Origin of the sequence: Pseudonocardia sp. (assembly GCF_050250275.1) — a bacterium.
Taxonomy (GTDB): Bacteria; Actinomycetota; Actinomycetes; order Mycobacteriales; family Pseudonocardiaceae; genus Pseudonocardia.
Genome location: NZ_JBFWOY010000029.1, coordinates 1 through 56,935, shown reverse-complemented (window position 1 = coordinate 56,935; position 56,935 = coordinate 1). Strand labels below are relative to the sequence as shown.

Genomic DNA, 56,935 nt, shown 5'->3' with positions numbered 1-56,935 from the left:
CATGGGCGCGGCGTCGGCGCGACGGTGCCGGGGGTGCGGCACCGGTGCGGGCCGCCGGTGCGCGCCGGTGGGCGTGGGTCGACGCGGGTCCGGGAGGGACGGAATCGCCGCGGGCCGCACCGGAGCCACGACGTTGGAGACGGCGCCGTCGCGGTTCTGCGTCGGCACGTTCTCGAAGCGTCCGATGCGGCGCAGCTTCTGCCAGCCCAGCCGGATACCCGTGAGCGCCGCCGACACCGACTGGATCAGCACCGCGTACATGAGTTGGCGGTACACGAACTGTTGCAGCGGGAGCAGCCACAGGATGCGCATCTTCTCGCGCTCCAGCCGGAACGCGACGATGCCCGCCACCGTCTGGATGGCCAGGACCGAGCCCCACAGCACGAGCGTGCGGACGGTGTCGTCGAAGATCAGGCCGTAGACGAGCAGGATGTCGATCAGCGGCGCGATCAGCGGCAGTGCCACCTGGAACACGCCGAGGTTGAGCAGTCCCCGCCGGGCGTACCGGCCGGCCGCGCCGCGGTTGCGCAGCGCGCCGCGGTGCTTCCACAGCGACTGGATCGTGCCGTAGCTCCAGCGGTAGCGCTGCCGCCACAGCTGCCCGAACGTCGACGGTGCCTCGGTCCAGGCCCGGGCCCGCTCCTCGTAGACGACGCGCCACCCGGCGATCCCGAGGGCCATGGTCAGGTCGGTGTCCTCGGCGAGCGTGTCGTCACTGACGCTGCCGACAGCGAGCAGGGCCGTCCGGCGGAACGCCCCGACCGCGCCGGGGACCGTCGTGATGCAGCCGAAGACGTCCTGCATGCGGCGGTCGAGGTTGAAGCCGATCACGTACTCGATGTGCTGCCAGCGCGTCACCAGGCTCGTGCGGTTCGCAACCTTCGCGTTGCCCGCCACCGCGCCCACCTTCGGGTCGGCGAACGGCTGGGCGAGCAGCCGCGCGGTGTCCGGCTCGAAGATCGTGTCACCGTCGAGCATGATCACGATGTCATACGAGGCCGCGCGGACCCCGTTGTTCAGCGCGGCGGGCTTGCCGGCGTTGGCCTGCCGGATCAGCCGCACGCCGGGGATGGCCAGGGCCTCGACGATGTCGGCGGTGCCGTCGGTGGAGCCGTCGTCGACGACGATGATCTCGACGGGATGGTCGCTCGCCGCGACGGAGCGCAGGGTCGCGGCGATGCACTCCTTCTCGTTGTAGGCAGGGATGATCACCGACACGGGATCGGTGACGGGCGGCAGCGTCGGGGTCGTGACGGCGCGGCGGGCGCGTCGCGTGTGGACGATCGCGACGGCCAGGATCAACACGAGCCGTGCGATCACGAGGAGCCCCAGCACCAGCAGCGCGATCTCGAACATGCGCACGAACCAGGTCGCGACGCTGACGCTCGTGACCAGGCCCCAGCCGAGGTTGCGGTCGCTCGTCGACGCCGCCTGGTCGGCGGGTGGGAGCCCGACGCCCTTGCTGACGGTCGTGAACGTGTAGCCCTGCGCCTTCAGTTCGGGGATCAGCCGCTCCAGCGCGGCGACGGTCTCCGAGCGGTCGCCGCCGGCGTCGTGCATCAGGATCGCGCCGCCCGCGCCGTTCTTCGGCGTGCCCGCGGCCACGATCGAGTCGACGCCCTTGCGCTCCCAGTCGAACGTGTCGATGTCGGTGAACGCGGCGACGAGACCGCGGTCGCCGAGCTGGCGCACGACCTCGAACTGGTTGTTGTCCAGGGCCAGCGTCTCCGACGAGTACGGCGGCCGGATGAGATAGCTGACCTGCCCGGTCGCGCCCGCGATGACGAGCTGGGTCTGGTCGATCTCGCGTGTGAGCCGGTCCTGCGACACCGTCGTCAGGTCGGGGTGGGTGAACGTGTGGATGCCGATCTCGGAACCCTGGTCGACCATGTCGCGCAACAGGTCCGGGTGCTGGGCGCCCAGCGATCCGAGTACGAAGAACGTCCCCGGGACGTTGTTGCGCTCCAGCACGTCGAGGATCTGCGGCGTCCACGTCGGGTCGGGGCCGTCGTCGAACGTGAGCGCCACCGTCTTCGACGGGTAGCCGATGCCGTGGATCTGGCCGTTCGTCGCGTCCACGACCGAGCCGCCGTCGAGGACGGACGCGGGCACCTTGTCGACGGCGGCGCGCGGCGCCTGCCGGTCGGCGTCCGCCCCGACCTTCGGGTTGACCCAGCCGTTGAGGGCGAGGACGGACGCGATCATCGCGACCGCGATCGCCAGCAGGAACCATTTGGGCTTGGGGATGCGCCCGCGGCGGGATGCGCGTTCGGGGCTGCTCACGACGCCGCCGTGGGGCCGGTGCCCGTTCCTGTTCCGGTGCCGCCTCCGGTGCCGCCGCCCCCGGTGCCGCCCCCGGTCGTGCCGCCTCCGGTGCTGCCGCCTCCCGTGGTGCCGCCCCCGGTCGTGCCGCCCTCGGTGCCACCGGCACCGCGGCCGCGACGGGTGGTCGTCGGTGCGCTCGAGGTCGTCGGCGGTGCCGAGGCCGAGGGCGCGGTCGAGGCCGTCGGTGCCACAGCCCGCTGCACACCCTCGCCCAGCGGGGCGACGGGCTTCGCCGGCGCCCGGGTGGGCTGTGCCTCGCCGTCGTGCGCCTCCAGGATCCCGGCGGTCCCGGGGTCGCCGCCGGCGACGGTGCCCAGCCCGGGCAGCGGCAACAGCGGTGTCTCCTGGTGCGCGGCGAGGCTCACGCCGACGACGCCCATGTAGAGGGCGCACACCGTGCCGCCGACATAGGCGGCGACCTTGATGCGCCGGCGGCGCCTGCCGGTCCCGTCGACGAACACGGGGCCGCCCGGCCGGATGACAGTGGTCGCCTCCACGGCGGACCCGTCGGCGGCGCCACCGACCGTCGGGAGGACAACGGTCGACTCCACGTCGTTCATGACCCGTTCCGTCCGTTCATGGCCGTGGGAGCACTCGCGGCGTCCCGGAAGAGCTTGGTGAAGGCGAAGTCCGGCTGCTCGACCCCGCTGCAGTCGTAGCGGGCTCCGGTCGCGCCGGGGCAGCCGCCGTTGTCGCGGGTGAGCGACCACAGCCGCACGTCGTGGACCCCGAGGCCGGGCAGCGTCGAGGCGAGGGTGCGGGCGTCGTCGAGCGTGGTGACGGGGCCGGTGTCGTTGCGGCCGATCATCACGGTGACCGCGAGACCCTCGGGCCTCGGCGTGATCGCGTCGACCTGGGCGCGGACGGCGCCGGTGGCGTCGGTCATGGCCTGCAGCCACGAGCCGTCGTAGCGGAAGTTCATGACCATCGCGTTGACCTCGAACCGCACCCCGGCGGCGGCGACGGCGCGAGCGACAGTGAGCGCCCGGGAGTCGAGCCCGCGGGTGGCGTCCGAGACCTGCAGGGTGAGGCTCACGTCGACGTCGCGGCCGGCCTGCAGGGTGTGCAGCGCGTCGGCGACCCGGTCGACGTCCACGTCGGCCTCGATGTCGACGTCGAGACGGGTGGAACGCACCGCGTCGAGGAGTGTCCCGTAGGCGTCGGCGAGGTCGGTCGACGTCGTGCACGCGTTCTCGAGGTACTCGCCGGTCGCCCCGCCGGTCGCCGCGGTCACCCTGCCGCCGCGGTCGCGCAGCCGGTCGAGCTGGGCGAGGAGGGCAGGGTCGTCGACGGCGACGAGGCCGCCCCAGGAGGGTGCGCAGTCGCCGTCGGTCGCGAGCCCGAAGGCCAGCGCGACGTCGTTTCCCGCTCCCGCGTCGGACATGGCGGTGATCGGGGGCGTCGAGGCCGAGACGTCGACGTAGGGGGTCACGGCGGCGCCGGCGGGCAGCGGTGACGACGTGCCGGCGGTGACGGTGGGCGGCGGCGATCCGGAGGAGCATCCGGTCAGGGCGCCGACGAGCAGCGCCATACCGACAAGACCCGCAGTGACCACGCTCCGTGGCACTGATTGCCTCCGGTCAGGGTATTGACGCCCGTTTTCGGGCGATTTCGGCTGATATAGGGTGATCTCCCGAGCACCGTGGAACGTCGGTCCTCGCGTGATCGTGGAGCCCGCCTGGCTGTCGGGTCCGTGGAGATGTCGCGTCCTCACCATTCGACGTTACGGCAGGTAGAGACCGCCTCTGCGGGCGGCTGTCCTTCCAGGGCGAACGGTCGGACCGCTCCCGCGTGGGACGTTCGGGAGCCCTGGAGGTTGCCTGGGAAGGCATGTGAGGCTCGCGCCGGAGGGTGACCGATCAATGATGGTTACGCCGGACGGGGTAAAGAGTGTGCATCGGCCGTGGCGGGGCTATGCGGGCCGCCCGGTGGGCTGCTCCACGGGACCCGCGGCCAGCGCGCGTTCCCGGTCCTCGGTCGGGACGGTCTCGAACTGGCCGAGCCTGCGCAGCTTCTGCCAGCCCAGCCGGATGCCGGTGACGGCCGTCGAGACCGACTGGATGAGCACGGCGTACATCAGCTGCCGGTAGGCGAACTGCTGCAGGGGCAGCAGCCACAGGATGGCCGCCTTCTCGCGCTCGAGCCGGAACGCGACGACGGCGGCGAGCGTCTGCGCAGCCAGCACCGCGACCCAGACGGTGAGGGTGCGCACGACGTCGTCGAAGATCAGGCCGTAGACGAGCAGGATGTCGATCAGCGGCGCGATCAGCGGCAGCGCCACCTGGAAGATGCCGACGTTGAGCAGCCCACGGCGGGCGTAGCGACCCGACGCACCGGTCCCGCCGACGGCGCGGCGGTGCTTCCACAGGGACTGGATCGTGCCGTAGCTCCAGCGGTAGCGCTGCCGCCACAGCTGCCCGAACGTCGAGGGCGCCTCGGTCCAGGCCCGGGCCCGCTCCTCGTAGACGACGCGCCACCCGGCGATCCCGAGGGCCATGGTCAGATCGGTGTCCTCGGCGAGCGTGTCGTCGGAGACCCCGCCGACGTCGAGCAGGGCGGTCCGGCGGAACGCCCCGACCGCGCCGGGGACCGTGGTGATGCAGCCGAAGACGTCCTGCATGCGGCGGTCGAGGTTGAAGCCGATCACGTACTCGATGTGCTGCCAGCGCGTGACGAGGCTCGTGCGGTTCGCGACCTTGGCGTTGCCGGCGACGGCCCCGACCTGCGGGTCGATGAACGGCTGGGCCAGGAGACGGACGGTGTCGCGCTCGAAGATCGTGTCGCCGTCGAGCATCACGACGATGTCGTGCATCGCCGCCCGGACCCCGGTGTTCAGCGCGGCGGGCTTGCCGGCGTTGGCCTGCCGGATCAGCCGCACGCCGGGGATGGCCAGGGCCTCGACGATGTCGGCGGTGCCGTCGGTGGAGCCGTCGTCGACGACGATGATCTCGACGGGATGGTCGCTCGCCGCGACGGAGCGCAGGGTCGCGGCGATGCACTCCTTCTCGTTGTAGGCGGGCACGACGACCGAGACCGGTGTGGTCACCGGCGTCACCGAGGGGGTCCGCGCCGCGCGCCGGGACCGTCGCGCGTGCACCACGGCGACACCCAGGACCAGCACGAGCCGGGCGATGACGAGCAGGCCCAGCACGAGCAGGGCCAGCTCCATCAGCCGGACGATCCACGTGGCCACCCCGACGCCCGTCACCAGACCGAGGCCGAGGTTGTGGTCGCTCGCCGATGCGGGCTGGTCGGCCGGTGGGAGCCCGACGCCCTTGCTGACGGTCGTGAACGTGTAGCCCTGCGCCTTGAGCTCGGGGATGAGGACGTCGAGCGCGGCGACGGTCTCCGAGCGGTCGCCACCGGCGTCGTGCATGAGGACGGCGCCGCCGGCCCCGTTGGCGGGCGTCGAGGCCGCGACGATCGCGTCGACGCCCTTGCGCTCCCAGTCGCGGCTGTCGACGTCGGTGAAGGCCGTGACGAAGCCCTGGTCGCCGAGCTCGCGGACGATGTCGAACTGGCTGTTGTCCAGCGCGGTGACCTCGGAGGAGTACGGCGGTCGGACGAGGTAGCTGACCTGCCCGGTGGCTCCGGCGATCGCGAGCTGGGTCTGGCTCAGCTCACGGGCCATCCGGGCCGGTGAGACCGTCGTCAGGTCGGGGTGGGTGAAGGTGTGCAGGCCGATCTCCGAGCCGGACGCGACGATGTCGCGCAGCAGCTCGGGGTGCTGGGCACCGAGCGACCCGAGGACGAAGAACGTGCCGGGGACGTTGTTGCGCTCCAGGACGTCGAGGATCTGCGGCGTCCACTCGGGATCGGGGCCGTCGTCGAAGGTCAGCGCGAGTGTCTTCGACGGGTAGCCGAGACTGCGGAGCCTGCCGCCGGTGGTGTCGACGACCGAGCCGCCCTGCACCACCGACAGCGGCACCCGGTCCTCAGCGCCGTGCGGGGCCTGCCGCTCGGCGTCGGTACCGACCTTCGGGTTGACCAGCCCGTTCAGGGCGAGGACCGATGCGACCATCGCCATCGCGACGAGGAGGAACACCCATTTCGGGCGCGGCACGCGCCTGCGCCCGAGGAGCCGGCCGGGGGCGCTCACGCCGGGCTGCCCTCGGCGACGGTCGACGTGGGGACGGGCTCGGTGGTCGGCGGATCGGTGACCGGGGGAGGCGGCGGCGGGTCGCTCGTCACGGGAGGCGGAGGTTCGTGGGTGACCGGCGGCGGTGGGTCGACCGGGTCGGGGGGCGGTGGATCGGTCTGCCCGGACCCGGTCGGCGGATCGGTCGGGTCGGGGGCGCCCTCGCCGGCGGCCGGCGGTGCAGGGTCGGCCGGGACCGTGGGCGGTGGCGCGGGCGGCGTGGTTCCCGGCGCGACGACCGGCGGGACCGCGGGAGGTACGACGGGGGCGGCGGGCGGTGGGGCGACGAGCGCGGGGACGAGCGCGGGGACGACTGCGGGGGCGGGGGCCAGCGCGCCCGCCGACGCGACCGGCGCGATCGCCCGCGCCAGCACCGTGCCCAGCGGCACCAGCGGCGGGGTCGCGGCGTGCGGCACATCGGGGTCGGCAATCCGCTGTGCGTCGAGGATCCCGGCCGATCGGGGATCTCCCGCAGCGATCGGGCCGGACCCGGGCAGTGCGAACAGGGTCGTCTCCTGGTGTGCGGCGAGGCTGGCGCCGACGACCGCCATGTAGGCCGCGCACGCCGATGCCGCGACGTAGGCGACGCGCTTGACACGCTTGCGGCGCCTGCCGGTGCCGTCGACGAAGACCGGACCGCTGCCGTGCCCGGCAGTCGTGGGTTCCGTGTCGCCGTTCATGTCACTTTCCGTTCCGTTCGTGGCCCTGGGGAGCGCCGACGGCGTCTCCACGTGTCTGGGCGCGCTCGCTCGGAGGGCGACGCGCAGTAGCGTCCACTTGCCTCCGAACAGAGTAATGGTCATTCATCTGGGCGAAATGTGTACTTGTGCCCGATGGCCCGCGTCGTCGGTCTCGATCCCCGCCTGGGCCGCCCCCGAGTCCGCCCCTCCAGCGCACTCGACGACGATTTCGGCGCCGGACCCCTCGGCGTTACAGCAGCTAGATGCGATCTTGTGCGCCGTGCCGTCCGGAGCGGTGTCCTGGAGCGGACATGCCGGACCGGTGCGCCGAACGGTCGAGGGAGTTGTGGCGCGGTGTCGGACGCCCATGACGGAAAGTGATGGTTTCTCGTAAGGTGCGCCGAACGGAGCAATGAGGGCACTTCGGCTCTCGTCGACCGGCGGTGACCCTGGGTGCAGCGACCCGCGGCAGCGTCCGGCCGTGCACGGCACCTGTGTGTTCGGATGGCATCCTGCCCGGTGTGAACTGTCGGCCCGGCCCGTCCGTGATCGTGGTGTGGGCGACCGCGGTGCGGGGAAGCGACCGTGGGGGGTGTGACCGTGGTGGCGGGGAGGCAGCGGTGAGAGGGGGACGGCGGTGGCGAGGAAGACGGTCGTGGACGACCCCGGCGAACGGTGCATGACGCAATGAGCTCGACCCGGAACCAGCGGCCGGCCCGTGCCCGGCTCCGGGCCGGTAGCGGCTTGGTCGCGGCGCTGGTCGTCGGCCTGGTCGTCGCGGGCTGCTCGGCAGGAGGTGACCAGCCCGCCACGCCGGGCGGCCCGGCCACGTCGGCCGCCCCGCCGGCCCCGACCCGGACCTATGCCGCCGCGCAGGTGCAGGCGCTCGTCACGTTCTACGCGGCCGTCGACAACGATCCGCCCGGCAGCACCGACATCGCGTACCCGTCCGACCGGCACCGCACCGCGGGTGGCAGCGGCACGTTCGACGACCCCGTCACGATGGCCACGGACGTCCGTGAGATCCCCGTGGGCGGCATCGTCTACTCGCCGAAGCTGCAGCGCTACTTCGTCATGGAGGACGACTGCGCGCCCTGCATCGAGGAGTGGGGTGCGACGAAGAGGGCCCACGTCGCCTTCTGGATCGGCGGCGGGACCGATGCGCGGGTGACCGCGTGCGAGGACTCGCTGACCTCCGGGCGGCCGGTGATGCTCCAGTACGACCCGCCGCCGGGCCTGCCCGTCGACACCCGGCCGCTGTATGCCAACGGGAAGTGCTGGCCCGCGACCTGAGCCGGACAGCGGTCAGCGGGCGAACCAGCCGGGCGAGTCGAGGCCGGAACCGACGTCGGGGGCCAGGGCGCGGAGGGCCGTCTCGAAGGCGGGCATGTCGTCGCCGATGCCGGCGGCCCGGGCGTCGCGGAGGCGCTCGAAGATCTCCGCGGACAGGGCGAGCATCTCGTGGCCGCGCGGGGTGATCGTCACGATCTTGCGACGGGCGTCGCCCGGGTCGCCGTCGCGGCGGGCGTAGCCGCGGTCGACGAGGGCGTCGATCGTCTTGCCCGCCGCCTGCTTGCTGACGCCGAGCCTGTCGCCGAGCTCGACCGCCGTGACGCCGTCGGGGCCGATGGCCTGCAGTGCGAAACCGTGCAGGGGGCGGGCGTCGTGGTGTCCGCGGTCGGCGAGCTCGGTGTGCAGGTCGTCGACGAGGTCGCGGAAGGCGGCGAGCAGCCGCAGGGCGAGCTCGGCGCCGCTCATCGGCACGTGCGCCGCGGGCCTGGACGACATCGACAACCTCATTTACTGTATTCGACAACGTTGTTGTCCATCATAGGAGGTTCCGATGCAGGTCGTACGCAGCGGAGAGGTCCGCCGCACCGAGACACCCAACGCCGTCATGACGACGTTCGCCTCACCCAGCCTCGGCGGCGCGGGTCACGCCCTCTGGCAGGTCGAGATGAGGCCCGGGGCGAGCGGGCCCGACCACGCCATGGACGTCGAACAGATCTGGCGGGCCGTCGCGGGCGGCGCGACCGTCCACCTCGACGGCGCCGACGACGTGCCACTCGCGCCCGGCGACACCGTCGTGCTGCCCGCCGGGGTCGTGCGCCGCATCGTCGCCGACGCCGACGCCGGCTTCACCGCCGTCGTCACCGGAGCCGGCGGGGCCCACGCCCTCGTCGCCGGGGCGGAGCCCGTCGTTCCCGCCTGGATCGCATGATCCGTTCCGGGGCCACGTGACATGCTGTGACGATGTCCGCTGTCGCCGACGAGGGGACCCGCCGCGCGGGTCGCCGGCCGGTCACGTCGCGCTTCGAGATCGAGCACATCGCGCTCGACCTCTTCGCGGAGCGTGGCTTCGACGCCACGACCGTCGAGGACATCGCCCAGGCCGCCGGAATCGGCCGGCGCACCTTCTTCCGCTACTACGCCTCGAAGAACGACGTGCCGTGGGGCGCCTTCGACGAGCAGCTCACCCGGATGCGGGCCACCTTCGCCGCGCTCGCGCCCGACGTTCCGGTCATGACGGGAATCCGCGAGGTCGTACTCGACTTCAACGACGTCGCGCCGGAGGAGCAGCCATGGCACCGCCAGCGGCTGCGGCTGATCCTCGGCACGCCGACCTTGCAGGCCTACTCGACGCTGCGGTACGCCGCGTGGCGCCAGGTCGTCGCCGACTACGTCGCCGCTCGGCTCGGCACCTCACCCGAGGAGCTCGTCCCGCTGACGGTGGGGCACGCGAGCCTCGGGGTCGCCCTCGCCGCCTACGAGACGTGGCTGACCGGCGACGACGATCTGCGTGACCTGCTCGACAAGGCCTTCCGGGCCCTGGAGTCGGGCCTCGTCCCGGGGACGTTCGACTGAGGCCCGACGCTCACAGGGCGTCACCGGTGCCACCGCATCGTCGACACGACATGACGATGCGGGGTGCGCGCTCACGCGTCGCACCCCGCACCGGTTCTCCGGGACCCGGACGGAATTCAGGGCCGTTTGTCGGCCGGAATCGGGGGGCGTGGGAATCACGGCCGATCTGTCCGGCCCTGCTGTTCGGTCCTTTCCGCCGGGTCCCGGACGAATTCGGGACCCGAATTCGGGAAACGTCAGCTCGCAGTGCCGGCGTCGGCGGGCAGAGCGGGCGTGTCGGCCGGAAGGGCAGGGGTGTCGGCCGGGGCGGCCGGCACCGCGGGAACGTCGGTCGGCACCGCGGGAACGTCGGTCGGCACCGCGGGAACGTCGGTCGGCACCGCGGGAACCGCCGGCACGGCCGGCGCCGCGGGGACGTCGGCGGGCACACAGGGCACCGCGGGGACGTCGGTGGGGACGGCCGCGGGAAGGGCGGGGACAGCGGCCGGAACGGCCGGGACCGCGGGGACGGCCGGGACGTCGGCGGGGACGCAGGGGACGTCGGTCGGGACGGCCGGGACCGCCGGGAGATCGGTCGGAGCAGCGGGAACGGCCGGGAGCTCGGGGGCCGACGGCACGGGTGGCAGCGGCGGCAGCTGGTCGGCGGCCTGCGGGACGACGTCCGGGGTGTCGACGGGCAGCGGCACGGCAGGAACGGCAGGAACGGCCGGCAGCGGGACGATGCCGCCCACGAGGCCCGGCACGAGGCCCTGAACCGTCACGAGGACGCCGTTGAGGAGCGAGCCGAGCGGGGTGACGGGAACGGCGGGGACGACCGGCACGGCCGGCACGGCCGGGATCTGTTCGGTCGCGGCCGAGGCGACTCCCGAGCCGAGCACGAGTGCGGTGCAGCCCGTCGCAACGGCGACGATCGAGGCGGCCAATCTACGCGAGCGCACTGTTCCTCCAGTGAAGTGCGGGGGACGAGTTCGCCGAAATGATGCGTCGCAGTGCTGTCCGCGGACAGGGGTGCTCGTGGGTGCCGCCGCGAATTCACACAGAACATGCTCACTGAACGCAACGACATGGAATCTGAACCCCTGGACGGCGGTCCCCCGAAAGGAGGGTGGGGGCCGTTAAGGGATGGGCACGCCGCGCGACCCGCCGGTCGTCGCCGTCCGGATCGGGTAGTGATCACCCGTCGGCGTACGAGTTGGGCGAGATCGCCACGATGGGATGACGATGTGACCTACGGTCACCGGCGTGACGGCAGTGACCACCATCGGTGACCAGGCCACTCCGTCACACGCCGACCGATCTCCCGTCGTCCGGTGCCGGCGTTCGAGCCCGGCTCGACGCAGCAGGTGACCACCGGCGGGCCGGTGCCGCGCAAGGTCGGCCGGGGCGCCGGGGCCCCGACCACTCCCGCGTCCCGGGCCGTCAGGGGAGACGGGCTACGCCGAGACCGCCCGGTCGGCGGCGATACCGGTGGCACCGCGGTCTCTCCGCGATCCGGCGCCTCACGCCCGGCCGCAAAGCAGGTGGCTCGGACAGGACTCGGCCTGCTCCATGGCGAAGTGCTCGACGTACGCCGGGTCCCCGCCCGCGAACGGGGTGCACGCCCGCCCCGTCCGGCGTACCAGGGCACGGCGACCTACGACGCCCGCCGCCCTCGACGCGCCGGGCCCCGGCTCGACACTCACGCCGAAGCCGCTGGTCGACAACCAGAAGATCCCGTTCCTCGGCCTCCGGGGTGACCCCGAACCCGGCGTCGCCGGTCCGGTCCGGAGCCGGCGCGCGGTCGGCCGGTGGGGGTCGACCGACGACCTGCGGCGTGTCGACGACCGCGTCCGTCGTCGCAGATCACACCCTTGCGTGATAGGTTCCCGCGCGGTTGCAGTCGTGTTTTCCTCGATCGTTGTGAAGCGTGCGTGGAGAGTGACGGTGAGCTTCGCCGACGTCGAGGAGCAAACCTCCCATGTCGGTGTCGCGCAGCCTCCGGTCGGCACGGTGTCGTCCGGATTCGCTTCACGTGTGGGAGAAACGCATGCCGCAGGGCACCGTCAAGTGGTTCAACGCCGAAAAGGGTTTCGGCTTCATCGCCACCGACGACAACGGACCGGACGTCTTCGTCCACTACTCCGCCATCCAGTCGGACGGCTTCCGGACCCTCGAGGAGAACCAGCGGGTCGACTTCGAGGCCAGCCAGGGCGCCAAGGGCCCGCAGGCCGACTCGGTCCGCCCCATCTGACCGTCCAGCTCCACCCGGCCCCCTGAGGGCCGCACCACGATGCCGGTGTCCCCGACGGGACGCCGGCATCGTCCGTTCCCGGGCTGTCCGCCCGCCGCCCGACGGCTGTCGGGCCGCGAGGTTGCGTCGCCACCACGACAGTGTCGGGTGGAACCGGCGAGCGGAACGACGACCGGTCGGGCCTCGAACGGAGTAGCCGCCGACCCGCCCGCCCGGACCGGTGGCCCGTCGACGATCGGTCGCCGCGAACCGTTCGCGGACACGATGATCCGCTCGTCTCGGGAGTGGGCTCGGTCACCGCCGGCGGGGTTTCCTCGCGTTCCCGATGACGCATCCTTGCGTTGCACCACATGTCAGACGGCGCCGCGCAGGCGCCACATCGAGGATCGGCAGGAGGACGGACGATGTCGCGGTGGGACAGCTACCGGGCCGTGTACGGCGCGGAGCTGAGGGCAGCCGCCCGCGAGTACGCGGACCACGGATGGCCGTTGATTCCCGGGACGGGCACGGACGTACTGCTGGCCACCGGTGAGGCGCTCGACGTCGTGGAGGTGCCGGCCGAGCTCGGCCGCCGCGTCTGCGCGACGCTGCGCGACCGCGGGCTCGTCGTCCCCGTGGCGGCCACCACGAACGACACGTGGTGGTTCCCCATGACGGCAGGCTTCGGGTTGCCGCCGGAGGTGAGCCTGCACGCCGACGTCGTGCTGCACACCGACGGCATCGGCGTCGTCGCGCCGCCGAGCGAGCGGCCCGACGGGTGGGTGCACTGGCGCGTCGCCCCGGGTCTCACCGGCTACGCCGTGCCGGACGCCGCATTTGTGATCGACGCCGTCACCGCCGCGGTGCGGTGGCGTGCAGCAGGAGGCGACGAGCAGCCGGGTGCCCAGCGGCCCGCAGCAGCCGTCGCCAGAGGAGCGCGGTACCGGTCCTGACCGGAACCCGCGAGCCGCGCCCGGCTCGCGTCCCGATGCAGCGGATGTCGCTCCGCGCCGGGACGTCCGGGTGCACAGGGTGTGCGGCGCCCGGGGAAGCACTTCTTCCCCGGCGCGCTGCCCCCAACCCCCACAGCGTGACCGGGGCCGGCGGAACACCGGCGGCCCCGGTCAGAGCCAGGGTGATCCCCGGCAGCCGCGACACCCGCCGCGCGGGCACTATGTAGACGTGACGACCGAGCAGGAGCAGCGTGCGCTGCCCGCCCCCACACCCCGCGCCACCGACGCGCGCGTGCCGCTGGCGGCGTTCGGGCCCATCGACGACGACATCAAGCGCCGCGACCTGCGCCGGATGAAGCTTGTCGCCACCGGGTTCCTCGTCGGCGCCACGATCATCTTCCTCGTGGGCCGATACCTGGAACTCCACGTCGGCACCGGCTGGGGCTACATGCGCTCGGCAGGCGAGGCCGGCATGGTCGGCGCGCTCGCCGACTGGTTCGCCGTCACCGCGCTGTTCCGCCGGCCGCTGTCGCTGCCGATCCCGCACACCGCGATCATCCCCACGAAGAAGGACCAGATCGGCGGGAGCCTCGGCGACTTCGTCGGCGAGAACTTCCTCTCCGAGGCCGTGGTGCGGGACAAGCTCGAACGCGTCGGCATCTCCTCGCGGGTCGCGTCCTGGGTCTCCCAGCCCGCCAACGCCGACCGCATCACGGCCGAACTGTCGACGGCGGCGCGCGGCATCGTCACCGTCCTGCGCGACGAGGACGTCCAGGACGTCATCGAGCAGGTCCTCGTCCGCAAGCTGCTGGAGAAGCCCATCGGGCCGCCGCTCGGCAAGATCCTCGAGGGGATCCTCTCCGACGGCTCGCACCGCCGCCTCGTCGACCTGGTCTGCGACCGCGCCTACGACTGGGTCACGGCGAACCAGTCGACGGTGCTGCGCGTCGTCCACGAGCGCGCCCCCGGCTGGACGCCGCGGTTCGTCGACGAGATGTTGGCGGACAAGGTTTTCTCCGAGGTGCAGAACTTCGCATGGGCGGTCAAGACCGACCCCGAGCACCCCATGCGCAAGGCCGTCGACACGTTCCTCGTCGAGTTCGCGGGTGACCTGCAGAACGACGAGGCCACCATCGCGCGGGCCGAGCAGATCAAGCAGCAGGTCGTGGACCACCCCGACGTGCAGGCCTTCATCGGGCAGGCGTGGAGCACCGTGAAGCGGATGATCCTCGACGCCGCCGACGACCCCTCCAGCGCCCTGCGTACCCGGGTGCGTGACGGCATCCTGTCGTTCGGGCACCGGCTGGAGAACGACCCGGAGCTGCGCGGCAAGATCGACGGCTGGGTCGCCGACGCCGCCGGCTACGTCGTGCGGCACTACCGCGGCGAGATCACCACGCTGATCACCGACACCGTGGCCCGCTGGGACGCGGAGGAGACCTCCCGCAAGATCGAGCTGCAGGTGGGGCGCGACCTGCAGTTCATCCGGATCAACGGCACCGTCGTGGGTGCGTTGGCGGGGCTGGTCATCTACGCGGTCTCGCAGCTGATCTTCATCTGACGGCGGCCGCGCAGGATCGCCGGGCCCGGTCCGGCGCGCGGGGGTGCGGTGGGCTGGCTTCGCCACCGGGCGCAACCGCACTGCGCTCCGCAGGCCGGATCGCAGCGGTGAGGTTGCGCGTCGCGGGTCGGGTGCAACCTCACGGTCGTCGTGGCGCCGAGCGGGAAGCAGGGAGGTTGCGGGCGGTCGGCTGTCGGCACGCTTCCGCCCGGACAAATCGGGCGACTTCTGTCGGTGGGTGCCCCTAGTCTGCGCGGCATGGAGAGCACCGCCGTCCGCGTCGAGGGCCTGACCAAGTCGTTCGGGGCGACGCGCGCGCTCGACGGCGTCGATCTGGAGATCCCGTCGGGCACGATCCTCGGCCTGCTGGGCCCCAACGGCGCGGGGAAGACCACCACGGTCCGGATCCTCACGACGTTGCTGCGGCCCGACGCCGGGCGCGCCGTCGTCGCCGGGTACGACGTGGTGGAGCAACCCCAGCAGGTCCGGAAGGCGATCGGGCTGTCGGGGCAGTACGCGGCGGTCGACGAGAACCTCACCGGTTCGGAGAACCTCTACCTGGTGGGCCGGTTGTACGGGTTGTCGCGGAAGGCGGCGCGGGCCCGGGCGGCAGAGCTGCTCGCGCGGTTCAAGCTCACCGAGGCCGCGGAGCGCCCGTCCAAGACCTACTCCGGTGGCATGCGCCGCCGGCTCGACCTGGCGGGCGCGCTGGTGAGCTCGCCGCAGGTCGTGGTGCTCGACGAGCCGACCACGGGGCTCGACCCGCGCGGCCGGCTCGACACGTGGTCGATGATCTCGGAGCTGGTGGCCGACGGCGCGACCGTCCTGCTCACCACGCAGTACCTGGAGGAGGCCGACCAGCTGGCCGACCGGATCGTGGTGATCGACCGGGGGCGGGCGATCGCCGCGGGCACGGCCGACGAGCTGAAGTCGCAGGTCGGGGGGGAGCGGCTGCAGGTCGTCGTGGCCCGCCCGGAGCAGGTGGCGTTCGCGCAGCAGGTGCTGGCCGACGTCGGGATCTCCGAGCCGCAGGTCGAGGAGCACGTCCGCCGGGTGGCGGTGCCGGTCACGGGCGGGACGAAGGCGCTGGTCGAGGCGGTGCGCCGGTTCGACGGCGAGGGCGTCGAGCTGCTCGACGTCGCGCTGCAGCGGCCCACGCTCGACGACGTGTTCCTCCAGCTCACCGGCCACCTCGCCGAGGAGGAGCCGGTCGAGGAGCCGAAGAAGGGGCGCAGAGCCCGACGCAGGAACACGAAGGACGAGGGGGCGGGCGCGTGAGCGCGCTGACTCAGGCGCTGCGCGACAGCAGCGTCATCACCTGGCGCAACTGGGTGGGCATGAAGCGCGTGCCCGACGCGTTGATCGGCCTCACGGTGCAGCCGATCATGTTCGTGGTGCTGTTCGCGCTGGTGTTCGCCGGCAGCCTCGGCGGGGAGCCGTACCGGGAGTTCCTGGTGGCCGGCATCTTCGCGCAGACCGTGGCGTTCAACGTCTTCTTCACGACGATCGGCATGGCCAACGACCTGGGCAAGGGCATCATCGACCGGTTCCGGTCGCTGCCCATGTCGCGGGTCGCGGTGGTCCTCGGGCGCGCGGTGTCCGACCTGGGCGTAGCCGTGATCACGCTGGTCGTGATGTCGTTGACGGGCCTGATCGTGGGGTGGCGGATCCGGGGCAGTTTCCTCGACGCGCTCGCCGGCTACGGGGTGCTGCTGCTGTTCTCGTTCGCGATGGCGTGGATCGGCGTGCTCGTGGGGCTGGTGGCGCGCAACGTCGAGGTGGCGCAGAGCGCGGGCCTGATCTGGCTGTTCCCGTTGACGTTCGTGTCGAGCGCGTTCGTGTCGGTGCAGGGTTTCCCGGGCTGGCTGCAGCCGTTCGGGGAGTGGAACCCGGTGAGCGCGGTGGCTCGGGCCAGCAGGGAGCTGTTCGGCAACCCGACGCAGCTACCGGGTTTCGCGGAGTCGACGGCGTGGCCCGCACAGAACGCGGTGCTCTACGCGGTGCTGTCGTCGCTGGTGATCGTGGCGATCTTCCTGCCGTTGGCCGCGGCGCGGTACCGGCGGGTCGCGAGCCGCTAGGGCGGTCCGGCGCCGGGAGCGCGGCGGGTGATCGAGGACCCCCTGGGCAGCGGCTCAGATCAGGGAGCCGAGCGCGAGTCCCAGCCCGGCCGCGCCCAGCCCCGCGAGGACCGACCCGACGGCGTTGAACACCGCGAACAGCCGGTTGCCGCCCGCGGCGAGCCGGACGGTCTCGTACGCGAACGTCGAGTAGGTGGTGAGCGACCCGCAGAAGCCCGTCCCGACGAGTGCGATCACCTCGGGGCTCGCCGCCGAGCCCAGCGTCAGTCCGAGGATGAAGGAGCCGGTGGCGTTGACGGTGAAGGTTCCCCAGGGGAAGCCGGTGTCGTGGCGGGACTGGACGAGCCGGTCGGTGAGGTAGCGCAGCGGCGCCCCCACGACCGCGCCGGCGACGACGAGCAGGGCGCTGATGCCTGCGCTCATCCGGTACCGCCCGGTGTCGACGGGCGCATGCGGCGGCCGAGGAACCGGGCTGCGGCGAGCCCCAGCCAGGCGGCGACGACGGCGGCGGCGAGTGTGGCGCCGAGGTAGGTGAAGGCGGTGCCGATGCGGCCCGCGGCAACGAGGTGCTGGGCGTCGACGGAGTAGGTCGAGAAGGTCGTGAAGCCGCCGAGGATGCCGGTGGCGAGGAACGGCCGGACGAGCGGGTGCGCCGTCGTGAGCTCGGTGACCGCGACGACGACGACGCCGATCAGGAAGCAGCCGAGCACGTTGACGAGGAACGTCGCCAGCGGGAAGGTGCCTGCCGGGGTCGGCAGGGCGAGGCCGACGGCCCAGCGGGCGATCGCGCCGACCGCGCCGCCGAGGGCGACCGCGACGACGGCCGGGCCCTGACCGCGCAGGGGGGCGAGGGCGTCGACGGGCGGCGCGGAGCCCTGGTCCTGTCCGCTCGGCGAGGACGGTCTGCCCACGGTTCCTCCCTCTCGCACCGGTCCTGCGGGCACGCCCGGGCGAACCCTAACCGGCGTCCCGCTGACGTGACAGAGCGCACGCCACCTGCGCAAGCAGTGTGCTTGCTAGAGCTAGCACACCCGCGTACGGTCGAACACGTGAGCGGAGGTGAGACACCGATGACGAAGACCGACAAGGGCGACAAGCCCGCCGAGAAGGTCGAGAAGGCCGTCGAGCACGTCGGACAGGCCATGGGGCAGGCCGTCGACGACATCGGGTCCTACATCCGTGCGCAGCGCGAGTCGGCGCAGGTGTCCTTGCGCCAGCTCGCCAGGGTCACCGGCGTCAGCAACCCGTACCTCAGCCAGGTCGAGCGCGGGCTGCGCAAGCCGTCGGCCGAGATTCTGCAGCAGATCGCCAAGGGCCTGCGGATCTCCGCCGAGGCGCTGTACGTCAAGGCCGGGATCCTCGACGACCGTCCCGCGAGCGCCGTCATCGACGCCGTGCTCGCCGACCCGCTGCTCACCGGGCGCCAGAAGCAGGTGCTCCTCGACATCTACGAGTCCTTCCGGCGGGAGGCCGACGGCGCCGAGAGCGTCGCCGCCCCCGCGATGGACACCACGACGACCGAAGAACAGGGGAAGTGATCATCATGGCCGTTACGCTGCCGACCGCTGCGGACGTCCGAAAGGTTCGCGAGCAGGCCGCCAAGAACGCCGCCGAGCGGGCCGAGTTCGCCACCAAGCCGCTGCTCGCCGTGCTGGGTGCGGGTGACCGTGCCGTGGCCGGCGTCGCGAAGTTCGCCACCGCGGCGCGCACCCGCGCCGAGAAGCAGGCCGACGTCGTCCAGCAGCGCGTGCTCGACCTCCCGGCCGAGTTCGACGGGCTCCGCGCCAAGCTCAACGCCGACGAGGTGCGCAAGGTCGTCGAGGCCGTGCGCGAGCAGGCGACCGCCTACTACGCCGACCTCGCCGGCCGCGGCGAGGTCACCTGGGGCCGCATCCGCAAGCAGCCGCAGGTCGAGCAGGCCCTCACCGTCATCGGTGAGTACGGCGAGAAGCTCGACTCTCGCGTCGACGACCTCGTCGACGACGCCCACGACGCCGCCGAGAAGGCGCTGTCCACGGTGACCCGCCAGACCCGGTCCGTCGGCGAGAAGGTCGCCCGCACCACCGACGACGTCGCCGAGACCGCCGCGGAGACCGTCGCCGAGGTCACCGCCGAGGCGGGCAAGGCCGTCGCCGACGCCGGCGAGGACCTCGCCGAGACCGTCGCGGAGGTCGGTGGCGAGACCGCCGCCACCACCCGCAGCGCCGCCCGCCGCTCGGCCGAGAAGACCGCGCCGAAGGCCCCGCGGGCGACGACTCCCCGGGGGACGACCAAGGCGGTCGCGAAGACCGAGCCGAAGACCGTCGCCACGACGGTCGAGCCGCAGACGGCCGCCCGCAAGCCGGCGACCCGCCGCGGCCCGTCCGCCTGATCATGACGCACGACGACCGGTGCCCCCGGCGGCCTCGCCGCCGGGGGCACCGGTGTGTCGCGCCACGGCGGGGCCGGGAGTGTCACGATTCGCCCGGCGCACGTAGTCTGGCGCCGTGAGCGTCCTCCGACCCGACTATGTGGTGCTGTGCCTGATCGGCATCGTCGTCGCCGTGGTCTCCCTGTACGCCCTGGTCCACGCCGCACGGCAGCGCAAGGACGCCTTCGAACTGGCCGACAAGCTCTCCAAGAACGCCTGGCTCGGCATCGTGGGCGCGTCGGCGCTGTTCCTGCTGCTGATCCCGATCATCCAGGTCATCCGCTACCCGTCGTTGCCCGGCGTGATCGTGGCCTTCCAGGGCCTCTACAACCAGTTCACGATCTTCTGGCTCGCCGGCACGGTCGCGACGCTGGTGTACCTGGTCGACGTCAAGCCCGCCGTCGCAGGCATCGGTCGGGGTGAGCGGTGAGCTGGTCCGTTCTGGGCTCGCTCTCCGCCGTACCCGCGCTCGACCGGCCCGACCTGCTGGCCGACCCCGTCGCGCACGCCCTCGAGGCGCTCGACCCGGCGGACGCCGCGCGCGTCGGCGTCGCCGAGATCGACCCCGAGCTGGCCGACACCGCCGCCTTCTGCGAGGCCTACGGTTCACCGCTCGACGCGTCGGCCAACTGCGTCGTCGTCGCCGGCAGGCGCGGCGGTGACACCCGCTACGCCGCGTGCCTCGTCCTCGCGAGCACCCGCGCCGATGTCAACGGGGTCGTGCGTCGCCGGATCGACGCCCGCAGGGCCTCCTTCGCACCGATGGACGACGCCGTCGCGCTGACCGGCATGGAGTACGGCGGCATCACCCCCGTCGGGCTGCCCGAGGACTGGCCGGTGCTGGTGGCGCCCGAGGTCGCCGCGGCGGACGCCGTCGTCGTCGGCAGCGGGATCCGCGGCAGCAAGCTCGCGATCCCCGGTGCGCTGGTGGCGTCGCTGCCCGGCGCGGAGATCCTCGCCGACATGGCCAGGTCCACAAGCTGAGCCGACCCGGCTCAAGGTTCCCGCGTTCGCTCTCAGCAGACTTGCTTGAGCGCTGGAATGAGTTCAACGGTGTAAGCGTTGGTCGGGACATGACACAGACGCTGAAGCTGCCGGTGCTTCCGCTGACCGACTCGGTGGTGCTGCCCGGCATGGTGGTTCCCATTCGACTCGACGCGCCGGAGGTTCAGGCTGCGGTGGACGCCGCCGAGGGCGAGAAGCTCCTCGTCGTCCCCCGCCTCGATGGCAAGTACGCCGCGATCGGCGTGGTCGCGGTCCTCGAACAGGTCGGCAGGCTCCCCAGTGGCGAGCGTGCCGCCGTGGTCCGCGGTGAGTCGCGGGCCCGCATCGGATCCGGGGTGACCGGCCCGGGCTCGGCCCTGTGGGTCGAGGCCTCCCTGGTCGACCCGTCGGAGAGCCCGGTGACCGGCCGCACCCACGAGCTGGCCAAGGAGTACAAGGCGCTCGTCGTCTCGATGCTCCAGAAGCGCGGGGCCTGGCAGATCATCGACGGCGTCCAGCAGATCAGCGACCCGTCCGAGCTCGCCGACACCGCCGGTTGGAACCAGTGGCTCGACGTCGAGCGCAAGTCGCAGCTGCTCGCCGAGGTCGACGTGACCCGTCGGCTCGAGCAGCTCCTCGAGTGGACCAAGGAGCACCTGGCCGAGCAGGAGGTCACCGAGAAGATCGCCGGTGACGTCCGCGAGGGCATGGAGAAGCAGCAGCGGGAGTTCCTGCTGCGCCAGCAGCTCGCCGCCATCCGCAAGGAGCTCGGCGACGACGACCCCGAGGGCGAGGACGACTACCGCGCCCGCGTCGAGGCCGCCGACCTGCCCGACCACGTCCGCAAGGCCGCGCTGACCGAGGTCGGCAAGCTGGAGCGGGCATCCGACCAGAGCCCCGAGTCCGGCTGGATCCGCACCTGGCTCGACACCGTCCTCGACATCCCGTGGACGACCCTGACCACCGACTCCGACGACCTCGTCGCCGCGCGGGCGGTCCTCGACTCCGACCACGCAGGCCTCGACGACGTCAAGGAGCGGCTGATCGAGTTCCTGGCAGTCCGCTCCCGGCGTGACCGCAAGGGCATGGAGAAGGTCGGCGGCCGTGGCTCCGGCGCGGTGCTCGCCCTCGTCGGACCTCCCGGCGTCGGCAAGACCTCGCTCGGTGAGTCCGTCGCGCACGCGCTCGGCCGCAAGTTCGTCCGCGTCGCCCTCGGCGGCGTCCGCGACGAGGCCGAGATCCGTGGGCACCGGCGCACCTACGTCGGCGCGCTCCCCGGGCGGATCGTCCGCGCCATCCGCGAGGCGGGCGCGATGAACCCCGTCGTGCTGCTCGACGAGATCGACAAGGTCGGCAGCGACTTCCGTGGCGACCCCACGGCCGCGCTGCTCGAGGTGCTCGACCCGGCGCAGAACCACACGTTCCGCGACCACTACCTCGAGGTCGACCTCGACCTGTCCGACGTCCTGTTCCTCGCCACCGCCAACGCCTACGACACCATCCCCGGCCCGCTCCTGGACCGCATGGAGGTCGTGACGCTCGACGGCTACACCGAGGCCGAGAAGATCGCGATCGCCCGCGACCACCTGCTCCCGCGCCAGATCGAGAAGGCCGGGCTGGAGTCGACGGACGTCGAGTTCTCCGAGGTCGCGCTCGGCATGATCGCCGCCGAGTACACCCGGGAGGCCGGTGTGCGGCAGCTGGAGCGGGGCCTGGCGAAGGTTCTGCGCAAGGTCGCCGTCGGGTTGGACTCCGGTGAGGAGACCCCGATCCACGTCGACGCGGAGACCCTGGTCAAGTACCTGGGCCGGCCCAAGTTCACCCCGGAGTCGGCGGAGCGCACCTCCGTCCCGGGCGTGGCGACGGGCCTCGCCGTCACCGGCGCCGGTGGCGACGTGCTGTTCATCGAGGCCACCTCGATGGACGGCGAGTCCGGGCTGATCCTCACCGGTCAGCTGGGCGACGTCATGAAGGAGTCCGTCTCGATCGCGCTGAGCTACCTGCGGTCGCGTGGGCTGGCAGGCGACCTGGCCTCGAAGAAGCTGCACGTCCACGTGCCGGCCGGTGCGGTCCCGAAGGACGGGCCGAGCGCGGGCGTCACGATGACGACGGCGCTGGCCTCGCTCGCCTCCGGGTGTCCGGTCAAGTCCAGCGTGGGCATGACCGGTGAGGTCACGCTGCAGGGCAAGGTCCTGCCGATCGGTGGGGTCAAGCAGAAGCTGCTGGCCGCCCACCGCGCCGGTCTGACCGACGTGATCATCCCGAAGCGCAACGAGCCCGACCTCGACGACCTGCCGGAGTCGGTGCGCGGAGAGCTGCGGATCCACCCGGTGGCCGACGTCGCCGAGGTGCTGGAGCTGGCCCTGGAGCCCGCCCAGGAGCACGCCGCAGCGGCCTGACCCTCGGGCGCTCCACGAACGTCAGGAACGGCACTTTCCCGCAACCCGGTTGCGGGAAAGTGCCGTTCCTGCATGTCGGGGGCGCAGGGCCCGGGTCCGCGGACCCCTCACTCACGGGTCAGCGCAGGACGACGGTCTTGTTGCCGTGCACCAGGACGCGGTCCTCCAGGTGCCAGCGCAGACCCCGGGAGAGGACGAGGCGCTCGATGTCGCGGCCACGGCGCACCATGTCGGAGGTCGTGTCGGAGTGGTCGACCCGGATGACGTCCTGCTCGATGATCGGGCCGGCGTCGAGGTCGGCCGTGACGTAGTGGCAGGTGGCGCCGATCAGCTTCACGCCGCGGGTGTGGGCCTGGTGGTAAGGCCGCGCCCCGGCGAACGAGGGCAGGAAGCTGTGGTGGATGTTGATCGCCCGGCCGCTCCACTGCTCGCACAGATGGGCGGGCAGGACCTGCATGAACCGGGCGAGGACGATGGCGTCGGGCTCCTGCTCGTCGACGAGCTTGCGCACCTCCTCGAACGCGTCGAGCTTGAGGCTCTCCCGACGTTCGTCGCGCGGGCCGGGGAACGGGACGTGATGGAACGGCACCCCGTGGGCGGCGACGACGCCGCGCAGCGCGTCGTGGTTGCCGATCACCGAGGTGATCTCGACGGGCAGCTCGCCGGCGGAGACGCGGCCGAGCAGGTCGTGCAGGCAGTGCTGCTCGCGGGTGACGAGCAGGACGGCGCGCTTCTTCGCAGCCGTATCGGTGACGCGCCAGGTGGCCTCGGGGCCGAACTCGGCGGCGACCTCGGCGAACCGGCTGCGCAGCTCCTCGGCGTCGAAGGGTACGGAGTCGGCGCGCACGACCTGGCGGGTGAAGAACCAGTTCTGGTCGGCGTCGGCGTGGTAGGCGGCCTCGACGATCCAGGCTCCGGCATCGGCGAGGAACCCGGCGATGCGGGCGACGATGCCCGTGCGGTCGGGGCAGCTGAATGTGATGACGTAACGGTGCGATGTTGCGGGCTCCACGGCGTTGATCGTGCCACGCGCCGCATCTCACACCCGGGTGTCCCTGCGCCCGGCGGGATCGGGGAGCACAGTCGACGGGGTGAGCTCAGCGGAGGCACCACCCGATCTGGACGACCGCCGTCGCGCGGTCGCGGTTGCAGCGATGACGTTCGCGACGGGCGCGATCGTCGCGAACCTCTACTACGCCCAGCCGTTGGAGGCGACGCTCGCCGAGCACTTCGGGGCGTCGACGGGCGCGGTCGGCGCGGCGTTGACGATCATCCAGGTCGCGTACGCGGTGGGGCTGGCGACGGTCGTTCCGCTGGGCGACCTGTTGCAGCGCAGGCGACTCGTCGTCGGGGTGCTGGTGCTGACGGTGGCCGGGCTGGTGGCGGCGGCGACCGCGCCGTCGCTGGCGGTGCTGGGGTCGGCCTTCGCGGTGGTCGGGGTGACGGCCGTGGCGGCGCAGGTGCTGGTGCCGTTCGCGGCGCAGCTGGCGCGGCCGGGGGAGCAGGGCCGGACCGTCGGCACGGTGATGAGCGGGCTGCTGATCGGGGTGCTGGTCGCCCGCGTCGTGTCGGGGCTCGTGGCCGACTGGCTGGGCTGGCGGGCGGTGTTCGTCCTCGCCGCGGTCCTGACGGCGTCGTGCGCGGTGGCGTTGTGGCGGGCGCTGCCGGTCGTGGAGCCGTCGGTGCGGACCAGCTACCCGCGGCTGCTCGGCTCGGTGCTGGGGCTGATCCGCGACCAGCCGGTGCTGCGGCTTCGGATGATCTACGGCGCGACGAGCTACGCGTCGTTCGGGGCGTTGTGGACGAGCATCGGGTTCCTGCTGGCGAGCCCACCGTTCGACCTGTCGGACGCCCAGATCGGGCTGTTCGCGCTGTTCGGGGTGGCGGGTGCGCTGATGGCCCGGTTCGCGGGCCGGCTGGCCGACCGCGGCCTCACCCATCCGATGACGGGTGCGGCGCTGGCGTTGACGGCGGCGTCGTTCGTGCTCGTCTGGTTCGGCGGGCACTCGCTGGTGGCGCTGGCCGTCGGCATCGTCGTGTTCGACATGGCGTTGCAGGGCTGCCACATCACGAACCAGAGCGTGGTGTTCGCGCTCGCGCCGCAGGCCCGCAGCCGGCTGAACACGGCCTACATGACCAGCTACTTCGTCGGTGGCGCGACCGGGTCGGGGCTGTCGGCGGCGATGTACGCCGCGCACGGCTGGCCGGGCGTCGTCGTGGTGGGGGCGGCGTTCCCGACGCTCGGGTTCCTGGTGTGGCTGGGCGAGGCGCTCGCCCGTGCGCGCACGGGGCCCCGGCTCAGCTCCGCTGCCGCAGCCACTCGAGCGTGAACGCGGTCTCCTGCGCGAGGAGGCCCCCGATCTGCTCGGCGACCATGCTCTCGATCCGGCCGCCGATGAGCGGCACCCGGACCGTCACGGATGCGTCGACGACGAACTCGCTGCCGCCGGTGGCGTCGGCGAGCCGCAGGGCGCCGTCGGCGGACGCGGGCGTGCCGGGGATGCGCACGGCGACGGTGCCGTCGTAGCGGCCGGGCCCGGCCGGTGCCAGCGTCTCGACGCGCTCGATCACGAGGTCGCCGCTGACCAGGCCGCGGACCATCGGCGGAACGACGTCGGCGTCGACGCCGTGGCGCAGCTCGTAGCGGGCACCGTTCCCGTCGAGGTGGTGCGAGAGCAGTGCCGCCCCCGGGCCCCCGAGCTGCTCGAGCCGCGCCTTGAGATAGTCCGGGTCGACCATGACGGCGTAGACCTGTTCGGCGGGGAACTCCGCGACGGTGCGGTGGGACAGCTGGTGCGCCATGCGCGGAGGCTACCCTCGGCGCCCGTGCCGGTTCCCCATGTGGCCGCCTCTGCCCACCCGTGCGCGGCGACGACCCATCCGCCGCTCGCGGCCTCCGCCGACCCGCCGCTCGCGGCGATGACGACGCTGCGCCTCGGTGGCCCCGCGGACCGGGTCGTCGCGGCCGCGACCGCCGAGGACGTCGTCGAGGCGGTGCGCGCGGCCGACGACGCCGGCGAGGCCGTCCTGGTGCTGGGCGGCGGCTCGAACGTCGTCGTCGCCGACGAGGGCTTCCGCGGGACGGTGGTGCGGGTCGGGAGCACGGGTGTCGACGTCTCGGCGCGCCCCGACGGCTCGGTGCTGCTCACCGTCGAGGCGGGCGAGGACTGGGACGACGTGGTCGCGACGACCGTCGACCGCGGCCTGGGCGGGCTGGAGTGCCTGTCGGGTATCCCCGGCCGGACCGGTGCGACGCCGGTGCAGAACGTCGGCGCCTACGGGGTGGAGGTCGCGGACCTGCTCGTCGACGTCGACCTCTACGACCGCCGGACCCGCTCGGTGCGGGCGCACGTCCCGGCAGCCGAGCTGGGGCTGGGCTACCGCACGAGCGTGCTCAAGAACCGTGACGACGCCGTCGTGCTGCGGGTGCGGTTCGCGCTGCCCGGCGGCGCCGACAGCGCCCCGCTGCGTTACCCGGAGCTCGCCCGCGCCCTCGGCGCCGAGCCGGGCGGCCGGGTGCCCGCGGCAGCCGCCCGGGAGGCGGTGCTGGGCCTGCGGCGGTCGAAGGGCATGGTCCTCGACCCGGCCGATCACGACACCTGGAGTGCGGGCTCGTTCTTCACCAACCCCGTCGTCGACGCGGCCGAGGTCCCCGACGGCCCGGGCACCGAGGGGATGCCGCGCTGGCCCGCGCCCGTCGATCGGGTGAAGCTGTCGGCCGCCTGGCTCATCCAGAACGCCGGTTTCGGCCGTGGCCACGCCGGTCCGGGCGGGCGGGTCGCCCTCTCGGGGCGCCACGTCCTGGCGCTGACCAACCGTGGTTCCGGCACCACCGCGGACCTCCTGTCGCTGGCAGCGCAGGTGCGCGACGGCGTCGTCGAACGGTTCGGGATCGCCCTGCACCCCGAGCCGGTGCTCGTCGGCTGCCGGCTGCCGTGAACTCCTGCGCGGGCCCCGCCGCTGTCGGTGCCGCCGCGTAGCCTCGTGCACCGGGCCGGGTGAGTTCTCCGGCCGTTCCCCGACGCAACCGCCCACGGCGGTCGTACGTCTTTCAGGACGGGGAGGAAGGTCGCAATGGGGGAGCGAATGCGCAGAGTCCTGCTCGTCCTGGCCATCGTGGTGGTCGGGACCGCAGGGGCCGTCACGGCGGCCACGGCAGCCGGCCGCGGACCGGGGGACAGCGGCGGGGGGCCGCTCGCGATCCTCGGGCCGAAAGCCGCCGTCAGCTACACACCGGCCGCCGACGCGACGGGGGCCAACCCGGCCACGGCTGCGTCGGCACAGGTCGACGAGGGCACGTTCGACCAGGTCGGACTCGTCGACGCCGCGGGGAAGGCCGTGAAGGGCCGGCTCGCGGCGGACCGGAAGTCGTGGACGACGACGGCGCCGCTCGACTACGCCACCAGCTACACCTGGAAGGGCAGCGCGACCGGCACCGACGGCAAGCAGGTCCCGCTCGGGGGCGGGTTCGCGACGTTGAAGCCGGCGAAGGAGGTCCGCGGCACCCTCAACATCGGGGACGGCCGCACCGTCGGCATCGCCGCGCCGATCCAGGTCCAGTTCAACAGCCACGTCACCGACCGGGCCGCCGCCGAGAAGGCGCTGTCGGTGACGACGTCGACGCCCACCGAGGGCGCCTGGGGCTGGTTGCCCGACGAGAACGGCGGCTCCCGCGTGCACTGGCGGCCCAAGGAGTACTGGAAGTCCGGCACCGAGGTCACCGTCAAGGCGAACCTGTTCGGCGTCGACTACGGCGGCGGCGCCTACGGGACGAGCAACGTCAGCTCGACGTTCACCATCGGCCGGGCGCAGATCGTCAAGGCCGACGTGAACTCGTTCCAGATGGTCGTCATGCGCGACGGCACGCAGGTCGCCAGCTATCCGGCGTCCTACGGCCTGGGGTCCGACCCGAACCGCAACACCCGCTCGGGTGTCCACGTCGTCAGCGAGAAGTTCACCGACAAGCGGATGGTCAGCGAGCAGTACGGCTACGACGTCGTCGAGAAGTGGGCCGTGCGGATCAGCAACAACGGCGAGTTCATCCACGCCAACCCGGCGTCCTCGGGGGCGCAGGGCTCGTCGAACGTCACCCACGGCTGCGTGAACCTGTCGATCGACAACGCCAAGGCCTACTACGACACCGCCATCTACGGCGACCCGGTCGAGGTCACGGGGACCCCGGTGCAGCTGTCGGCCAAGGACGGCGACATCTGGGACTGGACGCTGAGCTGGAACCAGTGGAAGGCGCTGTCGGCGCTCTGACGACCACGCGGGGACCGGGCGCCGGCGCCGTCAGCAGTCGATCAGGACCTTGCCGACGGTGCCGGCCTCCACCGCGTCGTGCGCGGCGCCCGTCCCGTCCAGCGGGAACCGGGTGATCGGCAGCCCGTGCTCCTCACCGACCCGCAACGCGCCGTCGGCCAGCGCCGCCGACACCGCGGCGACGGCGTCGGCCTTCTGCCGGTCGGTGACCGTGTAGGTCATGACGAACTGCAGCCGCGCGTTGGGGACCATCGCGAGGCGCACCGGCATCGTCAACGGCTGGTCCGTGTCGACGGCGTAGATCGCGATCGTGCCACCGGGCGCGATCACGTCGAGGTCGGTGGCGATGTTCGCGACGACCGCCACGTCGACGATCACGTCGGCGCCGCGCGGGCTGACCTCCCGGACGCGGGCGGGAACGTCCTCGTCGCGGTAGTTGACGACGTGCTGGGCGCCGGCGGCGCGGGCCAGCTCCGCCTTGGCGTCGCCCGACACCGTGGTCAGGACGGTGGCGCCCGCCCAGCGGGCCAGCTGGATCGCCGCGTGCGACACCGCGCCCGCACCACCCGTGACGAGCACGACCCTCCCGTCCAGGGCGCCCGGGGCGAGACGTGAGAGGCCGTCCTCGTGCGCGGTCAGGGCCCGGTGCGCGGTCAGCGCCGGGATGCCCAGCGAGGCACCGGTGTCGAACGACTCGCCGTCGGGCAGGGCCACCACCCGGCCCTGCGGCACGACGACGTACTCCTGCGCGGTGCCCTCGTCGGTCTGCCACGCGACGTCCCACAGCCACACCCGGTCGCCCGCCGCGAACGCCGTGACACCGTCGCCGACGGCGTCGACGGTCCCGGCGCCGTCCTGGTTGGGGACCTTCGGGGCGGCGAGGGGGGCGGCGGTCGCGCCGCTGCGGGACTTCCAGTCGGTCGGGTTCACCCCGGACACGGCCACACGCACCCGCACCTCGCCGGGGCCGGGCTCGGGCAGCGGCCGCTCCCGCACCTCGATCACCGACGACGGTCCGGTCCTCTCGTAGACGGCAGCGCGCATCTCAGGCCTCCCGGTGGGCGCGCATCGCCGACGCCTGGGCGCGCGGCTTGAGCACGATCTGGTCGATGTTGACGTGCGACGGTCGGGTCGCGGCGAAGACGATCGTCTCGGCGACGTCGTCGGCGGTCAGCGGCGTGATCCCCTGGTAGACCTTGTCTGCCTTCGCCGCGTCGCCGCCGAACCGGACCAGCGAGAACTCCGTCTCCACCATGCCGGGCGCGATCTCGGTGAGCCGCACCGGCTGCCCGAGCAGCTCCCCGCGCAGCGTGCGGTGCACCATCGCCTGCGCGTGCTTGGCGCCGGTGTAGCCGGCGCCGTTGTCGTAGGGCTCCAGCGCGGCGATCGAGGTGACCGTGACGATGTGCCCGTCGCCCGACGCCACCAACGCCGGCAGCAGGCCCTTGACCATTCGCAACGTGCCGAGGACGTTGGCCTCCCACATCCAGCGCCAGGCGTCCTCGTCGGCGTCGGCGACGGGCTCCAGGCCCTTCGCGCCGCCCGCGTTGTTGACCAGCAGCCGGCACTGCGGGACCGCGGCCACGAACGCGGACACCGACTCCGGGTCGGTGACGTCGAGACGCACTGCGGTGCCGTCGATCTCCCGGGCGATCTCGGCGCAGCGGTCGACCCGCCGCGCCCCGAGGACGACGTGGAAGCCCGCGGCGGCGAGGCCGCGGGCGGTGGCGGCTCCGATGCCGCTGCTCGCTCCGGTGACGACAGCGGTCGGGCGCTCGCTGGGCAGGCTCATGGCCGCCACCTTAGGAGCTGATCAGTGCAGGCCCTGCTGCGCGGTGCGTGAGCCTCGTCGCGCCGCCGCACGCTGCCACCGGAAGACGCCGTAGCCCATCGCGCCGAGCGCCGCGCCGGCCACGCACGTCGTGAACCAGATGTCGAGCGGGCGGGCGGCCGTGACGTGCGCGATGTAGAGGAGGACCGCGCCGACCAGCCACAGAACCGTGCCGATCGGGGCGATGACGGACACATCGGACAGGCGCCTCGGCAGCGCCGGCGGGTTGCGCATGACAGCAGTATCACGGATGGGAACGAGCAGGTCACGGATCGGGCGGGACGCCCGGCTCGGACCTACCGTGTCCGCGTGCAGCGTCCGACGCCGGATGACGAGCCGGCCATCAGTGCCCCGGAGGCGGCGACCGCCGACGCTCCCGACCCCGTGACCTCCGCCGAGCCGAGGTCGGGGTTCGACCGATACTTCAAGCTGACCGAACGCGGGTCCACGGTCGGCCGCGAGGTGCGCGGCGGCGTGGTCACCTTCGTGACGATGTCCTACATCGTCGTGCTCAACCCGTTGATCATCGGCAGTTTCAGCCCGACCGGGCCCGGCGCGAAGGTCGACGTCCTCGGCAACGTGCTGTCGGTGCCGCAGGTCGCGGCCGCCACGGCGCTCGTCGCCGGCGTGCTGACGCTGCTGATGGGTCTCGTCGCGAACATGCCGTTCGCGCTGGCCACCGGCCTGGGCATCAACGCCCTCGTCGCGTTCACGATCGCGCCGCAGGTCAGCTGGCCCGAGGCGATGGGCCTCGTCGTCGTCGACGGCATCGTCATCGTCATCCTGGTGCTCACCGGGTTCCGGACGGCCGTGTTCAACGCCGTGCCGCCCTCCCTCAAGGCCGCGATCGGCGTCGGCATCGGGCTGTTCATCGCGTTCATCGGGCTGGTCGACGCGGGTTTCGTCCGCCGCCTGCCCGACGCCGCCAACACGACCGTTCCGGTCGGCCTCGGCATCGGCGGTTCGATCGCGTCCTGGCCGACGTTCGTCTTCGTGCTGGGTCTGCTGATCACCGGCGCCCTCGTCGCGCTGCGGGTGCGCGCCGGGATCCTGCTCGGCATCGTGGCGACGACCGTCGTCGCGATCGTCGTCGAGGCCATCGCGAAGGTGGGGCCCTCCGAGGGGACGAACCCGAAGGGCTGGAACCTCGGCTACCCCGGCCTGCCGGAGGCGGTCTTCGGGCTGCCCGACCTCTCGCTCGTCGGCGACGTCTCCTTCGGCGCCTGGACGCGGCTGCCCGCGATCACCGCGACCCTGCTCGTCTTCACCCTGGTGCTGGCCAACTTCTTCGATGCGATGGGCACCATGACCGGCCTCGGAAAGCAGGCGGGGCTCGTCGACAAGGACGGCAAGCTGCCCAACGTCGGGCGCGCGCTGTTCGTCGAGGGCACGGGTGCGGTGGCCGGGGGTGCGGCGTCGGTGTCGTCGAACACGGTGTTCATCGAGTCGGCGTCGGGCATCGCGGAGGGCGCGCGGACCGGCCTGGCCAACGTCGTCACCGGCATCTTGTTCCTGGCCGCGATGTTCCTGACCCCGCTGTACTCGATCGTGCCGATCGAGGCGGCGGCGCCCGCGCTGGTGATCGTCGGCGCGCTGATGATGCGGCAGATCGTCGACATCGACTTCATGGACTTCCGGATCGCGCTCCCGGCCTTCCTGACGATCATCGTCATGCCGTTCACGTACTCGATCGCCAACGGCATCGGCGCGGGCTTCATCTCGTACGTGTTCCTCGCGGCCGTGTCGGGCCGGGCGAAGACGGTGCACCCGTTGATGTGGGTGGTCGCGGTCGCGTTCGTCGGGTACTTCGCGGTGGGGCCGATCGAGGCGCTGTTCCGCTAGCGACTCCGGGCCGGTGCGGGTCGGAGTGCGAGGCGGGCCAGATTTAGTTGCTGTACGATAAGCAATAGTGAGTGCAGTCGTCGACACCCCCGGCCCCACCCCGCCGCCCGCCCCCGTGCGCGGCGGCACCTTCGCATCCCTGCGCATCCCGAACTACCGCCTCTTCGCGGGCGGGCAGGTCGTCTCGCTGGTCGGCACATGGATGCAGCGCATCGCGCAGGACTGGCTGGTCCTCGACCTCTCCGGCGGCAGCCCCGCGGCCCTCGGGATCGCCCTGGCACTCCAGTTCGCCCCGACGTTGCTGCTGTCGCTGTGGGGTGGCGTGCTCGCCGACCGCGTCGACAAGCGACGCGTGCTCATCCTGCTGCAGACCGGCATGGGCCTGTGCGCGCTGGCGCTCGGCCTCGCCGTCGTCACCGGGTTCGCGGCGCTGCTGCAGGTCTATGTCTTCTGCGCCGTGCTCGGCTGCTTCTCCGCCCTCGACGTGCCGATGCGCCAGTCCTTCGTCTCCGAGCTCGTCGGGCCCGGTCAGGTCCCCAACGCCGTCGCCCTCAACTCGATGACGTTCAACCTCGCGAGGATCGTCGGCCCCGCCGTCGCGGGCGTGCTGATCGCCGCCGTCGGCAGCGGCTGGGTGTTCCTGATCAACGCCGCCAGCTTCGCCGGCGTCGTCACCGCACTCGCGCTCATGCGGCCCGACCGGCTCTTCCGCGCCGAACGCGTCCCTCGCGCACCCGGCCAGCTCCGCGAGGGCCTGCGCTACGTTCGCGCCCGGCCCGACCTCGTCGGCGTCCTCACCATCGTCTTCCTCGTCTCCGCATTCGCGATCAACTTTCCCGTCACGATCCCGGTCCTGGCCCGCAACGTCTTCGGCGGGACCGCCGAGTCCTACGGCCTGCTGACGACGCTCATCGCGGTCGGTTCGGTCGTCGGCGCCACGATCGCCGCGCGCCGGACCTCCGCGCCGCCCATCCGGTTCGTCGTCCTCACCGGCGTCGCGTTCGGAGTGCTGCTCACGGTCACCGGCTTCATGCCGACGTTCGCGTCCGCCGGTGCCGTCCTCGTCGTCGTCGGGCTCTCGGCGCTGCTGTTCACGACGGCCGCCAACGCCTTCGTCCAGCTCTCCGTCGCTCCCGGGGTGCGCGGCCGGGTCATGGGCCTCTACATGCTGCTGTTCCTCGGCTCCACGCCGCTCGGCGCGCCGCTGCTGGGGATGGTCGCCGAGCACTGGGGTGGACGGGCTCCGCTCCTGCTCGGCGGGGCGCTCACCGTGGTGTCGGTGCTGATCGTCGCTGCCGTCCTGGCGGTGCGGGCGCGGGTCCGCGTCTCGAGGGCGCGGGCAGAGGCTTGCGTCTGAGGCAAGGCTAGGCTAACTTCAGACGCGTCGCTTCGTGGTGGGAGCGGCGCGTCAGTTCGGGACAGCGTGAGCCCCGGCCCCTGCGGGCCGGGGCTCACGCGTTTCACGAGTCGCCGCAGGCCGCCGAGGGAAAGGGCTTGCGTGACAACGTAGGTGAGGCTAGCCTAAACAAGCCGCTTCGTGGTGGGAGTGGCGCGTCAGTTCGGGACACGTGGGCCCCGGCCAGCAGGCCGGGGCCCACGCCGCTGTCGGGCGCCCCGGGTCACCTGTCCGGCGTCCGCTGCCCCCGGCCGGGCACGAACTCGCGGACGTGGTCGACCTCCACCGTCCCCGCGGCCCCCGCCTGCAGACACAGGAACAGCGGGCCCCGCGGCAACACCGCCGGGGAGTGGGTGCGGAACCACGCCCGCCCGTCGACGAGTCCCACCACCGCGTCCGGCGTCCACTCGACCGTCCAGACGTGCCATCGCGTCGCGTCCACCGGCGCCGACCCGCGCGTGACGCCGTCCGTGCCGCGGACGGTGTACGTGGCCCGGGCCCCGTCGAGGTCGGCGAACCGGATCTCGCCGCTGCGGGGGTCGGCACCCGCGAGCAGCACGGCACCCGCCGCGGCCGGGACGCGCATGCGTACCTCCCAGCGTCCGTGCGTCCGGGCGCCCGTCCAGCACAGCGCACCGGCGCCGGCGAGCGTCAGGACACCGTCGTGCACCGAGGCCCGCCCCGCGGAGCGCACGTCGCGGGCCGGCGGCGCGGTGTCGAACTCCTCGGAGCGGTCCGGGGTGGCCCGGCCCGCCGTGGTGCCGTCGCGGGTCGTGGTCGTCGCTGCTCCCACCGGCTCCCCGCGGGAGGACGTGTCCGCGGGCGGGGGAGTGCGCGGCGTCCGCGGTGGGGCCGTCCCCGGAACCGGGTCCGGCGCACGCTGCGGGTCCACCGCGCGCTCCGGGTCCGGGGCGCGCCGCGGCGGGGCCGTGTGAGCAGGAGGTGGGGCACCCGGTGTGCGGACGACGTCCGGTGTGCGGACGACGGCCGGCGGCGGGGGATCGGCCGGCGGCAGCGCCGTCGACGGTGACTCGACCGACGATGGCTCGGCGGGTGGGGGCTCGGCCGGTGGGGGCTCGGCCGGCAGCGGATCACCGGGTGGGGGGTCGGTCGGCAGCGGATCACCGGGTGGCGGGTCGGCGGACGGGGCGTCCCACGGCGACCCGTCCCACGGAACCGGGTCGGTCTGCGATGCGTCGCCGGGGCGTCCCTCCGGCGCCGTGTCCCGAGGTGACGCACCCCCGGGTCCCGCGTCCCCGGGCAGACCGTCCCCGGGCAGACCGTCCCCGGGCAGACCGTCCCAGGGCGCCCCGTCCCACGGGCTCGCCTCCCACGGCAGCGCCGAGCGGGACTCCTCGGCGCGCGGAGGTGCGCCGACGGGCGCGGGCGACAGGTGCCCGACCGACAGCAACACGCCGGCCACCCCCGCCGACACCGCGCGCTGGACCAGGTCGACGAGGTCGATCGTGCTCACGACGCACCGCCTTCGGCCCGGGGCGCGTCCCCGGCAGGGGCGAGCACCTCCTCGTCCGGTTCGACGACGGGCCTGCCCTCGTCGTACGTCACCGGGACGCTGACCCGCACCCACGACGCCGGGCGCCCCGTCCACCCCGCCCCGTCCGGCGGCGGCGCCGACGACGGCCGGCCCAGCACCGGGTCGAGCCGGGCGACGCCGACGAGCGGGGCGCCCGCGGCGGACCGGCCGGCGCGGACGTACGACGTCACCCGCACCCGGACGTCGACCAGCAGGCGCCCGCCCTCGTCGGCGCCGACCGCGCCCGCCAGGCTGATCTCGGCGCGCTGCCTGCCCTCGCCAGCCCAGCCGGGACCGGGGGTGCCTCGCGTCAGGTCGCGCAGGCGCGCGGGCAGGTGCTCGGCGAGCACGTCGCCGCGCCGGGTGCGGTCGTCCTCGTCCCAGGAGAGGTAGTCGGCGGCGAACGCCGCGGCGAGTGCACGGACCTCCGCGAGGTCGACCTCGGGGGCCGGGCGGGTGCCGGAGCCGTGGCCCTGCACCGGGAGGACCGGTGGTGCGGCGCGACCCGGTCGAGGAGCCGCCGCGACCGGCGCCTGCGGGTGCGGGGCCGGGGGCGGGGAGATCCGGTCGACCGCGGGGAAGCCGATCGGGTCGGTGGCGGGCTCGGGCCCTGCGGCGCGGCGCGCGAGGTGCGGGGGACGGCCCGGAGCAGGACCCGTACGGGGTGTGCCGGGCCGGCCGGGGTTCCACCGCGGCTGGTCGGCGGGACGGGCGAAGAGCCGGAACCTGCCCACGTCAGGCCCCGCGCGCAGGGCCGGGCAGCATCGTGCGACACATGGCGCGCGACGCTACGGAGCCCGAACCCTCACCGGGGCCGGATCGGCGGAACCGTTCACGCCTGCCAACCCGGGCCCGTCGCCGACCTCAGGACGGCAGCGCCCAGGAGTGCACGGGCTCGTTGGCGTTGGACTGCTCCAGATAGCGCGTCAGCATGCCGTGCAGGGCCGTCTCCCGGTCGGCGCCCCTCGCCTCCAGCGCGGCGACGGCGTCGAGCTGCCACACGGCCCCCGTGCGTCGGGTGATGCAACGCCGCTCGATGACCGACAGGTACCGGTCGACCACCTCACCGCTCACCCCCCACCGGGCGAGACCCTCCTGTGCCTGCGGCAGCAGCTTGCGCAACACCAGCTCGTCGGGCCGGATCCAGCCCGAGCCCGGCCAGTAGAGGGGACCGTCGAGACCGTGGCGCGCGGCCGTCGTGAAGTTCTCCTCCGCGGCCTCGAACGACATCGAGCTCCACAGCGGCCGGTCCGCCTCCACCAGCACCCGCAGCAACCCGTAGAAGAACAGTGCGTTGGCCACCATGTCGACGGCCGTCGGTCCCGCGGGGAGCACCCGGTTCTCGACGCGCACGTGCGGCGTGCCGCCGGTGATGTCGTAGACAGGGCGGTTCCAGCGCCAGATCGTGCCGTTGTGCAGGCGCAGCTCGTCGAGCCCCGGGGCGCGGCCCGCCTCCAGGTCGGCCAGCGGGTCGCTGTCGTGCGTCAACGGCATCAGGCCGGGGAAGTAGCGGGCGTTCTCGGAGAACAGGTCGAGGAACGACGTGATCCACCGTTCCCCGAACCACACCCGCGGCCGGACGCCCTGGTTGCGCAGCTCCGGGCTGCGGACGTCGCACGACTGCTCGAACAGCGGAATCCGGGTCTCCGCCCACAACCGGGAGCCCAGCAGGAACGGCGAGTTGGCGCCGACCGCCAGCTGCACCCCCGTCAGGCACTGCGCCGCGTTCCAGTACGACGCGAAGTCGTCCGGCGCCACCTGCAGGTGCAGCTGCATCGACGTGCACGCCGCCTCGGGGATGATCGTGTCGAAGTCGGCGACGAGCCGGTCGGGGGCGACGTCGTGGCGGCCGGAGGCGTCGTCACCGGTGATGTCGACGCGGATCGGCTCGCCCCGGGCGGTCAGCATCTGCTCGTTCAGGACGGTGTAGCGCTCGTCGCGGGAGATCGCGTCGCTGACCAGGTCCTCGCGCCGCAGCGTCGGCAGGATGCCGATCATCACGACCTGCGACGCGCAGTCACGGGCCTTGGCGCGGGCCACGGCGAGCTCGTCGAGAAGATGATGCTCGAGGTGGCGCCACTCGTCGCCGGGCAGCGGCCGCGGCGGAAGGTTGAGCTCCAGGTTCCAGCGGCCCAGCTCCGTCTGGAACTCCGCCGAGCCGATGGCCTCGAGGACGTCGACGCCGGTCAGCGCGGGCCGCAGGTCGGCGTCGACCAGGTTGAGTTCGACCTCGATGCCGGTCATCGGCTCGTCGTGTGCGAACGGGTGTTCGCGCAGCATCGTCGCGAGCGCGTCGAGACAGCGATGGACCTTGATCCGGTACCGCTGCCGGTCCCGTCGACTGAACGTAGTCCGGTCGACGCCCTGGCCCATGCGTTCACTGCCTCCGATCCTCGGACCCGAACAGTGCCCCACCAGCACTGATCGTCGTCACGAGCGGTCATTCACCGTGTCACACGGTCGTGGAGTGCGGTACCGGCTGACCGGATGACGGATCGCGAGCGTTCGATGGCGACCTGCGACGATGGCGTCCCGTGGCCACCATCACGAGTGTCGACGATCCCACCGATCCGCGTATCGACGACTATCGCGACCTCACGCATTCCGACCGCCGACCCGACCGGCCCGGCGGGCGCGGTCTCGTCATCGCCGAGGGCGTCGTCGTGGTGCGGCGACTGCTCGACTCGCCCTACCCGCTCCGGTCGGTGCTCGGCGTCCCGCGGCGCATCGCCGAGCTCGCCGACGACCTCGCCGACCTCGACGTCCCCGCCTACGAAACCGACGCCGACACCATGGCCACCGCCGTCGGCTTCCACCTCAACCGCGGGGTGCTCGCCGTCGCCGACAGGGCCCCCGAGCCCGACCCGGCCGACCTGCTGCGCGACGCACGGGTCGTCGCCGTCGTGGAGGGGGTCAACGACCACGAGAACCTCGGCTCGCTGTTCCGCAACGCCGCGGCCCTCGGCGTCGACGCCGTGCTCCTCGGCCCGCGGTGCTCGGACCCGCTGTACCGGCGCAGCGTCCGGGTCTCGATGGGACACGTACTGCGGGTGCCGTTCGGGCCGCTCGGCGGCGAATGGCCGGGGTCGCTGAAAATATTGCGTGACAACGGGTTCCAGGTCGCAGCCCTGACGCCCGCGGCCGATGCGACGCCGATCGGCGCGGCCGGGCTCGCGGGGCTCCGGGTCGCGCTGCTCCTCGGTGCCGAGGGGCCGGGACTGACCGACGAGGCGCTCGCCGCCGCCGACGTCCGCGTCCGCATCCCGATGGCGTCCGGTGTGGACTCGCTCAACGTCGCCACCGCCGCGGCGGTCGCCTTCCACGCCGTCGCGGCACCCTGACGGATCCCGGTGCACACGCCGCCGACCGGTTGACGCTCCGACACGCCGCGGGCGTTGCCGCATAGGCTGATCACGTGCGGCTGGCCGAGGGGGGAGAGGTCGAGATCGGCGGGCGGCGCCCGGACGATCCGGAGCTCCCGCCCGACCTCGTCGTCGCCCTGCGGGAGTGGGGCGAGGTCGCGTCCCGGCCCGACATCGCGCGCGGCCCCGACGAGCAGGAGCTCGTCCGCAGGAGAGGTCGCCAGCTCGCCGGCCGGTGCGCCGAGGCGCTCGGGCGGCCCGTCGACTTCCACGACCCCGTCACCGGGCGCGTCGAGATCGTCAGCGGCCGCCTCACACCACAACGGATCACCGTCGCCCAGCGGGCCACCCCGCGGCCCGAGCCCGTTCCGTGGGCCACCGGCCTGCCGATCGCGGCGTTCTTCGGGGTGGTCGCCGCGGCGGTGGTGGTCGTGCTCTCGACGGCGGTCGACGCTGCGTTCGGGTTGCTCTGGATCCCGGCCAACGTCCTCATCGGCGCCGGGCTGGCACCCTCACTGTGGCTGCTGCGCCGGGTGCCGCTGTGGCGCTGGGTGGCGCTGGGCGTGGCGGTGGGGGTCGTCGTCGCATGGGTGTGCCTGCTCGCGAACCTGTTGGGGCCCTGAGGTCCCGGGGAGCCGACGGTCAGCGCTGGCCGCGGACCCCGAGCAGGACCTCGTCCCACGACGGCATGACCGGCTTGCCCTTCTTCGTGCGGCGCGACGGTCGTGCCGCGGCAGGGCGGGCGGCCTCGGCCCCGGTCTCGGTGTCGGCCTCCGCGTCCACGTCCGTCGCGGATCCGGTGGCACCGGAGTCGGTGGCACCGGAGTCGGTGGCACCGGAGTCGGTGGCACCGGAGTCGGAGGAAGCGGACCCGTCAGCAGCGGGCTCGGAGGAAGCGGGCTCCGAGGAACCCGACTCGGTGGCCGCGGACCCGTCTGCAGCCGCTTCGGTGACGGCAGGCTCGGTGACGGCAGGCTCGGCGGCGGCAGGCTCGGCGGCGGCAGAGGAGCCGGTCTCGACCACCGTGTCCTCGACCTCCACCTCGGCGGCGTCGGCCTGCTCGTCGACCTCGGCGACCTTGGCCGCAGGCGCGTCGGCCGCCGGGGCGGTGCCGGTTGCGGGGGCGGTGCCGGTTGCGGGGGCGGTGCCGGTTGCGGGGGCGGTGTCGACCGCGCCCACCTCGCCGGAGGAGGCCCCGACGGCAGTCTCGGCCACAGCAGGCTCGTCGACCGGCGCCGCCTCCTCGACCGCGCGAGCGGCGGCGGCCGGAGTGCCGGGACGTTCGGCAGGCAGCTCGGGCCGGGGGCGGATCGTGCCCGGCCTCTCGACGGGCTCCTCGGCGAGGAGCCGCTCCGGAGCCGCCGGGGCAGGTCGCACGGGCGTGGTCTCGGCCGAGCGCCGCGGCTCGGGGGTGGCGGGGCGGCTGGGCCGCGGGTCGTGGCGGGGCTCGGGCGCGACGGGCATGGGGCGCTCACGCAGCGGCGCCCCGACGGCGGCGCGGACCACGGCGGGTTCCGCCGGCTCCGGTGCCTCGGGCTCTTCCTCGGGGCGTCCGCCCAGCTCGATGACGGGGCCGACGGTGCGCAGCGGGCGCATCGGCAGGCCTTCGACGAGGTCGCTGGCGTGTTCGTCGAGCGCGGTGACGGTGCCGCCGTGGGCGCCGGGCTGGAAGGTCCAGTGGGCGCTGTTGTCGGAGCGCCCGGCGCGCCAGCTCAGCGCGATGATCCAGCGGCCGTCCTCGCCGCGCCAGGAGTCCCACTCGGCCTCGAGGTACTCCTGGCCGCGCAGGCCGAAGGTGTGTGCGACGGTCTCGCCGAGGGTGCGCACGTCGGGACCGTCGGCGCGCAGCGGGTGCGCGCCCTGGGCCATCTCGGCGGTCCGGGATCGCTCCAGCAGGACCGGATAGGCGAAGCGTTCGATCTTCTGCAGCGGAACTCCGGCCGCCGCGGCGACCTGCTCCACGGACGCTCCGGCGCGGATTCGGGCCTGGATCTCGCGTGGTCGCAATTGGCTCTCCAACTCGATCGCGATCTGGCCGAGCCGGGTCAGGTCGCCCCGGGCGGCAGCGCGCAACTGCTCGTCGGCGGGCACGGTGAACCGTTCGGAGCGCCCGGGATCCTCGAGGACGACCCCGCCGTCCTCGGTGATCCCGACGACCCGCAACGCCCGCATCGGCGGCCTCCCCCGTTCTCCGTTCTCCCCGTCCGGGTGACGGTAGTTGCCGAATCGCAACCTGCCGTGGAGGCGCGCCGGGTGGGAAATCTCCCAGGTGGACGCCGGTTCCAGCCGCGATGCGCCGTTCCCCCCGCGGGGTTCGTGATCAGCGTGTCACGCCGTGACCGATTGGTAAAGCTGGGACTGGTGTTACAGATGTGACCACGCAGCGTCACTGTCGGCGAGGATGCCGTTCGGCGATCCGCCCCCAACCGGCACCGGACACGACGATGCCGGGCACCCCCGCGGGGTGCCCGGCATCGGTTCGCGCGGTCGCGCCGGATCAGCCGAGGCGCTCCACGACGTGGTCGATGCAGGCGATGAGCGCCGAGACGTCGTCGGGGTCCACGGCCGGGAACATGCCGATGCGCAGCTGGTTGCGGCCCAGCTTGCGGTACGGCTCGGTGTCGACGATCCCGTTGGCGCGCAGGGTCTTGGCCACCGCGGCGGCGTCGACGGCGGCGTCGAAGTCGATCGTGCCGACGACCTGCGAGCGGTGTGCCGGGTTGGCGACGAACGGCGTCGCGAAGGAGGACTTCTCGGCCCACTCGTAGAGCCGCGTCGACGAGTCGGCGGTGCGGGCAACGGCGGCGTCCAGACCGCCGAGGCCGTTGAGCCAGTCGATCTGCTCGGCGAGCAGGATCAGCGTCGCGACCGCGGGGGTGTTGTAGGTCTGGTCCTTGACCGAGTTGTCGACGGCCGTGGCCAGCGACAGGAACGGCGGGATCCAGCGGTCGCTCGCGGCGAGCTCGGCCACCCGGTCCTGGGCGGCCGGGCTCATCAGCGCGATCCACAGGCCGCCGTCGGCGGCGAAGCCCTTCTGCGGGGCGAAGTAGTAGGCGTCGGCCTGGGTGATGTCGACGGGCAGGCCGCCGGCGCCGGACGTGGCGTCGATGACGACGAGCTGGCCCTCGGTGGTGCCCGCGGGCCGCACGACGGGGACGGCGACACCGGTGGAGGTCTCGTTGTGGGCCCAGGCGATGACGTCGACGGACTCGTCGGTGCGCGGCTCGGGTGCGGTGCCGGGCGTGGACGGGACGACGATCGGGTCCTGGAGGAACGGGGCGCCCGTGGTGGTGTCGGCGAACTTCGCGGAGAACTCGCCGTAGGCCAGGTGCAGGGAACGCTGGCGGACGAGGCCGAACGCGGCGGCGTCCCAGAAGGCGGTCGAGCCGCCGTTGCCGAGGACCACCTCGTAGCCGTCGGGCAGCGAGAAGAGCTCGGAGAGCCCTGCGCGCACGCGGCCAACGAGGGACTTGACGGGCTTCTGCCGGTGGGAGGTTCCCATGATCGCGCCGGCGTCGGCGAGGACGGCCAGCTGCTCCGGTCGGACCTTCGAGGGTCCGCATCCGAATCGCCCGTCCCTGGGCTTGAGGTCGGCGGGAATCTGCAGGTCGTTGCTGGTCGAGGACGTCACGGTTCCCCAGTCTGGCACCGCGCGGGTCGGGCCCGGAACGGCGGGGGCATCAGCCGGCGGCCTTCGTGACCGATGACACGCCGGGGACGCCCCGGTAGACGCGGCGGTACGCCAGCGGCGCCATTCCGAGCGCGGCGTGCAGGTGCTGGCGCAGCGAGGCGGTGGTGCCGAAGCCGGCGCGGGCCGCGACCTGCCCGACGGGCAGGTCCGTGGTCTCCAGCAGGCGGCGGGCGAGGTCGAGGCGGCGCGCGACGAGCCAGCGCTGCGGGCTCTCGCCGGTCTCGTCGCGGAACCGGCGGGTGAAGCTGCGGACGCTCATCCGCGCGTGTGCCGCCATGTCGGTGAGGGTGAGCGGGTCGGCGAGCCGGCTGAGCACCCACAGCCGGGTGGGGCCGGTGTCCCCGCCGACGTCGGGGACGGGTGGCTCCTCGGCGAACTGGGCCTGGCCACCGTCGCGCCAAGGGGCGACGACGGACCGGCGGGCGACGTGGTTGGCGACATCGAGGCCGTGGTCGCGGCGGATGACGTGCAGCAGCAGGTCGATGCCCGCCGCGTTGCCCGCGGAGGTGAGGACGTCGCCGTCGTCGACGAAGAGGACGTCGGGGTCGAGCGCGACCTGCGGGTAGAGGCGCCGGAACCGTGCGGCGTGCAGCCAGTGGGTGGTGGCGGGCCGGCCGTCGAGCAGGCCCGCGGCGCCGAGGACGAACGCGCCGGTGCAGATGGAGACGATCCGGGACCGGTCCGCGGCGCCGACGAGCGCGGCGCGGAGGGTGTCGTCGATGGGTTCGCCGCGCATGGCCGGCCCGTCGTAGTGGCCGGGGACGACCACCGTGTCGGCGCTGCGCAGGATCGAGATGTCGTGCTGGGGGAGCACCTGGAACCCGGCGGACGACATGATCGGGCCGCCGTCGGGCGTCGCGACACGGACCTCGTAGAGCGCGGCGCCGTCGGCGTCGACCGCGCTGCCCATCAACCGGTGCGGCAGGCCCAGCTCGAACGCCACGACGTCGGGCAGGGCCAGGACCGCCACCTGGTGGATGCGCGCCATGGCCGGATCCTTTCACAAAGTGGCTGTCGGGCCACTGGTGTTGCGTCCTGGCGAACCACAGGCTGTCCGACGTGAGTGACACCGTCCCCGAGGCCGGCACCGTCGGACCTGCCGCGCGCGACCCGCACCGCCACCGCATCCACCCCGCGTGGGGTGTCGCGGCCGTGACGTTCCTGGCCCTGCTCGGCGCCGCCGCGTTCCGCTCGACGCCGAGCGTGCTCATCGAGCCGCTGCACCAGGAGTTCGGCTGGACCGTCGGCACCATCTCGGCCGCGCTGTCGGTGAACCTCGCCCTGTTCGGGCTCACCGCCCCGTTCGCCGCGGCGCTGATGGAACGCTTCGGCATCCGCAGGGTCGTCGCCTTCGCGTTGCTGCTGGTCGCGATCGGCAGCGGCCTCACCGTCCTCATGACGGCGCCGTGGCAGCTGATCCTGCTCTGGGGCGTCGTCGTCGGGCTGGGTACCGGGTCGATGGCGATGGCCCTGGTGGCAACGGTCGTCGGACGCTGGTTCGTCGCCCGGCGCGGGCTCGTGTCCGGCCTGCTCACCGCCGCCAGCGCCGCCGGGCAGCTGGTGTTCCTGCCGCTCATCGCGTGGATCGCGACGTCCTCGGGCTGGCGGCCGGCCGCGCTCACGACGTCACTGGTCGCGCTCGGCGTCGTGCCCCTGGTGCTGGCGCTGATGCGCGACCGGCCGTCGGACATCGACGTCCTGCCCTACGGCGGCACCCCCGCCGACGTCACCGACCCGCTGCGCTCCGGCGCCGCCCGCATCGCGGTCGACGCCCTGCGCACCGCCGCCCGCGTGCCCACGTTCTGGCTGCTCATGGGCGGCTTCTTCATCTGCGGCGCCACCACCGCGGGGCTGGTGCAGTCCCATTTCGTGCCCGCCGCCCACGACCACGGCATGCCTGCGACGACCGCCGCCGGGCTGCTCGCACTCGTCGGGGTGTTCGACCTCGTCGGCACGGTGTGCTCGGGCTGGCTCACCGACCGCGTCGACGCGCGCATCCTGCTCGGGATCTACTACGCGGGCCGCGGCGTGTCCCTCGCCGTCCTGCCGCCCCTGTTCGGGACCGACCTGCAGGCGAGCATGCTCGCGTTCGTCATCTTCTACGGCCTGGACTGGGTCGCGACGGTCCCGCCCACGCTGGCCCTGACCCGGCAGGTGTTCGGCGCGAAGGCCCCCGTCGTGTTCGGGTGGATCTTCGCCGCCCACCAGGTCGGCGCGGCGTTCGCAGCCCTCGTCGCCGGACTCGTGCGCGACGCGCTCGGCAGCTACGACCTCGCCTGGTACGGCGGCGCGGTGCTGTGCGTGCTCGCCGCGATCATGTCGCTGTCGATCCGGTCGGCACGGCGCTCCGGCGCCGACCGGGTCGCCCCGCAGCCGGGGTGAGGGCCAGGCCGGCACGCCTCCGTGCCGGGGGCCAAGCCGGCACGCCTCCGCGGTGCGTCCGCGGCGGCGGCCGGCCGGGGGTGCGTCAGGACTGGCGTCCCACCGTGTCCCAGCCCTCGACCTCCTCGGGGCGGCGCGGGCCCGGCCCGATGTACTGGGCCGACGGGCGCACCAGCTTGCCCTCGCGCTTCTGCTCGAGGATGTGCGCCGACCAGCCCGCGGTCCGGGCGCTGGTGAACATCGCGGGCATCATGTGCGGCGGTACCTCCGCGAAGTCGAGGATCACCGCCGCCCAGAACTCGACGTTCGTCTCGATCGGGTGGTCCGGGCGGCGCTCGCGCAGGATCGCGAGGGCGGCCTGCTCCAGCCCGGCTGCGGCCTCGTACCGGGTCGCGTCCAGCTCCTTGCAGGTGCGGCGCAGCACCCGGGCGCGCGGGTCCTCGGCCCGGTAGACCCGGTGCCCGAAGCCCATGAGCTTCTCCTTGCGGTCGAGGATCCCCTTGACCAGGCCCTCCGGGTCGCCGGTCTTCTCGACCTCGGCGATCATCGGCAACACCCGCGCCGGGGCGCCACCGTGCAGCGGACCCGACATCGCGCCGATGGCGCCCGACAGCGATGCCGCGACGTCGGCGCCGGTCGAGGCGATGACCCGAGCGGTGAACGTCGACGCGTTCATGCCGTGCTCGGCGGCCGACACCCAGTAGGCGTCGACGGCCCGCACGTGGGCCGGGTCGGGCTCGCCGCGCCAGCGGACCATGAAGCGCTCGGTGATCGTCGACGCCTCGTCGACCCGGCTCTGCGGGACCGCGGGCACGCCGATGCCGCGCGCGGACTGCGCCACGTAGGACAGCGCCATCACCGAGGCCCGGGCGAGCTGGTCGCGGGCCTCGGCGTCGTCGATGTCGAGCAGCGGGCGGTAGCCCCAGTACGGCGCCAGCATCGCCAGCGCGGCCTGCACGTCGACCCGCACGTCACCGGTGTGCACCGGGATCGGGAACGGCTCGGCGGGCGGCAGGCCGTCGCCGAACCGGCCGTCGACGAGCAGCGCCCAGACGTTGCCGAACGTGACGGTGCCGACGAGGTCCTCGATGTCGACGCCGCGGTAGCGCAGCGCGCCGCCGTCCTTGTCGGGCTCCGCGATCCGGGTGCGGAACGCGACGTGGCCCTCCAGACCGGACTTGAAGCCCGGCGGGGGCGGGGGAACCTCGGATCCGTCCGTCGGGGTCGGTCCTGCCGGCGCGGTGGGCGCAGTCGCCACGCGTCCTCCTCGAGTTCGTCCCCGGCGACGCGGATCGCGGGCGGCACCTGGTGGTGCCGCCGAACGGTCCGCGGGCGTGACCGGTCAGGTGGTCCGGCCGCGCGCGCCTCCCACGGTCCGGGTCCGATGGTTACCGTGGTTGCGCAAACCCTGCCCCTGAGCAGGGCGGACAGGCAACCTGGGACCCGGGTGGCCTCGATCACCGATACGGCCCGACCAGGGTCCTGACCTGCGACGACGTGTGTCGTCGGCGGAGGAACGATGTCCGATCCGACCGCTTCGGCGCTGCTCGCGGCGCTGCGCGTCGACTACGACACCGCCGGTTTCGACGTGGCGGACCTGGCCCCGACCTGGCACGAGCAGCTCACCGGCTGGCTCGCCGCCGCTGCGGACGCGGGCCTGCCCGAGCCCAACGCCATGGTCCTCGCCACCGTCGACGAGAGCGGCCGGCCGGCGTCGCGAACCGTGTTGTGCAAGGGGATCGACGCGCGCGGGGTCGTCCTCTACACCAACCTGACCTCGGCGAAGAGCCACGACCTGCGGCTGACCCGCGCAGCGTCGGTGACGTTCCCGCTCCACGCGATGCGCCGGCAGGTCCACGTCCGCGGCGACGTCGAGGAGGTGGCCCCCACCGAGTCCGACGCCTACTGGGCGACCCGCCCGCGCGGCGCCCAGATCGGGGGGTGGGCGTCGGCGCAGTCCACCGTCGTCAGCGGCAGGCTCGCGCTGGAGGACGCCCGCGCCGCCGTCGAACGCCGTTTCCCCGAGGGCGAGCCGGTGCCGCGGCCGCCCCACTGGGGTGGCTGGCGGATCGTCCCCGACCGGGTGGAGTTCTGGCAGGGCCGTCGCGACCGGATGCACGACCGGCTGCGTTTCGAACGCGACGGCGACGACCACTCGTGGCGGGTCCGGCGGCTGGCCCCCTGACGGCACGCGCGTGACATCGGTCTCACCCCGGCCGTGCGGTTGTCCCCGGCGCGTGGTCCGTCCCCGGATGACTGGTTGCGCCGCACCGACTCCACGGGCGCGGCCGGACGGGCATGTCAGGCTGGATCGGTGATCGTGCCCGGCCCCGACGAGTCCCGCAGACCCGACGGCCCACAGGACCCCGTCACCCGCGACCTGCGCCGGCCGGGCGGTGACGGCTCGGGCCCGACCGACCGCCTGCAGACCGACCGCCTGCACACCGACCGCCTGCACACCGACAGCACCGACCGGCTCCGCTCCGGGGCGGGTGCGGGCGGACCGACCCGGCGGATCCGCGCCGCCGTCCGTGGCGCCCTGGCCGACACCACCCCGCTGCGCACCCCGTCGTACCGGCGGCTGTGGGCTGCGGGCGTCGTCACCGTCGTCGGTGCGCAGCTGTCCGTCGTCGCCGTGCCGACCCAGATCTACGCCCTCACCGGCTCCTCGGCCTACGTCGGGCTGACCGGTCTCTTCGGACTCGTCCCGCTCGTCGTGTTCGGCCTGTGGGGCGGCGCGATCGCCGACGTGATGGACCGCCGCATCCTCCTGATGCTCACCGGCGCCGGGATCGCGGCGACCTCCCTCGCACTGTGGGCCACCTCGGCGACCGGCGCCGGCAACGTGTGGGTCGTGCTGTCACTGTTCGCGGTGCAGTCGGCGATGCTCGCGATGAACCAGCCCACCCGCAACGCGGTCATCCCGAGACTGCTGCCCGCCGAGCAGCTGCCCGCGGCCAACGCGCTCAACATGACCGTCTTCCAGCTCGGCGCCGTCGCCGGACCGCTGCTGGCCGGCGTTCTCATCCCCGTCGTCGGGCTCCCGACGCTCTACCTGATCGACGCCTGCGCCCTGCTCGCCACGCTCTGGGCCACCTGGAAGCTGCCGCCGGTCCCACCCGAGTCCGGCACCCGCCGCCGCGCCGGCATCCGCGACGTCCTCGACGGCTTCCGCTACACCGCCACACAGAAGATCCTGCTGGTCTCGTTCCTCGTCGACGTCGTCGCCATGGGCTTCGGCATGCCCCGCGTCGTGTTCCCCGAGATGTCGGAGAAGACGTTCGGCGACCCACCCGGCGGCGGCGTCGCGCTCGGCCTCCTGTTCGCCGCCATCCCCGTCGGCATGGTCGTCGCCGGCCTGTTCTCCGGCTGGCTGCAACGCGTCCGCCGCCAGGGCGTCGCCGTCGCGGTGGCCGTCGGGGTCTGGGGCGTCGGCATCGCCCTGTTCGGGATGACCGGCTCGCTGTGGCTCGCCGTGCTGTTCCTGGCCATCGCCGGTGGTGGCGACCTCGTCAGCTCGGTCTACCGGTCGTCGATGCTCCAGACCGTCGCCACCGACGAGATGCGCGGCCGCATGCAGGGCGTCTTCATCGTGGTCGTCGCCGGCGGGCCACGGCTCGCCGACCTGTGGCACGGATCCGCCGCCGCAGCCATCGGACCCGGCCTCGCAGCCACCGTCGGCGGACTCGCCGTGATCGTCGGTGTGGTGGTCGTCGTCGCCCGGTTCCCCGAGTTCTGGCGCTACCGAGGACCCGCAGCACGCGTGGAGTGACGTACGTCCACCTCACTCGGACGCTGCGGATCCGCTCCAGCGGTCTAGCGTTGCGCGTGGGTTGACACATCACAGTTATCCACGAGTGTGAGAGGGAACCTCCACATGGCAACCGAGTCCGCCGGCGACAGCGCTGTCCTGAACTACCCAGGCGGCGACTTCGAGATGCCGGTCCACTCCGCGACCGAGGGCGCGGCTGCGGTCGACGTCAGCAAACTGCTCGGCAAGACCGGCCTCACCACATTCGATCCGGGGTTCAACAGCACCGCCGCGTGCGCGTCCGCGATCACCTACATCGACGGCGACGCCGGGATCCTCCGCTACCGGGGCATCCCGATCGAGCAGCTGGCCGAGCGGTCCAGCTTCCTCGAGGTCAGCTACCTGCTCATCTACGGCGAGCTGCCCACGCAGGCCCAGCTCGACTCCTTCACCAGCAACATCAGCAGGCACACCCTGCTGCACGAGGACCTCAAGGGCTTCTTCGACGGCTTCCCCCGGGACGCCCACCCGATGCCGGTCCTGTCGAGCGCGGTCAGCGCGCTGTCCACCTTCTACCAGGACAGCCTCGACCCCTTCGACGACGACGCCGTCGAGCTCTCCACGGTGCGGCTCATGGCCAAGGTCTTCACCATCGCGGCCTACGCGTACAAGAAGTCCGTCGGCCAGCCGTTCCTCTACCCGGACAACTCGCTGGGCCTGGTGGAGAACTTCCTGCGCATGACGTTCGGCTTCCCGGCCGAGCCCTACGAGGTCGACCCGGTCATGGCGAAGGCCGTCGACACGCTGCTGATCCTGCACGCCGACCACGAGCAGAACTGCTCCACGTCGACGGTGCGACTCGTCGGCTCGTCGCAGGCCAACCTCTTCGCCTCGATCTCCGCCGGCATCAACGCCCTGTTCGGCCCCCTGCACGGTGGCGCCAACCAGGCGGTCCTCGAGATGCTCACCCGCATCAAGGACGTCGAGGACGGCAACGTCGACGCGTTCGTCGACCGGGTCAAGAACAAGGAGCAGGGCGCGAAGCTGATGGGCTTCGGGCACCGCGTCTACAAGAACTACGACCCGCGCGCCAAGATCGTCAAGCAGAACGCCGACGAGGTCCTCAAGGCCCTCGGTGTGAGCGACCCGCTGCTCGACATCGCGATGAAGCTCGAGGAGAAGGCGCTCGCCGACGACTACTTCATCGAGCGCAAGCTCTACCCGAACGTCGACTTCTACACGGGTGTCATCTACCGGGCGATGGGCTTCCCGACCCGGATGTTCACCGTCCTGTTCGCGCTCGGCCGGCTGCCCGGCTGGATCGCGCACTGGCGGGAGATGATCAACGACCCGCAGACCAAGATCGGCCGCCCGCGCCAGCTCTACACGGGCCCGACCGAGCAGAACTACGTCGCGATGAGCGAGCGCTGACCCGCTGCCCCGTTCCGCGTGGATGCACGAACGGCCCTTTGCTGCAACTGAGCTGCAGCGAAGGGCCGTTCGTGCATTCCGGCGGGGCCCAGGGGTCCCGAACGAACGGCACAGTCGCGCAACCGAACTGCCGCAACGGGCCGTTCGTCCGATCACCCGACGGACGACTGCTCGGCGCGCGCCCGGTCCGGGGCGCCGCTAGCGTCGCCGCATGGGTGCCGACTCCGTCGTCTGGTTCCGGCGCGACCTGCGCGTCCGTGACCAGCCGACCTTCCTCGCCGCGGCCGACACCGGACCGTCGGCGCTCGCGCTGTTCGTCCTCGACCCCGCGCTGCTCGACCCGTCCGGCCCCGCCCGGCGCACGTTCATGTACCGCTGCCTGCGATCCCTCGACGAGGCCCTCGGCGGGAAGCTGCTGATCGTCCGCGGCGACCCGGCGGAGGTCGTGCCCCGCATCGCCGAATCCGTCGGCGCGAAGGCCGTCCACATCGCCGCCGACCACGGCCCCTACGGCACCCGCCGCGACGACGCCGTCGGGAAGGCGCTCGCCGCCGACGACCGCGAGCTCGTCCGCACCGGATCGCCCTACGCCGTCGCACCCGGGCGTGTCACCAAGGACGACGGCGACCCCTTCAAGGTGTTCACCCCGTTCCGGCGCTCCTGGGCCCGGCACGGCTGGCGCGGCCCCGCCGACACCTCCGCCGCCACCGTCGACTGGGTCGACCCCTCCGACAAGGACGGCGGCCCCCGTGCCGTCGCGGTCCCCGACGACGAGGCCGTCGACGCCACCCTGCCCGACCCCGGCGAGGACGCCGCCCACCACCAGTGGAAGGCGTTCCTGTCCGACGCCGTCGACCGCTACGGCGACGACCGCAACCGCCCCGACATCGAGGGCACCTCGCGGATGTCGGTGTACCTGAAGTGGGGCTGCATCCACCCGCGCACCATGCTGCACGACCTGTCGCGCAAGCGGTCCGACTCCGCCGAGACCTACCGCACCGAGCTGGCGTGGCGCGACTTCTACGCCGACGTCCTGCACCAGCGCCCCGACTCCGCGCGCACGAACTACGACCGCTCCTTCGACGCGCTGCCCACCGCCTCGGGCAGGAAGGCGGACGAGCTGCTCCACGCCTGGCAGGAGGGGCGCACCGGGTTCCCGATCGTCGACGCCGGGATGCGGCAGCTGCGCGACCAGGCGTGGATGCACAACCGGGTGCGCATGATCGTCGCCAGCTTCCTGGTCAAGGACCTGCACCTGCCGTGGTGGTGGGGCGCCCGGCACTTCATGCGGCTGCTCGTCGACGGCGACCTCGCCTCCAACCAGCACGGCTGGCAGTGGACCGCAGGCAGCGGCACCGACGCGGCCCCGTACTTCCGCGTCTTCAACCCGGTCACGCAGGGCGAGAGGTTCGACCCCGACGGCGACTACGTGCGTCGCTTCGTCCCGGAACTGGCCGACGTGCCCGGCAAGGCCGTACATCAGCCCTGGAAGCTCCCCGACGGCATCCCCGGCGGGTACCCGGAGCCGATCGTCGACCACAAGGTCGAGCGCGAGGAGGCACTTGCCCGGTACGAACGGGTGAAAGCGGCCCGCCGCTGAGAAGTGGATCACGACCCCTCTAGGCTCGGGTGACGTCCGGAACGGAGGCAACCCATGGCCGACGAGTCGAGCCGGCGGCGGCGCCGGTGGATCCTTCCCGTGGTGCTGCTCGGCGCGGGTGGCGCCTGGGTCGCGTACCGCCGCGCGACGGCGCCGGCGCCTGCTGTCGGGCCCGGCGACGGCGTGGCCGCGACCCCCACGGGCGCCCGGCCCGCGGCGGATCTCCTGCCGCCCGAACCCGCCGCCGACACCGTGGCGCCCCTGCGCGCCACCGGCTCCGCGCCCGTGGCGACGGCGAACGTCGCCGACGTCGACGCCCGGTCCGCGGAGAAGCAGGCCACGGAGGACGCGGTGGCGGCGCAGAAGGCCGCTGCCGAGAGGCGCGCGGCCGACAACGGGGCGGCAGATCGCGACGCCGCCGAGCGCAAGGCTGCGGCGGAGAAGGCCGCGGAGCTGAAAGCGGCGGAGAAGGCTGCTGCGGAGAAGGCTGCGGCGGGGAAGGCTGCGGCGGAGAAGGCCGCGGCGGAGAAGGCTGCCGCGGAGAAGGCTGCCGCGGAGAAGGCTGCCGCGGAGAAGGCTGCCGCGGAGAAGGCCGCCGCGGAGAAGGCCGCCGCGGAGAAGGCCGCTGTCGAGAAGGCGGCAGCCGAGCAGAAGGCGGCGGCGAAGGCGGGAGCCGCGAAGGGCTCGGCCGCGAAGCAGGCCGCTCCGCGGCCGCTCGCCGCCGCTCCCGCGAAGGACGCTGTTCCGTCGGATGCTGCCCCGGTCGAGGGGCCCTACGGCCCCGGTTCGGCGGCCCCGCTCGCCGACGGATCGGCCCCCAGCGCGGAGTTCACGATCAAGGGCAACGCGGACTCGATGCTGTTCCACACGCCGAAGAGCCCGTACTTCGGCCGGACCAAGGCCGAGGCGTGGTTCCGGACCGCGGAGGACGCGACGCGGGCGGGTTTCACCGAGTGGAAGCCCAAACGCCGCAAGTCCTGACGGCCGCCCGCAACCTCCCGGCCGTCGCGGGGCGCGCACAGCGGAGGGTGTGCCCGGGCGACGGCGCACACCCTCCCTGCTGCTGATCGCGCCGCGCGCGGCGCGATCAGCCCGCGGGTCAGCCGCGCGAGCGCAGGGCCTCGCGGATGCTGACGCGGGAGCCGGTGCGCAGCACCGAGTTCCGGTAGATCCTCGCCGCGGCGAGGACGACGCCAGCGATGGCCAGCACCGTGAGGGCGATGGCGACGAGCACCTGCCACATCGGGGCGACGCCCATGGCGGCGCGGGCGGGCATGAGCGTCGGGGAGAACAGCGGGATGAACGACAGGACGGTGCCGAGGGTGTTGCGGGGGTCGTTGGGCAGCACGCTGACGGCGAAGATGAAGGGGATGAACAGGGGGAACATGATCGGCGCGACGGTCGACTGGAGCTCCTCCTGCCGCGACACGAGCGAGCCGGCGGCTGCGTAGATCGAGGCGTAGAGGAAGAACCCCAGCAGGTACCAGATCACGGCGGAGACGAGGGCGCCGGCGGCGGCGGTGGGGATCGTCAGGATGCCGACGGTCGACGCGCCGACGAAGCCGATGGCGCTGAGGATGAGCAGCTGCACGAGTCCGACGAGCCCCAGGCCGAGGATCTTGCCGCTCAGCAGGTGGACGGGCCGGATGGTGGAGAGCAGAAGCTCGACGACGCGGCTGGACTTCTCCTCGACGACGCCCTGGGCGACGGCGTTGCCGTAGCCGACGAGCGACATGAACAGTAGGACGGCGACGACGATCGCGATGACGAGGCGTTGTCCGCGTTCGGGATCGACGGGTTCCTGGGTGGCGACGGTCACGTTGCCGCGGGCGGCAACGGCGGCCGGGTCCTGGCCGGCGGCGGTGAGGGCCTCGGTGAGGGTCGTCCGCTGGACGGCACCGGTGACGAGCTGCTGCAGGGAGGACCCGACGGTGTCCTTGCCCAGCAGCGTGTAGCTGCCGGGGGCACCGTCGAGCAGCGCGTCGAGGTCGCCGTTCGCGACCTGGGCCTCGCCGGTGGCGCGGTCGACCTGCGTGATCGTGAGTGTCCGGTCCTGGGCTTCCGCGGCGGCCTGGAGGGCGGGTTCCAGCGACGCCGTGGACGAGGTGACGCCGAGGGTGCTGCTGGAGCTCTGGCTGCCGATGAAGCTGAAGAGCGCGATGTAGATGGCGAAGATGACGATGGTGACGAGCAGGCCGATCGCGAAGCTCTTGGACCTGACCTGCGTGGTGAACTCGCGGCGGGCGACGAGCAGGACCGCCCGGCCGGGTGTCAGCGGGGCGGTCACGACTCCTCCTCGGTGCTGCTGGGGGCGGCGACGACGTCGCGGTAGAGCTCGGTCAGCGGGGGCCGGTGGGGCGCGAAGGAGTGGACGGGACCTGCGGCGATCGCGGCGTGCAGGACGTCCTGGTCGGTGGCGCCGGCGAGCTCGACGCGGGTGGCGCGGGGCCCGGTCCCGACGACTCGGACGCCGGGGAGGCCGTCGGCCCAGCCGGGTGGGGGCCCGGAGACGTCGATGCGTTGCGTGCCGCCGGTGCGGAGCTCGTCGACGGTGCCGACGGCGACCATGCGGCCTGCGGAGATGATGCCGACGCGGTCGCAGAGGCGTTCGACGAGGTCGAGCTGGTGGCTGGAGAAGATGACGGGGACGCCGGTGTCGGCCTTCTCGCGCAGCACGGTGCTCATGACCTCGACGGCGACGGGATCGAGCCCGGAGAAGGGTTCGTCGAGGACGAGGACCTCGGGGTCGTGGACGAGCGCGGCGCAGAGCTGGACGCGTTGCTGGTTGCCGAGGGAGAGCTTCTGGACCTCGTCGCGGATGCGGGACCCGACGCCGAGGCGTGAGGTCCAGCGTTCGACGGAGGCGCGGGCGTCGGCGGCGTCGAGGCCGTGGAGGCGGGCGAGGTACTCGAGCTGCTCCCCGACCTTCATCTTGGGGTAGAGGCCCCGCTCCTCCGGCATGTACCCGGTCCGGCGACGCACGTCGGCGTCGATCGGTTTGCCCTTCCAGCGCACCTCGCCGCCGTCGGAGGTGAGCACTCCGAGCACGATCCGCATCGTGGTGGTCTTGCCGGCGCCGTTGCTCCCGACGAACCCGAAGAGCTCGCCGGGCTGCACCGCGAACGTGACGTGGTCGAGCGCCTGTACCTGGCCGAACCGCTTGCTGATCCCCCCGACGTCCAGCATGGACGCGACCCTATCGGGGTCGGGCGGGCCGGGCAGGCCGGATCAGCGCGAGTCGGCCAACTGCGGCAACGAGATCCCGTAGCCGCGGATCTTGCGGTAGATGGTCGCGCGGGACATGCCGAGCTGGCGGGCCGCCTCGGCCTTGTTGCCGTCGGTGTCGAGGAGCGCGTCGACGATGGCGTCGCACTCGATGGCTTCGAGCGGGGTGAGCACGCGGCGGGTGGTGGCGCGTGTCTCGGCGGGCAGGTCGACCGGCGCGATGGTGCCGGACCGCTTGCGCGCCACGATCTTGCGCAGCACCTGGTAGAGCTGCTCGACGTTGCCGGGCCAGCGGTTGCGCATGAGTACGCGCATGGCCTCGGGGGAGCAGGTCAGGTCGGCGCCGCGGGTGAGCCGGGCGATGAGGTGGGGGACGAGCTCGGCGACGTCCTCGATGTGGTGACGCAGCGGCGGGACCTCGATGGTCCGAGGGAAGGAGTCGAGCAGCTCGACCATGTCGGCGCCCGCGTCGGTGTGCGGGCGGTCGACGGTGGCGACGACCCAGGGGCGCTCGGGGTCGGTCGACTCCCGGTGGGACTCGAGGGTGTCGGCGAGGGCGCGCAGCGCGTCGGGCGGCAACGAGTCGACGTGGCAGAGCACGAGGGTGCCACCGTTGCCGGTCTCGAGCTCCTCACCGACGTCGGAGAGCCAGCGGGGGCCGAAGTCGGAGGCGTCCATGACGCGCAGGTGGGCGGCGGGGTTGCGCAGCTGGTGGGTGGCGCGGGCGAGCGTGCGTTTGCCGGAGCCGGGCTCGCCCTCGAGGACGAGCCATTCCCGGGCCTGCAGGTGCCGGTCGACGGCCTGCACGCACTTCGTCCACAGGGGCCCGGAGCCGACGGCGGCCGGTAGCGACGTGGGTGGCGGCAGCGCCAGCGACCGGGTGGGCGCCGTCTCGGGCGACACGAGCTGGACGTGCAGGACCCCGCCGGTGACGCCGTGTTCGCCCCAGCTGGGACGGGTCTGGACGCGGGCGATGGCGCCGCTGGGCAGGTCGACGAGCAGCTGCCGGCGACGGCCGGTGGCGAGCGCCTCGGCGCCGTGGGAGAGCAGGGAACTCTGGTCGTTGGGGTCGACGAGCTGACGGGCCTGGTCGTTCATCATCAGCAGGTCGTCGCCCATGGCGATGACGGCGCCGCGGTTGCGCTGGCAGGCGGCCAGGTAGTCGTGCAGCAGGGAGAGCTCACGCCGGCCGGAGTGTTCGAGGAGGGTCTCCTCGATGCGCCGGGCGATGTTCGTGGCGACGGCGACCATCATGCGGTTGGCCTCGCGCCGCCAGCAGGTCAGGTCGATGACGCCGATGAGCTTTCCGCTGACGGGGTGCCGGATCGGGGCACCTGCGCAGGCGAAGTCCTCGAGGTGCTCGACGTAGTGCTCGTGGCCGAAGACCAGGGCGGGGCCACGGCCCTCCAGGGCCGTGCCGATGCCGTTGGTGCCGACGTAGCGCTCCGCGTAGCTGAAGCCGGGGGCCAGCCAGATGCGGTCGAGGCCCTGGTTGAGCTTGCTGTCGCCGCTGCGCCGGTCGAGGACCACGCCCTCGTCGTCGCACAGGATGACGCTGACCGGCTCGGTGGCGAGCTGGTCGGCGGTCTCGGTGAGGATCGGGCCGGCGGCCCTGCTGAGCAGGGAGTCGACGTCGAACTCGGTCTCGTACGGGAGGTCGAGGTGGTCGACCGGGACCTGGAAGTTCCGGGACCGCGTCCACGAGGCGAGGATCGGCGCACGGACGACGCCGGGCTCGACCTGGTCGTCGGTGAGGAAGGCGGAACGGGCCTCTGCGACCCGGACGGCCGCAGCACCGACCGGCACCCTGACCACTTCGCCGTCGACCTCGGCCGACTGCTGGGTACGGGGGTTCGCGTGTTCCGTCGACTGGACCAACCGGTTGCCCTCCTGGATGCAGCCGCCTGCCATGTGTTTGCGGCAGCAGCCATCGATCCGGACGGTACCGCCCGAACGAGTTGAACGATAGGGGCCCCTGAACTGACCACCGTCTCATATTGAGACCGCAGGTCAGGCCGTGTAGGGGTGTGATTCCCGGCACGAGAGGCAGTGCCCCGGGGACCCGCGAACCCCTGATCACCACCCCTCGTGTCCGAGTCGCCACCGAGGGCGCCCGCGCTGTCTCCCGGTGAAGGCCCGGGCTCGCGGTCCCACAGGCTCGGCGGCACGTCCAGTCGTCGGCAGTAACCGGGGCCGCGAGGGCAATGGTGTCGATGCGGTCCACGCGTCGAACCGATACCCACCACGTGAGGAGACGATGTGAGTCGGCAGAGTCTGGCTAAGGCTCACCAGAAGATCCAGGAACTCTCCTGGGAGCCGCAGTACCACGAGCCGTACATGAAGTACGGAACCGACTACACCTTCCGCAAGGCCGCGAAGAAGGACCCGCTCAAGCAGGTCCTGCGGTCTTACTTCCCCATGCAGGAAGAGAAGGACCACCGCGTCTACGGCGCCTCCGACGGTGCGATTCGCGGCAACATGTTCCGCCAGGTGCAGGAGCGCTGGCTGGAGTGGCAGAAGCTGTTCCTGAGCATCATCCCGTTGCCGGAGGTCTCGGCCGCGCGCTCGATGCCGATGCTGTTCCACGTGGTTCCGAACCCGGAGCTGCACAACGGCCAGGCCATTCAGATGATCGACGAGGTGCGTCACTCGACGATCCAGCAGAACCTGAAGCGCCTGTACATGAACAACTACATCGACCCGGCGGGCTTCAACAACAGCCTGCGTAACTTCCACAGCGACTACTGCGGCACCATCGGCCGTCAGTTCGCCGAGGGGTTCATCACCGGTGACGCGATCACCGCGGCGTCGATCTACCTGACCATCGTGGCCGAGACGGCGTTCACCAACACGCTGTTCGTGGCCATGCCGGCAGAGGCCGCCGCCAACGGCGACTACCTGTACTGCTCGGGCAGGTTGGTGCAGGGCGACACACCCGTGAGGGTGCTTGATCCAGGGAGGACCTCCGGGCTGAGTGTGGAGCTGCTGAAGGCACCCACACCCTCGCCCTGGAGGTCCTCGTGTTG

General features: G+C 72.7%; 50 protein-coding genes and 1 pseudogene (1 of these 51 cut by a window edge). 27 read left to right on the top strand and 24 right to left on the bottom strand.

What is annotated here, in order from left to right:
• From AB7F12_RS23640 to AB7F12_RS23620, 5 genes are all read right to left on the bottom strand, one after another.
• A protein-coding gene (locus AB7F12_RS23640) for a glycosyltransferase (protein ID WP_428498226.1) crosses the window boundary here: on the bottom strand, nt 1-2,283 show its 5' portion. The gene continues 192 nt to the left of window position 1, outside the view; only the first 2,283 of its 2,475 coding nucleotides appear in the window; it begins with the start codon at nt 2,281-2,283; its stop codon lies off the left edge, out of view.
• Entirely contained in the window at nt 2,280-2,885 is a 606-nt protein-coding gene (locus tag AB7F12_RS23635; RefSeq protein ID WP_428498225.1) for a hypothetical protein, read from the bottom strand. Before AB7F12_RS23635 ends, AB7F12_RS23640 begins: the two co-directional genes overlap by 4 nt.
• Complete coding sequence (locus tag AB7F12_RS23630) at nt 2,882-3,856, bottom strand: carbohydrate-binding protein CenC (protein WP_428498224.1); 975 nt, start codon at nt 3,854-3,856, stop codon at nt 2,882-2,884. The genes AB7F12_RS23635 and AB7F12_RS23630 overlap by 4 nt, the downstream gene beginning before the upstream one ends.
• A gap of 381 nt (nt 3,857-4,237) precedes the next feature.
• Entirely contained in the window at nt 4,238-6,424 is a 2,187-nt protein-coding gene (locus tag AB7F12_RS23625) for a bifunctional polysaccharide deacetylase/glycosyltransferase family 2 protein (protein WP_428498223.1), read from the bottom strand.
• Nucleotides 6,421-7,143: a hypothetical protein gene (locus AB7F12_RS23620; RefSeq protein WP_428498222.1), complete on the bottom strand. Its 723-nt coding sequence runs from the start codon at nt 7,141-7,143 to the stop codon at nt 6,421-6,423. Before AB7F12_RS23620 ends, AB7F12_RS23625 begins: the two co-directional genes overlap by 4 nt.
• Nucleotides 7,144-7,830: 687 nt before the next feature.
• Here AB7F12_RS23620 and AB7F12_RS23615 point away from each other — a divergent pair.
• Complete coding sequence (locus AB7F12_RS23615; RefSeq protein WP_428498221.1) at nt 7,831-8,436, top strand: hypothetical protein; 606 nt, start codon at nt 7,831-7,833, stop codon at nt 8,434-8,436.
• A 12-nt stretch (nt 8,437-8,448) separates the two neighbouring features.
• Here the strand turns inward: AB7F12_RS23615 and AB7F12_RS23610 are convergent, their stop codons facing one another.
• Nucleotides 8,449-8,931 carry a MarR family winged helix-turn-helix transcriptional regulator gene (locus AB7F12_RS23610; protein ID WP_428498220.1) on the bottom strand — a complete coding sequence of 161 codons (483 nt, stop codon included), beginning with the start codon at nt 8,929-8,931 and terminating at the stop codon, nt 8,449-8,451.
• A 55-nt stretch (nt 8,932-8,986) separates the two neighbouring features.
• Here AB7F12_RS23610 and AB7F12_RS23605 point away from each other — a divergent pair, with 55 nt between their 5' ends.
• Together AB7F12_RS23605 and mftR are read left to right on the top strand one after the other, a co-directional pair.
• Nucleotides 8,987-9,364 carry a cupin domain-containing protein gene (locus AB7F12_RS23605; protein ID WP_428498219.1) on the top strand — a complete coding sequence of 126 codons (378 nt, stop codon included), beginning with the start codon at nt 8,987-8,989 and terminating at the stop codon, nt 9,362-9,364.
• A 32-nt stretch (nt 9,365-9,396) separates the two neighbouring features.
• Entirely contained in the window at nt 9,397-10,008 is a 612-nt protein-coding gene (gene mftR / locus AB7F12_RS23600) for a mycofactocin system transcriptional regulator (RefSeq protein WP_428498218.1), read from the top strand.
• 236 nt (nt 10,009-10,244) lie between these two features.
• Here the strand turns inward: mftR and AB7F12_RS23595 are convergent, their stop codons facing one another.
• Nucleotides 10,245-10,931 (bottom strand): hypothetical protein, encoded by a 687-nt coding sequence (locus AB7F12_RS23595; RefSeq protein WP_428498217.1) that lies wholly within the window; start codon nt 10,929-10,931, stop codon nt 10,245-10,247.
• Nucleotides 10,932-12,034: 1,103 nt separating this feature from the next.
• On the opposite strand from AB7F12_RS23595, the gene AB7F12_RS23590 reads away from it, so the two are divergent.
• From AB7F12_RS23590 to AB7F12_RS23570, 5 genes are all read left to right on the top strand, one after another.
• Nucleotides 12,035-12,238: a cold-shock protein gene (locus AB7F12_RS23590; RefSeq protein ID WP_098961216.1), complete on the top strand. Its 204-nt coding sequence runs from the start codon at nt 12,035-12,037 to the stop codon at nt 12,236-12,238.
• A 404-nt stretch (nt 12,239-12,642) separates the two neighbouring features.
• On the top strand, nt 12,643-13,170 hold the full coding sequence (locus tag AB7F12_RS23585) for a bifunctional DNA primase/polymerase (RefSeq protein ID WP_428498216.1): 528 nt from the start codon (nt 12,643-12,645) through the stop codon (nt 13,168-13,170).
• Between the two features lie 352 nt (nt 13,171-13,522).
• Entirely contained in the window at nt 13,523-14,731 is a 1,209-nt protein-coding gene (locus AB7F12_RS23580; RefSeq protein WP_428498239.1) for a DUF445 domain-containing protein, read from the top strand.
• Between the two features lie 258 nt (nt 14,732-14,989).
• A complete protein-coding gene (locus tag AB7F12_RS23575) occupies nt 14,990-16,009 on the top strand; it encodes an ATP-binding cassette domain-containing protein (RefSeq protein WP_428498215.1) in 1,020 nt (339 codons plus the stop codon).
• Nucleotides 16,006-16,809, top strand: a complete 804-nt coding sequence (locus AB7F12_RS23570) for an ABC transporter permease (protein ID WP_428498214.1) — start codon at nt 16,006-16,008, stop codon at nt 16,807-16,809. Before AB7F12_RS23575 ends, AB7F12_RS23570 begins: the two co-directional genes overlap by 4 nt.
• A 54-nt stretch (nt 16,810-16,863) precedes the next feature.
• Here the strand turns inward: AB7F12_RS23570 and AB7F12_RS23565 are convergent, their stop codons facing one another.
• A complete protein-coding gene (locus tag AB7F12_RS23565) occupies nt 16,864-17,232 on the bottom strand; it encodes a fluoride efflux transporter FluC (RefSeq protein WP_428498213.1) in 369 nt (122 codons plus the stop codon).
• Nucleotides 17,229-17,720, bottom strand: coding sequence for a fluoride efflux transporter CrcB (gene crcB / locus AB7F12_RS23560; protein ID WP_428498212.1), 492 nt, complete (start codon nt 17,718-17,720; stop codon nt 17,229-17,231). Before crcB ends, AB7F12_RS23565 begins: the two co-directional genes overlap by 4 nt.
• A 159-nt stretch (nt 17,721-17,879) precedes the next feature.
• Here crcB and AB7F12_RS23555 point away from each other — a divergent pair, with 159 nt between their 5' ends.
• The 5 genes from AB7F12_RS23555 to lon all read left to right on the top strand — a co-directional run bounded on the left by AB7F12_RS23555 (nt 17,880) and on the right by lon (nt 22,602).
• On the top strand, nt 17,880-18,347 hold the full coding sequence (locus AB7F12_RS23555; protein WP_428498211.1) for a helix-turn-helix domain-containing protein: 468 nt from the start codon (nt 17,880-17,882) through the stop codon (nt 18,345-18,347).
• Between the two features lie 5 nt (nt 18,348-18,352).
• Nucleotides 18,353-19,180: a hypothetical protein gene (locus AB7F12_RS23550; RefSeq protein WP_428498210.1), complete on the top strand. Its 828-nt coding sequence runs from the start codon at nt 18,353-18,355 to the stop codon at nt 19,178-19,180.
• Between the two features lie 115 nt (nt 19,181-19,295).
• Complete coding sequence (locus AB7F12_RS23545) at nt 19,296-19,649, top strand: DUF2516 family protein (RefSeq protein ID WP_428498209.1); 354 nt, start codon at nt 19,296-19,298, stop codon at nt 19,647-19,649.
• Nucleotides 19,646-20,203, top strand: coding sequence for a YbaK/EbsC family protein (locus AB7F12_RS23540; protein WP_428498208.1), 558 nt, complete (start codon nt 19,646-19,648; stop codon nt 20,201-20,203). The genes AB7F12_RS23545 and AB7F12_RS23540 overlap by 4 nt, the downstream gene beginning before the upstream one ends.
• Nucleotides 20,204-20,292: 89 nt before the next feature.
• On the top strand, nt 20,293-22,602 hold the full coding sequence (gene lon / locus AB7F12_RS23535; protein WP_428498207.1) for an endopeptidase La: 2,310 nt from the start codon (nt 20,293-20,295) through the stop codon (nt 22,600-22,602).
• A gap of 118 nt (nt 22,603-22,720) precedes the next feature.
• On the opposite strand, the gene purU is transcribed toward lon, so the two are convergent.
• Nucleotides 22,721-23,614 carry a formyltetrahydrofolate deformylase gene (purU, locus tag AB7F12_RS23530; protein WP_428498206.1) on the bottom strand — a complete coding sequence of 298 codons (894 nt, stop codon included), beginning with the start codon at nt 23,612-23,614 and terminating at the stop codon, nt 22,721-22,723.
• A 79-nt stretch (nt 23,615-23,693) separates the two neighbouring features.
• Between purU and AB7F12_RS23525 the strand changes: the two genes are divergently transcribed.
• The gene (locus tag AB7F12_RS23525) at nt 23,694-24,932 is read left to right on the top strand and encodes an MFS transporter (RefSeq protein ID WP_428498205.1); all 1,239 of its coding nucleotides are present in this window, start codon (nt 23,694-23,696) and stop codon (nt 24,930-24,932) included.
• On the opposite strand, the gene AB7F12_RS23520 is transcribed toward AB7F12_RS23525, so the two are convergent.
• The gene (locus AB7F12_RS23520; RefSeq protein WP_428498204.1) at nt 24,901-25,404 is read right to left on the bottom strand and encodes a DUF2505 domain-containing protein; all 504 of its coding nucleotides are present in this window, start codon (nt 25,402-25,404) and stop codon (nt 24,901-24,903) included. The genes AB7F12_RS23525 and AB7F12_RS23520 overlap by 32 nt on opposite strands.
• A 117-nt stretch (nt 25,405-25,521) precedes the next feature.
• On the opposite strand from AB7F12_RS23520, the gene AB7F12_RS23515 reads away from it, so the two are divergent.
• Nucleotides 25,522-26,541 carry a UDP-N-acetylmuramate dehydrogenase gene (locus AB7F12_RS23515; RefSeq protein ID WP_428498238.1) on the top strand — a complete coding sequence of 340 codons (1,020 nt, stop codon included), beginning with the start codon at nt 25,522-25,524 and terminating at the stop codon, nt 26,539-26,541.
• 147 nt (nt 26,542-26,688) lie between these two features.
• Nucleotides 26,689-27,864, top strand: a complete 1,176-nt coding sequence (locus AB7F12_RS23510) for a L,D-transpeptidase (RefSeq protein WP_428498203.1) — start codon at nt 26,689-26,691, stop codon at nt 27,862-27,864.
• Nucleotides 27,865-27,894: 30 nt separating this feature from the next.
• Here the strand turns inward: AB7F12_RS23510 and AB7F12_RS23505 are convergent, their stop codons facing one another.
• From AB7F12_RS23505 to AB7F12_RS23495, 3 genes are read right to left on the bottom strand one after another with little or no spacing between them, the layout of a single operon-like run.
• Nucleotides 27,895-28,908 carry an NADPH:quinone reductase gene (locus AB7F12_RS23505; protein WP_428498202.1) on the bottom strand — a complete coding sequence of 338 codons (1,014 nt, stop codon included), beginning with the start codon at nt 28,906-28,908 and terminating at the stop codon, nt 27,895-27,897.
• 1 nt (nt 28,909) lies between these two features.
• Entirely contained in the window at nt 28,910-29,656 is a 747-nt protein-coding gene (locus AB7F12_RS23500; protein ID WP_428498201.1) for an SDR family NAD(P)-dependent oxidoreductase, read from the bottom strand.
• Between the two features lie 21 nt (nt 29,657-29,677).
• Entirely contained in the window at nt 29,678-29,929 is a 252-nt protein-coding gene (locus AB7F12_RS23495) for a DUF2530 domain-containing protein (RefSeq protein ID WP_428498200.1), read from the bottom strand.
• Between the two features lie 150 nt (nt 29,930-30,079).
• Here AB7F12_RS23495 and AB7F12_RS23490 point away from each other — a divergent pair, with 150 nt between their 5' ends.
• Complete coding sequence (locus tag AB7F12_RS23490) at nt 30,080-31,537, top strand: NCS2 family permease (RefSeq protein WP_428498237.1); 1,458 nt, start codon at nt 30,080-30,082, stop codon at nt 31,535-31,537.
• Nucleotides 31,538-31,604: 67 nt separating this feature from the next.
• Nucleotides 31,605-32,894 carry an MFS transporter gene (locus AB7F12_RS23485; RefSeq protein WP_428498199.1) on the top strand — a complete coding sequence of 430 codons (1,290 nt, stop codon included), beginning with the start codon at nt 31,605-31,607 and terminating at the stop codon, nt 32,892-32,894.
• Between the two features lie 262 nt (nt 32,895-33,156).
• Here the strand turns inward: AB7F12_RS23485 and AB7F12_RS23480 are convergent, their stop codons facing one another.
• The 3 genes from AB7F12_RS23480 to AB7F12_RS23470 all read right to left on the bottom strand — a co-directional run bounded on the left by AB7F12_RS23480 (nt 33,157) and on the right by AB7F12_RS23470 (nt 36,840).
• Complete coding sequence (locus AB7F12_RS23480) at nt 33,157-33,726, bottom strand: hypothetical protein (RefSeq protein WP_428517996.1); 570 nt, start codon at nt 33,724-33,726, stop codon at nt 33,157-33,159.
• Between the two features lie 677 nt (nt 33,727-34,403).
• Nucleotides 34,404-35,201, bottom strand: coding sequence for a hypothetical protein (locus AB7F12_RS23475; protein ID WP_428498197.1), 798 nt, complete (start codon nt 35,199-35,201; stop codon nt 34,404-34,406).
• A 130-nt stretch (nt 35,202-35,331) separates the two neighbouring features.
• The gene (locus AB7F12_RS23470) at nt 35,332-36,840 is read right to left on the bottom strand and encodes a glutamate--cysteine ligase (RefSeq protein WP_428498196.1); all 1,509 of its coding nucleotides are present in this window, start codon (nt 36,838-36,840) and stop codon (nt 35,332-35,334) included.
• Nucleotides 36,841-37,001: 161 nt separating this feature from the next.
• Between AB7F12_RS23470 and AB7F12_RS23465 the strand changes: the two genes are divergently transcribed.
• Nucleotides 37,002-37,808: a TrmH family RNA methyltransferase gene (locus AB7F12_RS23465; RefSeq protein ID WP_428498195.1), complete on the top strand. Its 807-nt coding sequence runs from the start codon at nt 37,002-37,004 to the stop codon at nt 37,806-37,808.
• Between the two features lie 74 nt (nt 37,809-37,882).
• The gene (locus AB7F12_RS23460) at nt 37,883-38,452 is read left to right on the top strand and encodes a DUF2537 domain-containing protein (protein WP_428498194.1); all 570 of its coding nucleotides are present in this window, start codon (nt 37,883-37,885) and stop codon (nt 38,450-38,452) included.
• 19 nt (nt 38,453-38,471) lie between these two features.
• On the opposite strand, the gene sepH is transcribed toward AB7F12_RS23460, so the two are convergent.
• From sepH to AB7F12_RS23445, 3 genes are all read right to left on the bottom strand, one after another.
• Nucleotides 38,472-40,001 carry a septation protein SepH gene (gene sepH / locus AB7F12_RS23455; protein ID WP_428498193.1) on the bottom strand — a complete coding sequence of 510 codons (1,530 nt, stop codon included), beginning with the start codon at nt 39,999-40,001 and terminating at the stop codon, nt 38,472-38,474.
• Nucleotides 40,002-40,326: 325 nt separating this feature from the next.
• A complete protein-coding gene (gene serC, locus AB7F12_RS23450; RefSeq protein WP_428498192.1) occupies nt 40,327-41,460 on the bottom strand; it encodes a phosphoserine transaminase in 1,134 nt (377 codons plus the stop codon).
• Between the two features lie 49 nt (nt 41,461-41,509).
• Nucleotides 41,510-42,508: a GlxA family transcriptional regulator gene (locus tag AB7F12_RS23445; protein ID WP_428498191.1), complete on the bottom strand. Its 999-nt coding sequence runs from the start codon at nt 42,506-42,508 to the stop codon at nt 41,510-41,512.
• A 137-nt stretch (nt 42,509-42,645) separates the two neighbouring features.
• Between AB7F12_RS23445 and AB7F12_RS23440 the strand changes: the two genes are divergently transcribed.
• On the top strand, nt 42,646-43,902 hold the full coding sequence (locus AB7F12_RS23440) for an MFS transporter (RefSeq protein WP_428498236.1): 1,257 nt from the start codon (nt 42,646-42,648) through the stop codon (nt 43,900-43,902).
• A gap of 85 nt (nt 43,903-43,987) precedes the next feature.
• On the opposite strand, the gene AB7F12_RS23435 is transcribed toward AB7F12_RS23440, so the two are convergent.
• A complete protein-coding gene (locus AB7F12_RS23435) occupies nt 43,988-45,073 on the bottom strand; it encodes a citrate synthase 2 (RefSeq protein ID WP_428498235.1) in 1,086 nt (361 codons plus the stop codon).
• Nucleotides 45,074-45,421: 348 nt separating this feature from the next.
• Here AB7F12_RS23435 and pdxH point away from each other — a divergent pair, with 348 nt between their 5' ends.
• The 5 genes from pdxH to AB7F12_RS23410 all read left to right on the top strand — a co-directional run bounded on the left by pdxH (nt 45,422) and on the right by AB7F12_RS23410 (nt 51,665).
• Nucleotides 45,422-46,087, top strand: coding sequence for a pyridoxamine 5'-phosphate oxidase (gene pdxH, locus AB7F12_RS23430; protein WP_428498190.1), 666 nt, complete (start codon nt 45,422-45,424; stop codon nt 46,085-46,087).
• A 330-nt stretch (nt 46,088-46,417) separates the two neighbouring features.
• Nucleotides 46,418-47,674 (top strand): MFS transporter, encoded by a 1,257-nt coding sequence (locus tag AB7F12_RS23425; protein ID WP_428498234.1) that lies wholly within the window; start codon nt 46,418-46,420, stop codon nt 47,672-47,674.
• A 105-nt stretch (nt 47,675-47,779) separates the two neighbouring features.
• Entirely contained in the window at nt 47,780-49,084 is a 1,305-nt protein-coding gene (locus AB7F12_RS23420) for a citrate synthase (RefSeq protein ID WP_428498189.1), read from the top strand.
• Between the two features lie 211 nt (nt 49,085-49,295).
• The gene (locus AB7F12_RS23415) at nt 49,296-50,684 is read left to right on the top strand and encodes a cryptochrome/photolyase family protein (RefSeq protein ID WP_428498188.1); all 1,389 of its coding nucleotides are present in this window, start codon (nt 49,296-49,298) and stop codon (nt 50,682-50,684) included.
• Between the two features lie 54 nt (nt 50,685-50,738).
• Nucleotides 50,739-51,665, top strand: a complete 927-nt coding sequence (locus tag AB7F12_RS23410) for a hypothetical protein (protein ID WP_428498187.1) — start codon at nt 50,739-50,741, stop codon at nt 51,663-51,665.
• A 118-nt stretch (nt 51,666-51,783) separates the two neighbouring features.
• Here AB7F12_RS23410 and AB7F12_RS23405 read toward each other — a convergent pair whose 3' ends face one another.
• From AB7F12_RS23405 to AB7F12_RS23395, 3 genes are read right to left on the bottom strand one after another with little or no spacing between them, the layout of a single operon-like run.
• Nucleotides 51,784-52,971 (bottom strand): ABC transporter permease, encoded by a 1,188-nt coding sequence (locus AB7F12_RS23405; RefSeq protein WP_428498186.1) that lies wholly within the window; start codon nt 52,969-52,971, stop codon nt 51,784-51,786.
• A complete protein-coding gene (locus tag AB7F12_RS23400; RefSeq protein ID WP_428498185.1) occupies nt 52,968-53,870 on the bottom strand; it encodes an ABC transporter ATP-binding protein in 903 nt (300 codons plus the stop codon). The genes AB7F12_RS23405 and AB7F12_RS23400 overlap by 4 nt, the downstream gene beginning before the upstream one ends.
• Nucleotides 53,871-53,912: 42 nt before the next feature.
• Nucleotides 53,913-55,820 (bottom strand): sigma-54-dependent Fis family transcriptional regulator, encoded by a 1,908-nt coding sequence (locus AB7F12_RS23395; RefSeq protein WP_428498184.1) that lies wholly within the window; start codon nt 55,818-55,820, stop codon nt 53,913-53,915.
• 363 nt (nt 55,821-56,183) lie between these two features.
• Here AB7F12_RS23395 and AB7F12_RS23390 point away from each other — a divergent pair.
• A pseudogene (locus AB7F12_RS23390) lies at nt 56,184-56,935 on the top strand (hypothetical protein); the annotation flags it as partial.

Bases quoted from the DNA above. Each gene is read 5' to 3' on its own strand.
- AB7F12_RS23500 (WP_428498201.1), bottom strand. From the start codon at position 29,656: ATGAGCCTGCCCAGCGAGCGCCCGACCGCTGTCGTCACCGGAGCGAGC.
- sepH (WP_428498193.1), bottom strand. From the start codon at position 40,001: ATGCGGGCGTTGCGGGTCGTCGGGATCACCGAGGACGGCGGGGTCGTC.
- AB7F12_RS23630 (WP_428498224.1), bottom strand. From the start codon at position 3,856: ATGGCGCTGCTCGTCGGCGCCCTGACCGGATGCTCCTCCGGATCGCCG.
- AB7F12_RS23495 (WP_428498200.1), bottom strand. From the start codon at position 29,929: ATGCGCAACCCGCCGGCGCTGCCGAGGCGCCTGTCCGATGTGTCCGTC.
- AB7F12_RS23605 (WP_428498219.1), top strand. From the start codon at position 8,987: ATGCAGGTCGTACGCAGCGGAGAGGTCCGCCGCACCGAGACACCCAAC.
- AB7F12_RS23510 (WP_428498203.1), top strand. From the start codon at position 26,689: ATGCGCAGAGTCCTGCTCGTCCTGGCCATCGTGGTGGTCGGGACCGCA.
- mftR (WP_428498218.1), top strand. From the start codon at position 9,397: ATGTCCGCTGTCGCCGACGAGGGGACCCGCCGCGCGGGTCGCCGGCCG.
- AB7F12_RS23635 (WP_428498225.1), bottom strand. From the start codon at position 2,885: ATGAACGACGTGGAGTCGACCGTTGTCCTCCCGACGGTCGGTGGCGCC.
- AB7F12_RS23470 (WP_428498196.1), bottom strand. From the start codon at position 36,840: ATGGGCCAGGGCGTCGACCGGACTACGTTCAGTCGACGGGACCGGCAG.
- AB7F12_RS23445 (WP_428498191.1), bottom strand. From the start codon at position 42,508: ATGGCGCGCATCCACCAGGTGGCGGTCCTGGCCCTGCCCGACGTCGTG.
- AB7F12_RS23590 (WP_098961216.1), top strand. From the start codon at position 12,035: ATGCCGCAGGGCACCGTCAAGTGGTTCAACGCCGAAAAGGGTTTCGGC.
- AB7F12_RS23565 (WP_428498213.1), bottom strand. From the start codon at position 17,232: ATGAGCGCAGGCATCAGCGCCCTGCTCGTCGTCGCCGGCGCGGTCGTG.
- AB7F12_RS23515 (WP_428498238.1), top strand. From the start codon at position 25,522: ATGACGACGCTGCGCCTCGGTGGCCCCGCGGACCGGGTCGTCGCGGCC.
- AB7F12_RS23410 (WP_428498187.1), top strand. From the start codon at position 50,739: ATGGCCGACGAGTCGAGCCGGCGGCGGCGCCGGTGGATCCTTCCCGTG.
- AB7F12_RS23520 (WP_428498204.1), bottom strand. From the start codon at position 25,404: ATGGCGCACCAGCTGTCCCACCGCACCGTCGCGGAGTTCCCCGCCGAA.
- AB7F12_RS23585 (WP_428498216.1), top strand. From the start codon at position 12,643: ATGTCGCGGTGGGACAGCTACCGGGCCGTGTACGGCGCGGAGCTGAGG.
- pdxH (WP_428498190.1), top strand. From the start codon at position 45,422: ATGTCCGATCCGACCGCTTCGGCGCTGCTCGCGGCGCTGCGCGTCGAC.
- AB7F12_RS23550 (WP_428498210.1), top strand. From the start codon at position 18,353: ATGGCCGTTACGCTGCCGACCGCTGCGGACGTCCGAAAGGTTCGCGAG.
- AB7F12_RS23415 (WP_428498188.1), top strand. From the start codon at position 49,296: ATGGGTGCCGACTCCGTCGTCTGGTTCCGGCGCGACCTGCGCGTCCGT.
- lon (WP_428498207.1), top strand. From the start codon at position 20,293: ATGACACAGACGCTGAAGCTGCCGGTGCTTCCGCTGACCGACTCGGTG.
- AB7F12_RS23555 (WP_428498211.1), top strand. From the start codon at position 17,880: ATGACGAAGACCGACAAGGGCGACAAGCCCGCCGAGAAGGTCGAGAAG.
- AB7F12_RS23420 (WP_428498189.1), top strand. From the start codon at position 47,780: ATGGCAACCGAGTCCGCCGGCGACAGCGCTGTCCTGAACTACCCAGGC.
- AB7F12_RS23615 (WP_428498221.1), top strand. From the start codon at position 7,831: ATGAGCTCGACCCGGAACCAGCGGCCGGCCCGTGCCCGGCTCCGGGCC.
- AB7F12_RS23505 (WP_428498202.1), bottom strand. From the start codon at position 28,908: ATGCGCGCTGCCGTCTACGAGAGGACCGGACCGTCGTCGGTGATCGAG.
- AB7F12_RS23610 (WP_428498220.1), bottom strand. From the start codon at position 8,931: ATGTCGTCCAGGCCCGCGGCGCACGTGCCGATGAGCGGCGCCGAGCTC.
- AB7F12_RS23395 (WP_428498184.1), bottom strand. From the start codon at position 55,820: ATGGCAGGCGGCTGCATCCAGGAGGGCAACCGGTTGGTCCAGTCGACG.
- AB7F12_RS23580 (WP_428498239.1), top strand. From the start codon at position 13,523: ATGAAGCTTGTCGCCACCGGGTTCCTCGTCGGCGCCACGATCATCTTC.
- AB7F12_RS23575 (WP_428498215.1), top strand. From the start codon at position 14,990: ATGGAGAGCACCGCCGTCCGCGTCGAGGGCCTGACCAAGTCGTTCGGG.
- AB7F12_RS23400 (WP_428498185.1), bottom strand. From the start codon at position 53,870: ATGCTGGACGTCGGGGGGATCAGCAAGCGGTTCGGCCAGGTACAGGCG.
- AB7F12_RS23620 (WP_428498222.1), bottom strand. From the start codon at position 7,143: ATGAACGGCGACACGGAACCCACGACTGCCGGGCACGGCAGCGGTCCG.